Below are 55,981 nucleotides of genomic sequence, written 5' to 3' on the forward strand. Positions count from 1 at the left end.
GCCAGCATCATCGCGATCGCCGCATCGGTGGCGCTGCCGCCCTTGCGCAATATTTCCTGCCCCGCCGCGGCCGCGCGCGGATCGGCGGCGGACACGGTGGCATTCAACGCCACCGGCTCGCGCGCCAGTGCGGTCGCGGGCGCCAGGGCAAGGGGGGCAATCAGGGCGAAGGGGGCCAGCAGGCCGGTCAGGCGGGAGGTCATGGCCGGCACCCTAAAGCTCGCATTTCGTTTCGCAACCCGTCTTGTTTCGATCATGTCCGGGAAGGACGGATCAGGCGTCGATCCCCACCACCTCGCCGATATGCCGCACGCCATCGCGCGCCATCAGGGCCTTCAGGCCATCATTGATCCGCTTCGCCAGATAGGGGCCTTCATAGACCAGCGCGCTATAGACCTGCACCAGCGATGCGCCGGCACGGATGCGGGCATAGGCCTGCTCCGCATTGGCGATGCCACCCACGCCGATCAGCGGCAGCCGGTTGCCCAGCAGCCGGCGGAAGTCACGCAGCTTGCCCAGCGACAGATCGGTCAGCGGCGCGCCCGACAGGCCGCCGGTCTCGCTCGCATGGGGCGATTGCAGCGCCGGGCGGGTGATGGTGGTGTTGGACACGATCAGCGCGTCGATCCGATGGTCGATGCAGGCGGCGGCGATATCCTCGATATCCGCCGATTCCAGATCGGGCGCGACCTTCAGGAAGATCGGCGGGCCGCCTTCGGGCCGTGCCGCCATCACCGCGCCCAGCAGGTCGTCCAGCGCCGCCCGGCCCTGCAGCGCGCGCAGCCCCGGCGTATTGGGCGAGGAGATATTGACGGTCAGATAATCGGCCAGCGGCGCCATGCAGGTAACGCCGGTGGCATAATCGGCATTGGCGCGTCCGGCGGCCGTCGCTTCCTTGTTCGCGCCGATATTGATGCCGATCACCGGCCCTTTGCCTACCGGCCGGCGATAGCGGGCGATGCGGTCGGCGGCAGCGCCCTGGCCGCCATTGTTGAAGCCGAAGCGGTTGATGACCGCCCTGTCCTCGACCAGGCGGAACAGGCGCGGCTGGGGATTGCCCGGCTGTGCCAGCGGGGTCAGCGTGCCCAGCTCGGCAAAGCCGAAGCCCAGCCCATGCATCTTGTGCGCGACCCGGCCATCCTTGTCATAGCCTGCCGCCAGGCCCACCGGATTGGGAAAGGCGATGCCCGCCACCGTCTGCGCCAGCATCGGGTCGGCCTTGAGCGGGGCTGGGGTCGGCATCATCCGCAGCAGCGCGATCGACAGATTATGGGCGCGCTCGGCATCGAGCGCGAAGAAGAGCGGACGGATCAGGCGATAGGACATGGCCGCGCTATGCCAGCGGTGCCTGCGCAGGTCGAGTCGTGTTGCGTTATTGCAACAACATATTCCCTTGCGTCATTTCATGACAGAAAACGTCATGAATGCGATCCTTTTCGGTCGTCAGATGTCCGATCTGTCCAATAATCTTCCACCGATTCGGGCTTAAAGCCGTCTTGCGACCCGAAGGCTCTAGGCCATTTTGGCTGATGAGACCTTTTCCTGACCCGGCAGTGAAAGCTGCCGGGTCATTTTTTTGTTGCAACGCTGTGGCGAAAAATCGTCATGGTGACGTCATGGCTCTTGCACGGTCGTTGGCCGCGCTCATAATGCCGCCACTGGGGTGAAACTATGGGGCCGCAACATTGGGATCTGCCGCTGAGTGCGGCGCGGGGGGTGGTGCCGGATAATCGCGGGCCATTGTCCTATTCGGTGGATGCCGAACAGGGCCCGGTCCGCTTGCGCTATTTCACCCCGCCGGAAAAGGTCCGACCCTATTTCGGCTCGCTCTACATATTTTCCGTGGCGGCAGACCATTATGCCGACGTCACCCGCGCCGATGTCGCGCAGTTGCGGCTGATGCTGCGGGGCGATGGGCGCTATCATTTCCAGGATGGATCGGTGCAGCGGCCCCCCGTCGTCGGCCTGATCGGCCCCACGCAGGGCGCGACCCGCTTCGAGCTGGATGCGCCGACCCGGCTGCTGGGCGTGTCGCTGCTGCCGGCCGGCTGGCTGGCGCTGCATGGCGGCGACGCCGACAAGCTGGCTGATGGCCTGTGCGATCTGGCGGCGGAACGGGATGACGGCTTTCTCGATCTGCTCGCCCAGTTGCAGCGCATGGAGGATGGCGACGCCATGGCCGCGCTCACCTGGTCCTTCCTCGCCGAACGGATCAAGCCGCTGCCCGAAGCGACCTGGGCGATCCTGCGGGCGATCGACAGCTGGCTGATCGGCGAAGGCTCGCCCCGGATCGAGGTGCTGAGCGAGATGACCGAATTGTCGCCGCGCCAGCTCGCCCGCATCACCAACAAACTCTATGGCGCCCCGCCCAAGCTGCTCGCCCGCAAATATCGCGCCCTGCGCTGCAGCGCGCGGATCGCACTCGACCATGAAAGCTGGCAGGCCCTGTGCGACGATGGCAGCTTCTACGACCAGTCGCATTTCATCCGCGAGATCAAGCATTTCATCGGCATGACCCCGCACCAGCTTCAGACCGAGCCGACCGCCGTGGTCCAGCTCACCCTGCTCCGCCGCACGCTGGGCGGCGATGTCGCGGTGCTCAACCGGCTGAGCTGATTGCTGTTTGGAATGCGCCTTTGGTGCGGCTCTGAAAATGCGCTCTTTCGCGCATTTTCCAAACAGACTCCCAAGGTAGGAAAAATGCCTTGATTCCGGGGGCGAGTGGGACCACATGCCCAATCGGATTGATTCGATCCGATTTGAGAATGGTTCGCAACACGCATGAAATTATCGAGCTTTGCCGATTATGCCGTCGTGCTGATGTCTGCCGCCGCCCGTCACTGCGGTGCGGCTAAGATGAACGCGACCACGCTCAGCGCCGAAACCGGCATCCCGCTGCCCACCGCGCAGAAGCTGGTGAGCCGGCTGTCGGCGGCGGGTCTGCTCGAATCGAGCCGGGGCACCGGTGGCGGCGTGCGTCTGTCGCGCCCGCCCGCGACGATTACCCTGGCGGACGTGGTGGAGGCGGTCGAAGGCCCCATCGCCATGACTGCATGCAGCGAACAGGGGGCGCATGACTGCAATCTGGAACAGGATTGCCGCATCCGTCCGCACATGAATCTGGCGAACAACGCGATCCGCGAAGCGCTCGCGAACGTGACCATCGCCAGCCTGACACGAGAAATGGCATGACTGAAGAAGTGAGCACCGTCCGTAATCAGGAAGCGCTGGAGGCCGCCGAGCGCGCCTCCACCTATGAGCATGGCTGGTCGTCGGCCATCGAGCAGGATTTCGCGCCCAAGGGCCTGAACGAGGATACGGTCCGCTTCATCTCGGCCAAGAAGAATGAGCCGCAATGGTTGCTCGACTGGCGCCTGAAGGCCTTCGCCATGTGGCAGAAGATGGAAGCGCCGGACTGGGCCAAGCTCAATGTCCCGCCGATCGACTATCAGGACGCCTATTATTACGCCGAGCCCAAGAAGAAGGTGGAGCTGGATTCGCTGGATCAGGTCGATCCCGAAATCCTCGCCACCTATCAGAAGCTGGGCATCCCCATCGCCGAGCAGGAAATGCTCGCCGGCGTGAAGGGCAGCCGCAAGATCGCGGTCGACGCCGTGTTCGACTCGGTTTCGGTCGCCACGACCTTCCGCAAGGAGCTGGAGGAGGCGGGCGTCATCTTCCGCTCGATCAGCGAAGCCGTGCGCGAATTTCCCGACCTCGTAAAGAAATGGCTGGGCAAGGTCGTGCCGATGCACGACAATTATTTCGCCACGCTCAACTGCGCGGTCTTCTCCGACGGCACCTTCGTCTACATTCCCAAGGGCGTTCGCTGCCCGATGGAGCTGTCGACCTATTTCCGCATCAATGCGGAAAATACCGGCCAGTTCGAACGCACGCTGATCGTCGCGGACGATGGCGCCTATGTCTCCTATCTCGAAGGCTGCACCGCGCCGATGCGCGATGAAAATCAGCTCCACGCCGCCGTGGTGGAACTGGTCGCGCTCGACGATGCGGAGATCAAATATAGCACCGTCCAGAACTGGTATCCGGGCGACGAGAATGGCAAGGGCGGCATCTATAATTTCGTGACCAAGCGCGCGCTCTGCCAGGGCCGCAACTCCAAGGTCAGCTGGACCCAGGTGGAAACCGGCTCCGCCATCACCTGGAAATATCCGTCCTGCGTGCTGAACGGCGAGAATAGCGTCGGCGAATTCTACTCCGTCGCGCTCACCAACAATCTGCAGCAGGCCGATACCGGCACCAAGATGATCCACAATGGCAAGGGCAGCCGTTCGACCATCGTGTCGAAGGGGATCTCGGCCGGCCGGTCCAACAACACCTATCGCGGCCTCGTCCGCGTGAGCCCAAGCGCCGAAGGCGTGCGCAACTTCACCCAGTGCGACAGCCTGCTGCTGGGCGACCAGTGCGGCGCCCACACCGTGCCCTATATCGAGGTGCGCAATCCCAGCGCCCAGATCGAGCATGAGGCGACCACCAGCAAGATCAGCGACGACCAGCTCTTCTACGCGATGCAGCGCGGCCTGGATCAGGAAAGCGCGGTCAGCCTGATCGTCAACGGCTTCGCCAAGGAAGTGCTGCAGCAACTGCCGATGGAATTCGCGGTGGAAGCGCAGAAGCTGCTCGGCATCAGCCTGGAAGGCAGCGTGGGCTAATTTTGCCTGCGCCTTCCCGTCATGCCGGACTTGATCCGGCATCCCGCTTTTCTTGAGCGGGACGGAAAGGCAGCGGGACCCCGGATCAAGTCCGGGGTGACGATAGAACAGAAATTTGAAGGACGAGAATTTTGAGCGACGAAGACGATATCCAGGATGCCCTCGCCGATTTCGCGGAGGATGTCGGCAATGGCCAGGCATGGACCGCCGCGATCCGTATCCTGACCGAGGATTATGAGCTGGAAGAGGGCGAGCTGCAGACGCGCGCCGCCAAGGATTTCGGCGATCTCGACGCCTATCAGGCCGAATGCCGCGATGCGCTGGAAAAGGGCGATGTCGCGATGACCGAGAAGCTGCGCACCGACAAGGCCTTCCACAAGGCGAAGGCGCCGAACCTCGCCCGCATGGGCCCGGTCAGCGAATTCGTCGTCGCGCTGCTGGAAAAGGGCGCGCCGGAACCGGACGCCGACTGGTGGCCCTATATGCCGATCAAGCGCCATATCGACACGCTCTTCCCCGCGCCGGGCGACGTGCGCGACATGGCCTTCTGGACCGCGCGGACGCTCCAGCGCGCGCACAAGGACTAAAGACAAGATGCTGACGATCGACAATCTCACCAACGAAATCGACGGCAAGGCGATCCTCAAGGGACTCTCGCTCCAGATCAATGCGGGCGAAATCCACGCGATCATGGGGCCGAACGGCGCCGGCAAGTCGACGCTCGCCTACACGCTGGGCGGCCGCCCCAACTATGACGTGACCGGCGGCACCGCGACCTTCGAAGGCGAAGACCTGTTCGCCATGGACCCGCATGAGCGCGCCGCTGCCGGGCTCTTTCTGGGCTTCCAATATCCGGTCGAGATTCCTGGCGTCTCCAACCTGCAATTCCTGCGCGAAAGCCTCAATTCGCAGCGCCGCGCGCGCGGCGAGAAGGAACTGAACGGCGGCGAGTTCATCAAGCTGGCCAAGGAAAAGGCCGGCCTGCTCGGCCTCGACATGGAGATGCTCAAGCGTCCGGTGAATGTCGGCTTTTCCGGCGGTGAGAAGAAGCGCGCCGAAATGGTGCAGATGGGCATCCTCGATCCCAAGCTCGCCATCCTCGACGAAACCGACTCGGGCCTCGACATCGACGCGCTCAAGACCGTCGGCGCGGGCATCAATGCGATCATGCGCAAGCCTGACAAGGCGGTGCTGCTGATCACCCATTATCAGCGCCTGCTCGACTATGTGAAGCCGGACTTCGTCCATGTCCTGGCGGCCGGCCGGATCGTCAAGTCGGGCGGCCCCGAACTGGCGCTGCAGCTGGAAAGCGAAGGCTATTCCGAGGTGATCGCGGCGTGACCCTCCTCGCTCTCCCCACGCGCAAGGATGAAGCCTGGCGTTACAGCGATCTTGACGCACTTGCCGCCGTCTGGCCGGTGCCGGCCGCGACCCGGATCACGGTGGCGGAGGGCGAAAGCGCGCATGACCATCTGTTGCAGGATGCGGCCGATGGCGCGACCGCTGTGCATGACTATGTCATTGATATCGCTGACGGTGCCCGGTTCGATTTCCATCTGCTCAACATTGGCGGCAAGCTTGGACGTGTCACCTTCGCTGTCACGCTCGGCAAGGGCAGTCATTTCGAGCTGAACGGCGCGATCATCGGCGGTGGCGAGCAGACGCTGGAGATCATCACCAGCGTCACCCATGCCCAGCCCGACGCGACCAGCGGCCAGACCGTCCGCTCGATCCTGGGTAGCCATGCCACCGGCAATTATCTCGGCAGCATCAATGTCGCCCGCGATGCCCAGCGCACCGACGCTTTCCAGTCGATCAAGGCGATGCTGCTCGACCGCACCGCCACGGCCAACGCCAAGCCGGAACTGGAAATCTATGCCGACGACGTGAAATGCGCCCATGGTGCCACGGTCGGCGAGCTGGACAAGCAGGCGCTCTTCTACATGGCCTCGCGCGGCATGGACCCGGCCACCGCCAAGACATTGCTGCTCAAGGCCTTCGTCGCCGGCGTGTTCGACGATGTCGCGCAGGATGATCTGCGCGAACGATTCGAGGCGGCGGCGCTCGCCAAGCTGGGGACACTGGTATGACCGATCTCGCCCAAGGCCTGCGCCTGCGGGACGATTTCCCCGGCCTTTTGGATGGGAAGGGGGGCGACTGGCATTATCTCGACAGCGCCGCCACCGCGCAGAAGCCGACCGCCGTGATCGACGCGATCGCCCGTGCCTATGGCCCGGACTATGCCACCGTGCATCGCGGCGTCTATGAACGCTCGGCCAATATGACGCTCGCCTACGAGGCCGCCCGGCGCAAGGTCGCCGGCTTCATCGGCGCCGCGTCGGACAGCGAGATCGTCTATGTCCGCGGCGCGACCGAGGGCATCAATCTGGTCGCCCAATGCTGGGCCGGCACGCAGTTGAAGGCCGGCGACCGCATCCTGCTGTCGACCCTCGAACATCACAGCAATATCGTTCCCTGGCAGATCGTCGCCGAAAAGGTCGGCGCCCAGATCGACGTGGTGCCGCTGACGCAGGATGGCCGGATCGATCTCGACGCGATGCGCGCGATGATCACGCCGCAGCACCGCATGGTCGCGCTCGCCCATGTGTCGAACGTGCTCGGCAGCGTGCTCGATTGCCGCCGCGCGGCCGACATCGCCCATATGGTCGGCGCCAAGATTCTGATCGACGGTTGCCAGGCGGTCCCCCGCCTCGCCGTCGATGTGCAGGCGCTCGACTGCGATTTCTACGTCTTCTCCGCGCACAAGCTCTATGGCCCGACCGGCATCGGCGTGCTGTGGGGCCGCAAGGAACTGCTCGACTCCATGCCCCCCTATCAGGGCGGTGGGTCGATGATCGACAAGGTGACGTTCGAAAAGACCACCTATGCCCCCGCGCCGACCCGGTTCGAGGCGGGGACGCCGCATATCGTCGGCGTCGTCGGCCTGTCGGCGGCGATCGACTATGTGCAGGGCATCGGCCTCGACACCATCCACGCCCATGAATGCGCCATGGTGGCCAAGGCCCGCACCGCGATCAGCCAGATCAACAGCGTGCGCGTCTTTGGCCCCGAAGATTCGGCCGGTATCCTTTCTTTCGAGGTGGAGGGGGTGCATCCGCACGATGTCGGCACCATATTGGACGAAACGGGTGTCGCGATCCGCGCCGGCCATCATTGTGCCCAGCCGCTGATGCGGCATCTGGGCGTCGAGGCGACCGCACGGGCCAGTTTCGGCATCTACAGCGACGACAGCGACGTGGATGCGCTGGTCAAGGGTATCGAACGGGTAAGGAAGATCTTCGGATGACCGAGGAAAAGAAGTTCATGGTGGAAGAAGTGGACGCGGTGGAAACCCCGCCCAAGGCGCGCGTTGAAGAGGCGGAGGCCGCTCCGCGCCAGCGCGACTATCTCGACGGTTTCCTGGCGCAGAAGCCCAGCGAAGTCGCGGCCGGCGAGCCGGGCGGCGATCTCTATGATGGCATCATCGATGCGCTGAAGGAAATCTTCGACCCCGAAATCCCGGTCAACATCTATGACCTGGGCCTCATCTACGGCGTCGACGTCACCAGTGACGGCCATGCCGTCGTCACCATGACGCTGACCACGCCGCACTGCCCTGTCGCCGAATCCATGCCCGGCGAAGTCGAACTGCGCGTCGGCGCGGTGCCCGGCGTCGGCGATGTCGAGGTGAACCTGGTCTGGGATCCGCCATGGGATCCGGGCAAGATGTCGGACGAAGCCAAGCTCGAACTGGGAATGCTCTGATGACCGAGACGACCACCAAGACCCGCGCCCGCCCCGCCGCCGTCATGCTGACGCCCAGCGCCGAAGGCCGCATCGCAGAGCTGATGGCGCAGGCGCCTGAAGGCGCGATCGGGGTCAAGCTCTCGACCCCCAAGCGCGGGTGCTCGGGCCTTGCCTATTCGGTCGACTATGTCACCGAAGAGGCCAAGTTCGACGAGAAGATCGAAACCCCCGGCGGTGTCCTCTACATCGACGGTGCCTCGGTCCTCTATCTCATCGGCTCGACCATGAACTGGGTCGAGGATGATTTCACCGCCGGCTTCGTCTTCGCCAATCCCAATGCCAAGGGCAGCTGCGGCTGCGGCGAGAGCTTCACGGTCTGATACCAGTTCAGGGGAGGGCGCCGATGCTGCACATGCTGATCCTCGGCATGGGCTATAGCGCCTCCCGCCTCGCCGCCCGACTGCGGGCCGAGGGCTGGCAGGTGACGGGCGTCCGCCGCAGCGCCGATGCCCAGGCGATCGCCTTCGACGATGAACCCGCCGTCCGCGCCGCCATCGCCGGCGCCACCCATATCCTCTCCTCCGTCCCGCCCGAGGGCGAGGAGGATCCCGTCCTCACCCGCTATGGCACCGCGATCGCCGCCGCACCGGCGCTCTGGGTCGGCTATCTCTCCTCGACCGGCGTTTATGGCGATGCGGCCGGCGCCTGGGTCGACGAGGCAAGCCCTGTGGGGCAGGGGCGCCGCACCGCCCGCGCCCGCGCCGATCTCGACTGGGGCGCCTTGCGGCCCGATGTCCGCCGCTTCCGCCTGCCGGGCATCTATGGTCCCGGCCGCTCGGCGCTCGATCGTGTCCGGGCCGGCAAGGCGCATCGCATCGCCCTGCCCGGACAGGTGTTCAGCCGCGTCCATGTCGACGATATCGTCGGCGGCATCATCGCCGCCTTCGACGGCCCGCCCGGCGCCTATAATCTGGCCGACGACCGGCCCTGCGCCCAGAATGATGTGATCGCGACCGCCTGCGAACTGCTGGGCCAGCCGCTGCCGCCGCTGCTGTCGCTGGAACAGGCCGACCTCTCGCCCCAGGCGCTGGCCTTCTATGCCGAAAACCGCCGCGTCGCCACTGGCCGGGCGCGTCGGCTGCTCAGCTGGAAACCTCTTTACCCCACCCATGTCGAAGGTCTAAGGGCCTGTCTTGTGGAAGAAAATCAGCCTTGCTGATCGGTTCGTCGCATGGTTTACGCCCCGTTAACCAGCGTGCGCCGAAAGCGGGATTACCGCATCAACAAGGGTGTGTCATGACCAGCATCGACAAGACTGTTTCCACGCTCGGTGACCGCATCAACGCCATGTCCGTGCCCGATCGCGCGGCCCCCGCGCCGGAATCGCTCAGCAGCCTGATCGCCCGCCTCAACATGGCCAAGCTGCGCTACCAGCCCGGCGGCGTCAGGCTCTAGAATCATAGAATAGAGCCTGATTCACGCCATCGGTGAAAGCGCGAAGCGCTTCCACCTCAGGCGATCAGGCTCTGGTCTTGGCCCGCAGCGCGATCACCATCCCGGCGATCGCCAGCAGCGCGCCCGGCACGGCCAGCCCGCTCCAGCGATAGCCCTCCACCACCGTGGAGATCAGCATCGCGATTACCGGGATCAGTACGCTGGTATAGGCGGCCCGACCCGCGCCCATGCGCTGGATCAGCCCGAAATAGAGCGGGAAGGTGACGACCGATCCCGCCAGCGCCAGCCAGCCTATGCCCAGCAGATAGCCGATCCGCGGCTCGATCACCGGCGGCCCGGTGGTGATCCAGGCAAAGGCGGCGTCGATCCCGGCGCCGATCAGCATCGCCCAGGCCAGCACCGCGATCATCGGCAGGCGGCGGGCGATGTCCATGCCCTGCATCACGATGGCGGTCGATGCGCTCATCAGCCCGGCACAGGCAAAGGCCGCGCCCAGCACCACCTTGTCCGGGTCGATCCCGGCAAAGCGATATTCATGCGCCAGCATCATGGCGATGCCCGCCGTCGCGATCACCGACCCGCCGATGAAGGCCCGGCTGACCGGCTGGCGATGGAAGATCCAGGCCAGGATGCTGTTGGGGATCAGCAGCATCGCATAGACCACCGCCACCACGCCCGACGTCAGATAGACTTCGGCGCGATAGACGAAGTTGAAATTGAGCACGAACTGCGCCGTGCCGAGCAATGCGGCAAAGACCAGCCCGCTCCGCCCGATATTGAGCGACACGCCGCGCATTCGCGCGAACGCGGCCATCGCAAGGCCCGCCAGCAGGAAGCGATAACAGACCGACCAGCTGGCCGGCACGCTGCCCAGCTGGTCGCGGATGACGATCCAGGTCGAACTCCAGATCAGCGTGACGAGGATGAAGGGCAGGGCGATGCCGCCCCGCTCCATCCCGCCCCGCTCCATCCCGCGCCGTGCCCTGTCGTCAGGCGTCATGATGCCCCAAGGCCCGGATCGCGTGGGCCAGCGGCGCGACGCTCTGCGCATCCTGGGTCCAGTTGGTCACCAGCCGCGCTGCACCCTCGCCCCAGTCATAAAAGTCGAAGCCCTGCGCGCGCAGCGTTGCCGCTTCCGCCGGGGTCAGCCAGACGAACAGCTCATTGGCCTCCACCGGATGCATCAGCCGTCCGGCCGCGGCCTGCGCCAGCGCCTGCGCCGCGCCATTGGCGGCGCGGGCATTGTCCAGCCACAGTCCGTCCTCGATCATCGCCAATATCTGCGCGGCAAGGTAGCGCCCCTTGGAAAAGAGATGGCCCGCCCGCTTGCGCCAGCGCGCCGCTTCTGCCGCCCGCGCTTCGCGCTCGGGGCCGAAGAACAAGAGCGCCTCGCCCACCATGCCGCCATTCTTGACGCAGCCGAAGGAGAGGATGTCGATCCCCGCCCGCCAGGTGACATCAGCGGGCGCGCAGCCCAGATGCGCCACCGCATTGGCAAAGCGCGCGCCGTCCATGTGGAAGCCCAGCCCATGGGCCTTGGCGATCTCGCCCAGAGCCGCGACTTCGTCCGGCGTATAGACCATGCCATATTCGGTCGCATTGGTGATGCTGATCGCCCGCGCCGGCACCTGATGCACGTCGGGGCGGATCGCCTTCAGCCGCGCCGCCACGACATCGGGCAACAGCTTGGCGCCGACGCCCGGCAGCGCCATCAGGCTGGCGCCATGGGTGTAGAAGCCCGGCGCGCCGCATTCGTCGACGACGATATGCGCTTCCTCATGGCAGATCACCCCGCCATAGGGCGGGCACAGGCAGGCGAGCGCGATGCTGTTGGCCGCCGTGCCGGTGGCGATCCATTGTGCCTTCACCGGCGTTTCGAACAGGTCGGAAAAGGCGCCGTCCAGCCGCGCGCTCCACGCGTCGCCGTCATAGCCATGGTCGGCATGGTCCGCGCCGGCGATGGCGGCCATCACCTGAGGGCAGATCGGGGTGGCATTGTCCGAAAAGAAGTGCATGGCGCATGCGATACAGGGCGCGCGCTGGGACGGGAAGAGGCCAGCGACAGCGCCTTGGCTCTTTATTCCAAAATTGGTCAGTATATATGACCAATTGTTTCGCGGGGCCGGATGTGACATAGGCGCCCCCGTCCAACGCATAAGGAGACTCACCATGGACGTCGAACAGAAGTCGCGCTTTACCGTTACCCCCAGCAGCAAGGCTGTGGCGGCGGACGCGCGCGCGGTACTTCTGGAGGATCCGGGCTTCGGCCGGCTCTTCACCGACCATATGGTCACCATCCGCTATACCGAGGGGCAGGGCTGGCACAGCCACAGCGTCGGTCCGCGCGAGCCGTTCCAGCTCGATCCGGCCTGCGCCGTGCTCCATTATGCCCAGGAAATCTTCGAAGGGATGAAGGCCTATCGCCTGGCCGACGGCAGCGTCGCCATGTTCCGGCCGGAGGAAAATGCACGCCGCTTCGCCGAGTCCGCCGAACGCATGGCGATGCCGGCGATCCCGGAAGACATGTTCCTCGAAGCGGTCGAGCAGCTGGTGAAGATTGATGCGGACTGGATCCCGTCGGGTGAGGGCAGCCTCTATCTGCGCCCCTTCCTGTTCGCCAGCGAAGCCTTCCTGGGTGTGCGCCCGTCGAACGAATATATTTTCTGCGTCATCGCCTCGCCCGCCGGCGCCTATTTCAAGGGCGGCAAGAAGGCCGTGACCCTGTGGGTGTCGGAACATTATACCCGCGCCGCGCGCGGCGGCACCGGCGCGGCCAAGTGCGGCGGCAACTACGCCGCGTCGCTGGTCGCGCAGAAGGAAGCGATCAAGCATGGTTGCGACCAGGTCGTCTTCCTCGACGCCGCCGAAAATAAGTGGGTCGAGGAACTGGGCGGCATGAACGTCTTCTTCGTCATGGATGACGGTTCGATCGTCACCCCGCCGCTGACCGGCACCATCCTGCCCGGCATCACCCGCAACTCGATCATCAGCCTCGCCCGCGCCAAGGGGCATGAGGTGCGCGAGGAGCCATACAGCTTCGCCCAGTGGCGTGCCGACGCCGCCAGCGGCAAGCTGCGCGAGGCATTCGCCTGCGGCACCGCTGCCGTCGTCACGGCGATTGGCACGGTCAAGAGCACCGACGGCGATTTCACCGTCGGCAATGGCGATGGCGGCCTGGTCACCGAAAGCCTGCGCGCCGAACTGACCGGCATCCAGCGCGGCAGCGTGGCCGATCCGGCCGGCTGGGTCCGCACGCTCTGATTTAGAGCCGGTGCCGATGCGCCGTAGGCGCAAAAAGACTCTGAGACAATTTGTCGCCCCCGCTTTCACCCCGAAAGCGGGGGCGATGCTTTTCAAAGCGCTCGCAAGCGCCTAGACAGATGCCCATGCAACGCTTCGACGTCGTCATTCTTGGCGGGGGCCTGGTTGGCCTCACCCTGGGCATCGCTCTTTCGCGCCATGGCGTGCAATGCGCCGTGATCGATCCGGCCGATCCCGTGCAGGCCACGGCCGCCGGTTTCGACGGCCGCGTCTCGGCGATCAGCTCGACCAGCCATGCCATGCTCCAGGCGATCGGCGTCGGCGCGCATCTGGAAGGCAAGGGCTGCCCGATCGACCGTATCTGGGTCAGCGACGGGCTGGAGCCGGGCGCGCTCGACTTCGTGCCCGACGCCGATGATGGCGTAATGGGGACGATGTTCCCCAATCGCGACCTGCGCGTCGCACTGGCACAGACCGCGGCCGAGGTCGAAAACCTCACCATCTTCCAGCCCGATCGTGCCGTCCATGTCGATCGCAATGCCGATGGCGTCACCCTGACGCTGCAGAACGGCGCGACGATCCACGGCGCATTGCTGGTCGCGGCGGAAGGGCGCAACAGCCCCACGCGCGAGGCGGCGGGCATCAACACCACCCGATGGCAATATAAGCACACCGCCATGGTCACCGCGATCGACCATGAGGTGCCGCACGCCAACACTGCCTATGAAATCTTCTATGTCGGCGGCCCGCTCGCGCTGCTGCCGATGCTGCCGGGCACCCGATCCGCCGTGGTGTGGACCCTGCCCACCGATCAGGCGCCGGCGATGCTCAAGCTGTCGGAACGCGCCTGGCTCGCCGAAATGCAGAAGCGCATCGGCGGCTTCCTGGGCGAGATCAGCCTGGCCGGCCCGCGCTCCTCCTATCCGCTCGGCTTCCATCATGCCGCGCGCATCACCGACACCCGCCTCGCGCTGGTCGGCGACAGCGCCCATGCCATCCACCCGATCGCCGGACAGGGCCTCAATCTCGGCTTCCGCGATGTGGCGGCGCTGGTCGAAGTCTTGGTCGAAGGCATGCGCCTCGGCCTCGATCCGGGCGATGCGCAGCTGCTTGCCCGCTATCAGCGCTGGCGCGGCCTCGACACGATGATGACCAGCGTCGCGATGGATGGCTTGGTCCGCCTGTTCGACATTCCCGGCAAGCTGCCCTCGCTGGTCCGCCGCGCCGGTCTTGCCGCCGTGCAGCGCACCAGCCTGCTCAAGAACCGCTTCATGGCCGAAGCCCGCGGCCAGTCCGGCGCCCTCCCGCGCCTGCTCGCCGGCGAGATGGTGTAATATTCCTCCCCGTGCCGGGGAGGAATGGGTCAATCACAGCATCCGCCGCAATACCCCGTCCTTCAGCATGAAATGGTGGCGCAGCGCCGCCAATATGTGGACGATGATGAGCGCGCTCCACAGCCAGGGGATCAGCTCGTGCGCCTCGTGCGATATGCCGACGATCGCATCGCCCTTGGCCACGCCGAATTTCGGCACGTCGAACAGGAAGAACCAGTTCAAGGGCCGCTCGCCCGCCGACGACATGATCCAGCCGGACAGCGGCACGATCAGCATGAAGGCGTAGAAGGCGAAATGGGTGAGGTTGGCGGCCAGCTTCTCCCAGCCCGGCATCGCGGACGGCAGCGCCGGCGGCTTGTGCCCCAGCCGCCAGACGATGCGCAGGATCGTCAATGCCAATACGGTCAGACCGATCGACTTGTGGACCGGCATCACCTTCCATTCCTTGGGCAGGCTGTCATGGGCAAAGCCCAGCCACAGATTGACCAGGATCAGGATCGCGATGATCCAGTGCAACAGGCGGGCGACGGACGTGTAACGGGCCATGGGCTGCTCCTTTTACGGAAGTCTCGCCTGGGCCCTGCGCGCGCTACCCCGCCCGCACGGCCCAGCTATGTCGAAAGGATACGCACGGGCACGATAAGTTCCTTATCCGGCGTGTCTTTTATCCCTGACGATTGGCGACCAGATTATCCACAACCGACGGATCGGCAAGTGTACTAACGTCCCCCAGCGCCTGCGCCGACACTTCGCCCTCGGCGATCTTGCGCAATATGCGGCGCATGATCTTGCCCGAACGGGTCTTGGGCAGGCCGGGCGCGAACTGGATCGCATCGGGGGTGGCGATCGGGCCGATTTCGGTCCGCACCCATTTCACCAGATCCTTGCGCAGGTCCTCGCTCGGTTCCTCGTTCGCGTTCAGCGTGACATAGGCATAGATGCCCTGGCCCTTGATGTCGTGCGGGAAGCCGACCACCGCAGCTTCTGCGACGCTTTCATGCAGCACCAGCGCGCTCTCGACCTCGGCCGTGCCCATGCGGTGGCCGGACACGTTGATGACGTCGTCGACCCGGCCGGTAATCCAGTAATAGCCGTCGGCGTCGCGCCGTGCGCCGTCGCCGGTGGTATATTTGCCGGGGAAGGTGGTGAAATAGGTCTGGAAGAAGCGGTCATGGTCGCCCCACACCGTGCGCATCTGGCCCGGCCAGCTGCCCGCGATCACCAGATTGCCTTCGGTCGCGCCCTCCTGCACCGCGCCGTCGCCATCCAATATCTGGGGAATGACACCGGGCATCGGCAGGGTCGCGCTGCCGGGCTTCAGGTCGGTGGCGCCAGGCATCGGCGCGATCATCGCGCCGCCGGTCTCGGTCTGCCACCAGGTGTCGATGATCGGGCAGCGGCCTTCGCCGATCACGCCATGATACCAGCGCCAGGCTTCCGGGTTGATCGGTTCGCCGACCGTGCCCAGCACGCGCAGCGAGGCGCGGCTGGTCGAATGCACATAATCGTCGCCCTCCTTCATCAGCGCGCGCAGCGCCGTGGGCGCGGTGAAGATGGTGTGGACCTGATGCTTGTCGACCACTTCCCAGATGCGCGCCGGGGTCGGCCAGTTGGGCACGCCCTCATACATCAGGGTCGTCGCGCCGTTCGCCAGCGGGCCGTAGACGATATAGCTGTGGCCCGTGACCCAGCCGATGTCGGCGGCGCACCACCAGATGTCGCCGGGCCGATAGTCGAAGCACAGTTCATGCGTCAGGCTGGCCCACAGCAGATAGCCGCCGCTCGTATGCAGCACGCCCTTGGGCTTGCCGGTCGAGCCGGAGGTGTAGAGGATGAACAGCGGGTCTTCCGCATTCATCGGTTCGGGCGGGCAGTCGGCCGATACCTGCGCCGCTGCCTCATGCAGCCAGATGTCGCGCCCCTCCTGCATCTGCACCGCGCCGCCGGTCGCCTGCACGACGACCACCTTGTTGACGCAGGGCGCCTCGGCCAGCGCGGCGTCGACATTGGCCTTGAGCGGCACGGTCTTGCCCGCGCGGCGCCCTTCGTCGGCGGTGATGACGATGGTCGAATCGCAATCGACCAGACGTCCGGCCAGCGCCTCGGGCGAAAAGCCGCCGAACACCACGCTGTGGATCGCGCCGATCCGCGCGCAGGCGAGCAGGGCGAAGGCCGCCTCGGGGATCATCGGCATATAGACGGTGATCCGGTCGCCCTTTCGCGCGCCCGCGTCCTTTAGCACATTGGCAAGGCGGCAGACTTCCTCATGCACCTGCTTGTAGGTGTAGCGGCGCACATCGGCGTCCGGGCTGTCGGGTTCCCAGATGATCGCGACCTGGTCGCCGCGCTCGGCCAGATGCCGGTCGATGCAGTTGGCGCTGACGTTCAGTTCACCGTCGGCGAACCATTTCACGCCGAAATCCGCCTCGTGGAAGCTGCTTTCATCGGCCTTGGTCGGCGGCGTGATCCAGTCCAGCCGCTGCGCCCGCTCCAGCCAATAGGCGTCGGCGTCCTCGATCGAGCGTGCATAATCGGCCGCGCGGCCTTCCCGGTCCAACAGGGCCTGGGCGGCCCATTGGGAGGGAACCGGGAAGAAATCGTCAGACATCCAGCTATCCTTTCCTGTGCGCTAAATTCCATGCGCTTGCAGCAGGTTGTAGGAGGCGCGCAGCACGACTTAAAGGGGCGATGCGCGTTTCGCCGCGTTTCTGTGTTTTTGCGCCTTTCCCGGCGCGCGGCCCCGGCCTAACAGAAGATCATATGTGGCAACTTTTCCAATTCCCGCTCTGTCCCTTCTCCCGCAAGGTTCGTCTGCTGCTTGGCGAGAAAGGCATCGGCTATGATCTGGTGCGCGAATCTCCCTGGGAAATGCGTGACGAGTTTCTGGATCTCAATCCGGCCGGCACCACCCCGGTGGTCGTCGATCAGGAAAAGGGCGTCACGCTGATCGACAGCCAGGCGATCTGCGAATATTTCGAGGAAACGGTCGAAAAATTCCCGCTCATTTCCGGCACGGCCGCAGGCCGGGCGGAAGTGCGGCGCCTGACCGCCTTCTTCGACCAGAATTTCTATGGCGATGTCGTCGGCCCGCTGCTGCATGAGCGGATGAAGAAGCGGCTGATCGAGCGCGTCTCGCCCGATGCCCGCGTCCTGCGCGAAGCGATGCGCCGGGCCAACGTCCATATGGACTATATGGATTATCTGCTCGACCATCGCAGCTGGATGGCCGGCGGCACGCTCAGCCTTGCCGATATCGCGGCGGCGGCACATCTGTCGGTGGCGGATTATCTGGGCGGCATCGACTGGGCCGGGCATGAGCCGGTCAAGCGCTGGTATGCCGGCTTCAAGTCACGCCCCTCCTTCCGTCCGCTCCTGTCCGAACGGATGGAAGTCATCACCCCGCCGACCCATTATGAAAAGCCGGATTTCTAAAGGGCACGGGCACGAAGCGGCCTAGTCTGCCTCGGCTGCGAGATAGACCCGGTTGCGGCCATGTTCCTTGGCCAGGTAGAGCGCCCGGTCGGCGGCCTTCAGCGCCGCGCGCGGGTCGTCATAGGCCAGGACATTGGCGACGCCGGCGGAAAAGCTCACCCGCTCCATCCGCTCGCCATTGGTGCGGTTGACCAGGCTGCGATTGGCCAGATCCTCGCGCACCGCGTCGACCGCCTCACAGGTCTCGGCCGCCGTCTTGCCGCGAAACAGCATGACGAACTCCTCGCCGCCATGGCGAGCGACATGGCAGCGGTCATCGGACGCCTTGGCCAGCAGCCCCGCGACGAATTTCAGCACCCGGTCGCCGGTCTCATGGCCATGGGTATCGTTGACCAGCTTGAAATGGTCGATGTCGCAGAAGGCGACCGACAATTGCTCGTCGCCTTCCTTCGCCAGCTTCAACTCCTCGCGCAGCACGCCCTCGAAGGCACGGCGATTGGGCAGGCCGGTCAGATGGTCATGCTCGGCGGCGCGACGGGCTGTCTCCAGGCTCGATTTCAGCGCCTGGGTCTGCTTCTGGTTCTCGCGCAGCTGGGTTTCGACCTGGCGGGTCTTTTCCACCATCGACCGGGTCAGGCTGACCAGCCGTGCCAGGATCGGCTCATTGTCGGCGCCGGCGGCCAGGCCCTTGGCCTGTTCCTGCAATGCCGCGCCATAATCCTTGGCCGAATTGCGGGATTCGGTCATCAGTCCGGTGAATTCGTCCAGATTTTCCTCGACCTTGTCGAGCATGGAGGCGAGCGCGTCGGGCGTCACCTCGTCCGCGCGCTGGCTGGCGGCCAGCGATTCCATCCAGGCGTTGCTGATCTTGCCGCGCTCCATCAGCACTGCCTGAACCGCCTTTTCCACGCCGATGCTGGCGCCGGTCAGATAGTCGAGCGCAACGCCGAAATTGAGCGGCGTCAGGTCCAGATCATGGGCGAACAGAAATTCGCCGATCTCCTCATAGAGGCGACGACGGCGATTAATCTCGCGGCTGGCCGCACTGCCGGCGCGCGCGCGCGGTTCGCTCTCCACCTGCGGCTCGTCCGGCTTGCCGGACAGGCCACGGGCCCAGCGGGAAAGGCGGTCGGTCAGCCCATGGTGCGAGCCGGCGGTGGATGTGGATGCCCCAGTCATGCCGCTTATAACGGAGGCGCCCGATCAAGGTTAAGGGGGCGCTCGGCAAAAGTGGCAGGGATTTCAATCCATGCCGCTTTTTCTACGCAGATTCAGATATTTGCCGCCACCAGCCAGTCGCGGAAGATGCGCACGGACCGGGTCTGCAACGCGCGCGGGCGACAGACGAAATAATAGCGATAGGGGCTGTCGCAGCGTATATTGGGGAACAGCCGGATCAGCCGGGGGTCGCCCGACTGTTCGAAATGGCTGGCATGCATGACCGCCACGCCCAGTCCCTGCGCGGCGGCTTCCAGCATCAGCTGGCCGGAATCATAATTGTCGATCGCCAGCGGCTGCAGGTCGGGAATGCCAGCCACGTCCTTCCACGCGTCGAAGGAAAGGGCCATGTCGCGATGCAGCAGGATCGTCTGTTGCGCCAGTTCGCTGGGCGACGCCAGCGCATTGGGGCCTTCCACCATTTCGCGCCGGCCGATCAGATAGACCTGCTCATGGTCCAGCTCATAGGCATAGAGCGCCGGGTCGATATCCTTGCTGGCCAGCACGATCGCCGCATCCAGCCCTTCGCCAAGCCGCGCGACCGCATGGGGCGTCGTCTCGATGTCGATATGCAGCTGCGGGTGCTGCTGGCGCAGCCGGCCCAGATGCGGGAACAGCCGCTGCGTCGCGAACAGCGGCATCACCGCCAGGCGCAGGCGCAACTGGTTGCCGCCGCTCTGGATATTCTCCAGCGCCTGGCTGAGCGAATCCAGCGCCGGGGCGATGTCGTCCAGCAGCCGCTGGCCTTCGGAATTGATCTCCAGCGCCTGATGCTTGCGGTCGAACAGCGGGCGTCCGATGAACCGCTCCAGCGCCTGGACGCGGCGGCTGAGTGCCGGCGTCGACAGGGCGAGTTCCTCGGCAGCCGCCTTGACCGAGCCAAGGCGGGCAACCTGAACAAAGGCCTCCAGGGCCGTAAGAGGCGGCAATCTGCGCATAATCGTCAAATTCTATAAGCCGGTCCGCTGCGTCGCATCATCTGTCATTATCGAACGGCGCGCTTCCCCGGTTCAAGCATCCTGACCTGCAATGAGCAGGAAAACGCGGCAAATGGCAAGATGCAAAAATTGCAACCACCCGATTCTTTTCGCACTTGCAAAATTACCTGCTGCAGCGCACATAGGAAAGGCCTTTCAGGCATCCTCTCCTATAAACTTTCCGGGCTGGCGCTTGCGCTAGCCCTTTTTTTGTTCCGGGCATAACGAAGCACGGCCCCTTTCCCTCACCCCCGGCGTTACCTATCTTCGTTTCGCAACCAAAAGGACGGGGATGACCATGGCCGATCAGGACAGCAGCGGACGCAGGATTCAGGTCGCCAATGCGCGGCCGGAGGATGCCGGGCGCGGTTTGGCGCGGCTTCCGCTGACGGTAATGGCCGAATTGCAACTGGCCGAAGGCGATGTTGTCGAGATTGTCGGCAAGCGATCGACTCCGGCGCGGGTGGTGCGCCCCTATAAGGAAGATGAAGGTCTGGACGTGCTGCGCCTGGATGGTTTGCAGCGCGCCAATGCCGGCGTCGGCTCGGGCGACTTCGTCCAGCTACGCAAGATCGATCCGCGTCCGGCCCAGCGCGTCGTGTTCGCGCCTGCACAAAATAATCTCCGTCTCCAGGGTAATCCCGATGCGTTGAAGCGGGTTTTCTTTCAACGCCCCCTCGTCGCGGGCGATGTCGTCGCCACCGCCGGCCAGCAACAGGTGCCGCCCGGCGACATGCCACCCCATCTGCGCCAGATGCTGGCGGCGCCGGCTTATGCGCTCCAGGAAATCCGCCTGATCGTGGTGTCGACCGTGCCCAAGGGCATCGTCCATATCGATGCCGAGACCGAGGTGGAGCTGCGCGCCGAATATGAGGAGCCGCGCGAATCCCGCCGTGCCGATGTCACCTATGACGATGTCGGCGGCATGGCCGAAACGATCGACCAACTGCGCGAGATGGTCGAATTGCCACTGCGCTACCCCGAATTGTTCGAGCGACTGGGCGTCGATCCGCCCAAGGGGGTGATGCTCCATGGCCCGCCGGGCACCGGCAAGACCCGGCTGGCCCGCGCCGTCGCCAATGAATCGGAAGCCGAATTCTTCCTCATCAACGGGCCCGAGATCATGGGTTCGGCCTATGGCGAGTCGGAAAAGAAGCTGCGCGACATTTTCGAGGAAGCGGCCAAGGCGGCACCCTCCATCCTCTTCATCGACGAGATCGACTCGATCGCGCCCAAGCGCGGCCAGGTCACCGGCGAGACGGAAAAGCGCCTCGTCGCCCAGCTTCTCACCCTGATGGACGGGCTGGAGCCGCGCACCAATCTGGTCGTCATCGCCGCCACCAACCGGCCCGAGGCGATCGACGAGGCGCTGCGCCGTCCCGGCCGGTTCGACCGCGAAATCGTCGTCGGCGTCCCCGACGAACGCGGCCGGCGCGAGATATTGGGCATCCACACCCGCGGCATGCCGCTGGGCGACCGGGTCGACCTCGCCGAACTGGCGCGCATGACCTATGGCTTTGTCGGTGCCGATCTCGCCGCGCTGACCCGCGAGGCCGCGATCGAGACGGTGCGCCGGCTGATGCCGCGCCTCAATCTGGAGGAAGGCACGATCCCGCCCGACGTGCTGGAGGATCTGTCCGTCACGCGGGAGGATTTCCTCTCGGCGATCAAGCGGGTCCAGCCCTCGGCCATGCGTGAGGTGATGGTGCAGGCGCCCAATATCGGCTGGGCCGACATTGGCGGGCTGGACGATGCGCAGATGCGGCTCAAGGAAGGGGTGGAACTGCCGCTCAAGGATCCCGACGCTTTCCGGCGCCTGGGCATCCGCCCGGCCAAGGGCTTCCTCCTCTATGGCCCGCCGGGCACCGGCAAGACATTGCTGGCCAAGGCGGTCGCGCGCGAGGCGCAGGCCAATTTCATCGCCACCAAATCGAGCGACCTCCTGTCCAAATGGTATGGCGAGAGCGAGCAGCAGATCGCCCGCCTGTTCGCCCGCGCGCGTCAGGTGGCGCCGACCGTCATCTTCATCGACGAACTGGACAGCCTGGTTCCCGCCCGTGGCGGTGGCCTTGGCGAACCGGCGGTGACGGAACGGGTGGTCAACACCATCCTTGCCGAAATGGACGGGCTGGAGGAATTGCAGTCGGTGGTCGTCATCGGCGCCACCAACCGGCCGACTTTGGTCGATCCGGCGCTGCTGCGCCCCGGCCGCTTCGACGAACTCATCTATGTGCCGGTGCCCGACCAGGCCGGGCGCAAGCGCATCCTGGCGATCCACACCAAGAAGATGCCGCTGGCGTCCGACGTCGATCTGGATCAGCTGGCGGCCCGGACGGAGCGGTTCACCGGCGCGGACCTGGAGGATCTGTCCCGCCGGGCGGGCCTCATCGCGCTGCGCCAGTCGCTGCAGGTCGAAGCCGTCACCATGGCCCATTTCGAGGCGGCGCTGGAAGAAACCCGCGCCTCTGTGACGCCGGAAATGGAGCGGGAATATGAGCAGATCCAGGCGACGCTGAAACAGAGCGCGATGCAGGTCGATCCGATCGGCTTCATCGCGCCCGGCATGCTGCGCGCCCGCGAACGCTGATGGACTTGGGATAAGCGCGCGGCCGACGGTGGGTGAACCCATCGCCTGGCCGCGCGTTCTATCTCGTGGCGCGCAAAGCCGCTTGCCAGCGGACATCAATTTTGCGAGGCCGATTCTGTTAGTCAGTCAGGCGGATTTTGATGGCCTCCCTACCGTTCAAAGACAAGAAGACCAGGATTTCGACGCGCGGTGGCAGCCGCTCCTTCCGCAGCCAGTGGGCCATGTTCTTCCGCCAGTTCATGAAGCATCCCGGCATGATCGGTTCGGTCATCCCCTCCTCGTCGCAACTGGTCGCGCGCTCGCTGGACGGCGTCGACTGGGCACGGACCCGCCTGTTCGTCGAATATGGGCCGGGTGTCGGCACCTTCACCCAGGCCATTCTCGATCGCATGCACCCCGACGCGATCCTGCTGGCGATCGACCTCAATCTCGATTTCGTCGCCTATCTGGAGGATGCGATCGACGATCCGCGCCTGCGCGTCGTCCATGGCTCGGCCGCCGACGTGCGCCGCTTCGTCAAGGAAGCGGGCTATCAGAAGGCGGATTACGTCCTTTCGGGCCTGCCCTTTTCCACCCTGCCGGCGGGCGTGGGCGAAACCATCTGCGAAGAGACGCGCGCCGTGCTGCGGCCGGGTGGCAGCTTCATCATCTACCAATATTCGCGCTATGTCCGCCGCCTGATCGACCCGCTGTTCGGCCAGGTCAGCGACGAACTGGAATGGCGCAACATCCCGCCCTGTCGCCTGTTTCGCGCGGCCAAGGACGAGGCGCTGGCCCAGGCGGCCTGATCTTTCCTGATCTGCATCAATATCTGGCAGAAATTACGTAATCCGAACCTTCGTCCATTTGACTCCCTCTTCGACTTGGGCAACCAATTGCTTGGGGAAAATGGGGGTTATATGGCGTCATACGCCGATGGCAGCGATCCGTGGGCCGACCTCTTCTTGTCGGCTGCGCTGGAGCCGCACCTGTGGGATGCGGCGCTGCGCGCCATGGCCCAGGCAACCGGGTCGTGCCATGGCCAATTGATCGGTTTCGGTCCGGGGGCAGCGGCCTTCAACTGGATCAGCGACGTGGCGCCGGATATTATCGAAAAGTCATCGATGATAGACGGCGCTGCCCCGGACCTCAATTTCCGGGTCGCGGCCGACCGACTGCCGGCGCGCCCGGCGATCGTGCATGAAGCCCATTATGATGTCGCGCGCCAGGCACTGCGCGCGGATGACTATCTCGACCTGTGCAGCGACTATGACATTTTCCACGGATGCCAGACGCGTCTGGTCGCCGACGACAATGTGATGATCGGCTTCGCCCTGCTGCGCAGCGAGGCTGATGGCCGCACCAGTGTGGAACAGCGCGACCTGTTCGCCAAGCTGGCCGGTCATGCCCGCCATGCCGTCCGGCTGCAGCGGGCGATCGAGCAACAGGGCTTCGGCCTGCTGGCCGGCACGTTCGAGACCATGGACCGCGCCTGCTGGCTGCTCGACGCGACCGGGCGGGTAGGGGGCATGACGCCGCGTGCCGATGCCTTGCTGTCGACCAGCCGGCTGCGGGTCGGGGACGGCTGGCTGCAGAGCGACCGGGGCGACGAGACGCGCGCAATTTTGCGATCCATACGCGCGGTGGTGGATGTGCCGGCGCGCGAAGCCGATCCGGTGGCGCTTGCCGATGCCGATGGCGGCGTTGGCATCATGCTCGAATTTTTCCCCTTACCCTCCCGCCCCTGGGCACTGCCCTTTGCGCCGCATGCGATGATCGTTGCGCGCGTCGGCGCGCCGACCGAACGCCATGTCCGCCTGCTCATGCGCACTTTCCGCCTGACCCCGGCCGAAGCGGACATCGCCATCCATCTGGCCGCGGGGATGAGTCGTGCGGATATTGCCCAGCGCCGCGGCGTTTCGGCCGAGACGCTCAAGGCCCAGTTGCGCTCCATCTATGACAAGACGGGTTGCAACCGGGAATCGCAGCTGGTGCGCATCGTCGGGATGATGAGCAGCTGAGCTTATCCTTTTATTGCATAAATTTCGCAATTTACCCCTATCGGGGTATGCATCCGCGCCGTTGAAGAGCTAGGTGATTCGACGGGGCAGGAGCATCTTGCCTGCCGACGGCCGATCCATATGCGACCCATGGGTCGGCCGCCGGCATCTCTTCCTGTCTCCCCACACTTCGTCAGGGTTCCGTCCCGCGACATTTTCGTGCTAAGCCACTGCCGGATTTGAAGCATCGTGCGAAAAAGTGGGCGAGCTGGAGTCGAGTGCCTCCGGCTCGGGTTTTTCGCTTCAAACGATGCGCCAACCAAAAGATGGATCGCGCGACCTGCGTTGGATTTGACGCAGCGCGCGTTAGCGCGAGATTACCGATGAACGACCTGACGCAGACCCCCGAAATGCTGATCGCGCAGATGGGCGCGCGTGCGCGCCGCGCCGCCGCCCTGCTCGCGCCAGCCGGGGACGCGCAGAAGGTCGATGCGCTGCGCCGCGCCGCCCAGGCGCTGCGCGACCAGGCGCCCGCCATCCTCGCCGCCAATGCGCGCGACATGGACAATGGCATCGACAATGGCCTGTCCGCCGCGATGCTCGACCGGCTGCGGCTGGACGAGGATCGGATTGCCGCCATGGCCGCCGGCGTCGATCAGGTGGCGACCCTCGACAATCCGCTCGGCAGCGTGATCGACAGCAGCGTGCGCCCCAATGGGCTGGAACTCAGCCGCGTGCGCGTGCCGCTGGGCGTCATCGGCATCATCTATGAAAGCCGCCCCAACGTCACCGCGGACGCCGCCGCCCTCTGCCTGCGCGCCGGCAATGCCGTGATCCTGCGCGGTGGCAGCGAGGCGAAGGAAAGCAACCGCGCGATCCACGCCGCCATGGCAGAGGGAATCGCCGCCGCCGGCCTGCCCGCCGATGCTGTGCAACTCGTCCCCACCACCGATCGCGCCGTGGTCGGCGCGCTGCTGCGCGCATCGGATTTCGTCGACCTCATCGTGCCGCGTGGCGGCAAGAGCCTGGTCGCGCGCGTGCAGGAAGAGGCGCGGGTGCCCGTGCTCGCCCATCTCGACGGCATCAACCACAGCTATGTCGATGGTGCGGCCGATCCGGCCATGGCGGAAAGCCTGGTCATGAATGCCAAGCTGCGCCGCACCGGCGTCTGCGGCTCGACCGAAACGGTGCTGATCGACCGCGCCTATAGTCATGCCCCCGCGCTGGTGAAGGCGCTGCTCGACGCCAAGTGCGAAGTGCGCGGCGATGATGCGGTGCAGGCGATGGACGATCGCGTGGTCGCCGCATCGGACGAGGATTGGGATACCGAATATCTCGACGCCATCGTCTCGATCCGGCTGGTCGATGGCGTGGAAGAGGCGATCGCCCATATCGCCGCCCATGCCAGCCATCATACCGACGCGATCATCACCGAGGATGCGGCGGTGGCCGAACGCTTTCTCAATGCCGTCGACAGCGCGATCGTGATGTGGAACGCCTCGACCCAGTTCGCCGATGGCGGCGAGTTCGGCCTGGGCGCGGAAATCGGCATCTCGACCGGCCGCCTCCACGCCCGCGGCCCGGTCGCGCTCGAAGGGCTCACCACCTATAAATGGATCGTGCGCGGTCGCGGCCAGGCCCGACCCTAAGGCGCTTCTCGGGGTGAAGGGGGAGACTTACCCCTTCACCACCGTATCGATCGCCTTCAACTGCTTCAGCATTGGCCCGACCCAGTCGAGCTTCAGCATCACCGGCCCGTCCGACGGGGCATTGTCGGGGTCTTCATGCGCCTCGGCGAAGATCGCCGCCACGCCCGCGGCCACTGCGCTGCGCGCCAGCAGCGGCGCATAGTCGCGCTGGCCACCGGAGGCCGATCCCAGTCCACCGGGCTGCTGCACCGAATGGGTGGCATCGAAGACCACCGGATAGCCGGTTTCCGCCATCACCGGCAGCGCGCGCATGTCGCTCACCAGCGTATTATAGCCGAAGCTCGCGCCGCGCTCGGTCAGCAATATGCGCTCATTGCCGGTCGACGCGACCTTCTGTGCCACCGCCGCCATGTCCCACGGGGCCAGGAACTGCCCCTTCTTCACATTGATCACCGCGCCGGTCTTGCCGGCCGCGATCAGCAGGTCGGTCTGGCGACAGAGAAAGGCCGGGATCTGCAGGATGTCCACCGCCTGCGCCGCCGCCTCCACCTGTTCGGGGCCATGAATGTCGGTCAGCACCGGGCAACCCAGCACCGCCTTCACCTCGGCCAGGATCGCCAGCCCGGCGTCGATGCCGACGCCGCGCTTGCCTGATACCGACGTGCGGTTCGCCTTGTCGAAGCTGCTCTTGAAGATGAAGGGCACGCCCGCATCCGCCGCCGCCTTCGCCAGCGCATCGGCCATGAACAGCGCATGGTCGCGGCTTTCGATCTGGCAGGGGCCGGAAATCAGGACGAAGGGCAGGTCGTTGCCGAAGGTGACCGGGCCGACCTTCACATGCTTGGGATCGCTCATGCCGCTCACTTGGGCGCCTTTGCGAAGCGGCGCAACAATTGTCCGCGCCACAGCCCCTTGCCGGGATGATAATTCCAGCAGAACCAGCCAAAGGTCAGGCAGGCGAGCAGCGAGGGCAGCGCCATCGGATCGCCATTGGCCTTCATATGGCGATAGAATGTCATGTCGGCGCGCCAGCGGTCGCGCTCACTGCCGCCGCCATTGATGCCGTACATATTGTCATGCTTCCTACAGCCGACATTCCGGTTGTATTTGCGATGGTCTATGAAATAGCAGTAGTCGCGTTCGGGCGTGGTCATGTCCCGATTAGGACCGGGGCAGTGCAGAAATTCAAGCGTAAAGTCTTCTACCTGGGTGGTTTTGATCCGCGCGGCGTCCGTTTCTATCACCAGCTCTATCGCGATCAGGCGGCCCGCTACTCGGCACTGACCGGCGAAGCGGTGGAGGTCAGCGCGCGCCGCGCCGGCCCCGCCAACAGCGCGATCTGGACCGTCACCAACGCCAGCGCCGGGGTCGAGACCGACTATGAATATCTCCGCTGGGAAGACTTGATCGGCAAGGTCTGGATCCGCCATCCCTTTACCCTCGCCTGGCGCGCTGCCCGTGCCTATGCCGGCCATGCCCGGCTGATGCAGTTCGGGCGGATGCGCAAATTGCGCCGCGGCCCGGTCATCACCATCCTCTATCCGCCGATCCTGGCCGTGCTGATCCCGCTGCTGCTGGCGCTGGTCCCGGCGCTGCTGCTGTCGCTGCTGCTGCCCTTCTGGGCGGCCGCGCTGGTCGGCATCGGCATCAGCGCCTTCTTCTCCGGCCGCATCCTTAACAAGCTGGTCGTGCCCTGGCTGCTGCGCTTCATGACCTATCATGGCGCGCTCGCCGCCGACGGGCCGGGGGACGAACTCAATGCCCGGCTCGACCAGTTTGCCGCCCGCATCGCGGCGGAGCTGGACGGCGACTGGGACGAGATCCAGCTCGTCACCCACAGCGCCGGCACGATCCTGGGCATGAGCCTGCTGCGCCGTATCCTCGCGCTGCGCGGTGGCGCGCTGCCTGAGCATTTCGTCATGGTCGGCATGGGACAGGTAGTGCCGGTGATCGGGCTGCGCCGCGACGCCGGCTGGTATCATGCCGACCTCAAGGCGCTCGCCGACCAGCCTTTCCGCTATGTCGACATCAGCTCGCCGCCCGACGGCGCGGCCTATTACAACGTCAATCCGCTGCGCCTTGTCGCCGATCAATTTGCCGCGCGGGTGGACATGCTATCGCCGCGTTTCCATCTCTTCTACTTGGCCGAAAATTATCACGGGGGCTGGTCCAACAAATATGAGGCGCATTTCGATTATCTCAGGGTCGGCGACCGCCTGTCGCCGCTGGATTTCGTGAGCCTGACCGCCGGCCGCCGCACCGTGGACGAAGCGGTCGCCGCCTTCCGGACCATCCCGTGAGCGCGCCCTTCACGCCCCCTTATCCTGAGCCGCCCAAGTCGAAACGCGGCCTCATCAAACGCTTCCTGCGCGGCTGGCACAGCTGGATCCATGTGCTGTTCGACAAGAGCTATACGATGAAGATGGGCGAGATCCGCATGCCGGGTCAGACCATGTATATTGCCAACGAACTGCCGCTGGTGGACAAGATCCTCAAGGGCGGCACCGCCTTCCCCAAGCATAGCGAACTGGTCCGCAATCTCGATCCGCTGATCGGCAATTCGGTCTTCTCCGCCAATGGTGAGGATTGGGAAAGCCAGCGGGCGATGGTCAATCCCGCCTTCGCCCATACCGCGCTCAATCGCTCCATGCCGCTGATGGTCGCAGCCGCCGACGATCTGCTTGCCCGGCTCGACGCCGCCGATCGGTCAAAACCGGTGGATATCGACCCGATGATGACCCATGTCGCGGCTGACATCATCTTCCGCACCCTCTTCTCGCAGACGCTGGACGAGGAACGCTCCAACATCATCCACACCGCCTTCGGCCGGTTCCAGCGGCTCGCCCATTCGGCCTCGATGCTGCGCCTCTACGGCATTCCCGCCGGCTGGTTCGAAAAGCGCGCGAAAGGGCCGGCCCGCGCCATCCATGACGTGTTCCGCCCGATCGTCGAGGCCCGCTACGAAGGCTATCATGACCGGGGCGAGGCGCCCCATCGCGACATTCTCCAGTCGCTGATCGAGGTGCAGGACGCGCAGACCGGCGCCCATTTCACCTGCGAACAGGTGATGGAACAGGTCTCGACCATCTTCCTTGCCGGACATGAAACCTCGGCCAGCACCATGACCTGGGCGCTCTACATGCTCGCCGAATGCGCCCATATCCAGGATCGGGTCCGCGCCGAAGTGGCCGGCATCGCTGGGGACGCAGTGCTGACCGCGCCGATGCTCAAGGATATGGGCCATGTCCGCAACATCTTCCGCGAAACGCTGCGCCTCTATCCGCCGGTCGCCTTCTTCCCGCGCGAAGTCACCTGCCCGATGGAGATGCGCGACAAGCAGTTGGAAGAAGGATCGATGCTGGTCGTCGCGCCCTGGCTGACCCAGCGCAACAAGGATAATTGGGCCTGTCCGCACGCCTTCGACCCCGACCGGTTCGATGATCCCGCCAATGCCGACATGGTGAAACAGGCCTGGTTCCCCTTCGGCCGCGGCCCCCGCGTCTGCGTCGGCGCCGGCTTCGCCCAGCAGGAAGTGATGACCGTGATCGCCTCGGTCATCCGCCGCTACCGCCTCACCATGCCCGCCGGCTTCAAACCCGAACCCATCAGCCGCCTCACCATCCGTCCAAGGACCGGCATGAAGCTGCTGTTCGAGCGGGTGGGGTAACCCGACACTCGCAGATCCTCCCCTGCAAGGGGAGGGGGACCATTTGCAGCGCAAATGGTGGAGGGGTGTCACGCTCTCGATAGGAGGATACCCCTCCGTCAGCGCTGCGCGCTGCCACCTCCCCTTGCAGGGGAGGATGGATTTGAGCTGTGTCCTACCGGCCCTGCGCCGCGGGCAGTTCCACCTGCACCTGCGTCGGGATCGGCGCGGCCATGATCGCGATCCCCGCGACGATCCCCAGCACGCCCCAGACCCAGCGGTTCGCGCGCAGGTCCATGACGCCGCGCGCCAGGCAGTAAAGGCCGGCCAGGACCAGGATGATGGCGGCGATCATGCGACTTCCTCTTTTGCGGTCTCGTCCTCGGGCACGACATCAACGGCGACGCTGATGCTCTGGCCCGATCCGCCGACGAACAGCCCGTCCATCGGCGCGACATCGGCATAGTCGCGGCCCATGGCGATGAACAGATGATCCTCGCCAGTGATGACGCCATTGGTAGGGTCGAAGCCGATCCACCCACGCGTTGGCCCGCACCACAGCATCACCCAGGCATGCATGGCGTCGGCGCCGACCAGCCGGGGCATGCCCGGCGGTGGATAGGTGCGGAGGTATCCGCTGACATAGGCGGCGGGCAGGCCAGCGAGGCGCAGCGCCACCACCATCACATGGGCGAAATCCTGACACACGCCATGGCGCGCGGCAAAGGCGTCGGCCACCGGCGTGCCGGCATCGGTGGCGCTGGGGTCATAGGCGAAGTCCGCCTTGATCCGCTGCGCAAGCTCCAGTGCAGCCGCGACGATCGGCCGGTCGGGCGCCAGCATCGCGCCCGCCCAGTTGCCGATCGCGTCCAGCATCGGCGCGCGGGGCGAGGCATAGAGGAATTGCGCGGGGGCAGAAGCGCTGATGTCGCGATCGGCCAGCGCCGCGCGCGCCACCATGGCGATGCTGGGGTCGTCCGCCTGCGGCAGGATCGGCGCGCCGCCCGCTACCCCAGCGCGGAACCGGCTCTCGATCGTCAATTGCCGCAATGGCTGGTCGATCACCAGCCGCTCGACATGCACCGGCCAGGCGCCCGGCCGCGCCTCGATCGACAGCGGCGCGGGATCGACGCTCAGCGCATAGTCGGCAGTCCATTGCCCGGCCCAGGCCATCGGCCGCAACCGCACATTGAAGCGGGCGACCCGCACCGGCGCGCCATAGCGCAATATGCTTCTGTGCCGGACATGGTAGATCATGACAGCAGCTCTGCGCCCTCGACCTTTTCGGTCTTGCGGACCTGCAGGAAATAGCGCTGGCCGATCGCGTCGGACAAGGCGAGCAGCCGGCTCTCGATATCGGTCAGCGTCGCCATGGTCAGCATGTCGCCGGTCAGCGGCGCCAGCGTCGCCGCCAGCGCGCCGGCCAGCCGCTGCGGCTCCTCCGGCATGCCGTCGCCGCGCAGCGTGGGCAAAGCGGCGACATGTTCGGCAATGCACAGTGCCTGATAGGCGATCGATCGGGGATTCTGCGGCTCCAGCGCCACCAGATCGCGCACCGGCGGCAGCGACGGGCCGGTCAGATAGCGGTTGCGATAGCTGATCTGGCTGTCATGCAGGTCGAGCAGGACGGTCAGGTCGTCGGCCGACGCCCAGTCGCTGCCCAGCAGCAAGGTCAGCCGGCATCCGGTGATCGCCCGCTCGATCCGCCGCCCCATGTCGTGGAAGCGCCACCCCTCGGTGCGCGCCATATTCTCCGCCGCCAGCCCCGACAGCGCCGAGATCCGCTCGATCATGCGCGATGCCGCATCCAGCAGCGTCTCGGTCACCGCCCCGTCGAACGCCGGCAAAGGCAGGCGCACCAGCCGCCAGAAATCGGTCGCCAGCCGATCGCGCAGCCCCTCGCCGATATTGGCGACCACGCCCATCAGCGCGCGCACGCTGCCCGGCTGGCGCGCATCGCCCAGTGCCTGCGCGCACAGCGCGCCGACCGGCTGCGCCGCGTTGCTGGTGGCCCCCCATAAAGCAAGCTGCCCCGCCAGCCGCGCCATGGTCGGCGAATCCGACGACGGCCCCATATCGACCTCGATCGATTCGCCCACCACCGCGCGGATCACCCGCAACGTCATTTCGGTCCGCTCGATATAGCGGCCCAGCCAATAGAGATTGTCCGCAGCCTTGGTCGGCAACAGCCCGCCGATCCGCCGGATCGCCGGCGCGCCGCCATCGCCGAGCAGCGTATCGGGCGGCACCGGCTGGCTGTCGATCACGCACATGTCGGCCGACATGTCGCCTTCGCCCATCAGCGCGGCACGGATATCGCCATGCGCGGCCAGCCGGGCAAAGGCGCCCGGCATGATCCGCCACTGCCCCAGCCCGTCGCGCGCCACGAACACGCGCAGGGTGAAGGGCAGGGGGGCCAGCCGCCCGCCGACGATCGCCGGGGTGGTGGACAGCTTCACCACCTCCTGCCCGACATAGTCCATCGGCCGCCGCGCTATCGCCTCCAGCAAGGTCGCGCGCTGGTCCGCGTCCAGCGTCGACCCCTGCACCGATCGCGCCGGGCCAAGCCCCGCCGCATCCCGATCGAACGCCGACGCGACCAGCAATTCGTCCAGATGGCCGGTCACATGGCAGCGCTCGCGCTCCTGCCCGCACCACCAGGTGGCGATATTGGGCAGCAGCAGGTCGGTGCCCAGCAGGGCCTTGGCCAGTTGCGGCAGGAAGGCGGCAAAGGCGCGCGCCTCGATCACGCCCGCGCCCGGCCAGTTGCTGACCATCAGCCCGCCGCGCGCGCAGGCATCATACAGGTCGGGCACGCCGATCCGCGATTCCCCGTCGAACGCCAGCGGGTCGAGGAAGCGGCTGTCCATCCAGCGCCACAGCCCGTCGATCCGCTTCAGCCCCTCGATCGTGCGCACGAACAGGCGCCCGTCGCTGACGATCAGGTCATCGCCCTCGACCAGCATCAGGCCCAGATAACGGGCCAGATGTGCCTGCTCGGCATAGCTCTGGTTGAACCGGCCCGGCGTCAGCAGCCCGATGCGCGGATCGGCGCGCTGGCAATCGACCGCCAGGCCCCGGCGCAGGTCGGCGAAGAAGGGCGCCAGTCGCCGCGTGTTCATCGCGCCCAGCAGATCGCCGGTCGCCCGCGACAGTGCCAGCCTGTTCTCCAGCGCATAGCCGACACCCACGGGCGTACGTACCCGGTCGGCCAGCACCCGCCATTCGCCATCCGGTCCGCGCCCCAGATCGGCGGCATAGAAATGGAGATAATGGCCGCGCGGTGGCGCCGCCCCGGTCATCACCCGCCAATAATGCGGGCTGCCGGTCACCACCGCGGCGGGCAGCTTGCCCTCGCGCACCAGGCTCTGGGTGCTATAGATGTCGCTGATCACCCGCTCCAGCAACTCGGCCCGCTGCATCAGCCCCTGTTCGATCCGGGTCCATTCGCCCGCGCCGATCAGCATCGGGATCGAGCTCAGCGGCCAAGGCCGCTCCTGCTCGTCGCCGGTCAGACGGAACGCCAGGCCCAGATCCTGCGCCTGTCGCTCGACATTGCCGGCCAGCGTCGCGGGATCGCCCTGACCCTGTTCGGACAATCGATCCAGCATCGCGCGCCAGCGTGGCGCCATCTCTGCCGGCGCCCCGGCGAACAAGTCACCGGCGGACGCGCGCGCCAGATAGTCGCCGGCCCAGCCGGACGCTTCGAGACCCGGCAGGACAGGCGAGTCGGTCATCGTCTAATATTCGGGATGCCTGAACCGAAGGTCCAGCGTCATCGGAAATTCGCTCGGGGGTTCGGCCGGCGGCATGTCGACCGGGCCGGGCGTATGGCCATGATCCTGGAACCGCGCCTTGCGCCGCGCCTCCGCCTCATAGCTGTTGATCGGCACATCGTCATAATTGCGCCCGCCCGGATGGGCGACATGATAGACGCAGCCGCCCAGCGACCGCCCGCTCCAGCTGTCGAAGATATCGAAGGTCAGCGGCGCATTGGCGGGCAGATTGGGGTGCAGGCAATTGGCCGGCGCCCATGCCTTGTAGCGCACGCCGCCCACCGCCTCGCCCGGCACGCCGGTCGGCGTCATGGGCACCCGCCGGCCGTTGCAGCTGACGATATGGCGCCCGGCGACCAGGCCGGACACGCGTACCTGCAACCTCTCGGTCGAACTGTCGACATAGCGCACCGTACCGCCGATCGCGCCGGTCTCGCCCAGCACATTCCACGGCTCCAGCGCATGGCTGATCTCCAGCCCGACCCCGCCGGCCTCCACGCTGCCATGCACCGGGAAGCGGAACTGGCGCTGCGCCTCGAACCAGTTGGGATCGAAATCATAGCCCGCCTGGCGCAGGTCGTTCAGCACCTCCAGGAAATCGGCCCAGACGAAATGGCCCAGGAAGAAACGGTCGTGCAGCACCGTGCCCCAGCGCACCAGATTGCCCTGCTGCGGCTCGCGCCAGAACCAGGCGGTCAGCGCGCGCAGCAGCAATTGCTGGGCCAGGCTCATCTGCGGGTCTGGCGGCATCTCGAACCCGCGAAATTCGACGAGGCCCAGCCGCCCGGTCGGGCCATCGGGCGAGAACAGCTTGTCGATGCAGATTTCGGTGCGATGGGTGTTGCCGGTCACATCGACCAGCAGGTTGCGGAACAGCCGGTCCACCAGCCAGGGCGGCGGCAGCTTGTCCTCCCCGTCGCGCACCGGATTGGGCACCTGCGCCAGCGCAATCTCCAGCTCATAGAGGCTGTCGTGCCGCGCCTCGTCGATGCGCGGCGCCTGGCTGGTCGGGCCGATGAACAGGCCGGAAAACAGATAGGAAAGCGACGGGTGCCGCTGCCAGTAGAGGACGAAGCTCTTGAGCAAGTCCGGCCGGCGGATGAACGGGCTGTCGTTGACGCTCGCCCCGCCCAGGACCAGATGATTGCCGCCACCGGTGCCGACCGACCGGCCATCGACCATGAACTTGTCGGCGGTCATCTTCACCTCGCGGGCATCCTCATAGACGCCCTGGGTGATCGCCACCGTCTCCGCCCAGCTTGTCGCTGGCTGGATATTCACCTCGACCACGCCGGGGTCGGGCGTCACCTTCAGCACGTTGACGCGCGGGTCGGACGGCGGCGCATAGCCCTCGATCCGCACCGGGATGCGGGTCGCCTCGGCCACCTTCTCGACCTGGGCAATTAACTCCAGATAATCGTCCAGCGTCTTCACCGGCGGGATGAAGACCGACAGGAAATTGCCGCGCGGCTCCACCGTGACGGCGGTGCGCACCGCCCCTTCGATGAACACCTGTTCCTGCCGGTCCTGATGCGCGGCGGCGGCGACTTCGGACCGCTCGAACCGTTCCGCCGGCGCGCTGGTTTCGGCTGCCGCCTCGGCGCGATAATCGGCCAGCGGTTCACGCGGTTCGCTCGTGTCCTGCGGGTGGATATAGGGAAAATCGGACGGTGGCACATAGGGCAGGGTGCCCAGCGGCAGGCGATAGCCCAGCGCCGAATCCCCCGGCACCGCGAACAGCGCCTTGCGCCGTACCTTCCACACCTCGCTCTGCCAGCGCGGCGCACTCGCCTGCGTCTGCCAGCGCTGGATCGGCAGCACATAGCCGACCGTCTTGGAAAGGCCGCCCTCGAACGCGCGCACCATCCGGCTGCGCTCCTCGGGATTGTCGAACTTGGGGTCGCCCGGCTCGGTATTGGCGGGCAGTTCCGCCTCCTTCACCGACCAGGCCAGCGCATCCTCATACACCGGCTGGACGAAATCCGTCTCGACCCCCAGCCCGTCCGCCATGGCCGTCAGGAAGCGGCCGGCATCCTCGGCGGTAATGGTCGTATCGCCCGCCTCCGGTTCGCCCGCGATCAGCCCGGCATCGCGCCAGATCGGCACGCCATCCGCCCGCCAGTAGATCGAATAGCCCCAGCGCGGCAGGCTTTCGCCCGGATACCATTTGCCCTGGCCATGATGCAGCAGCGCGCCCGGCGCAAAACGGTCGCGCAGCCGCCGGATCAGCCGGTCGGCATAGCCCGCCTTGGTCGGCCCCACCGCGTCGCCATTCCACTCGCCCGCCTGCGGGTCGTCGACCGCGACGAAGGTCGGCTCGCCGCCGGTGGTCAGCCGCACATCCTGCGCGATCAGGTCCGCGTCCACCTGCTCGCCCAGCGCCATCAGCGACGCCCAGCGCGCTTCGGTAAAGGGCTTGGTGATCCGCACCGCCTCGGCAATGCGGCTGACATTCATCGCGAAATTGAAATCGACCTCAGCCGGTTCGGCCATGCCGCTGATCGGCGCGGCAGACCGATAATGGGGCGTGGCGCAGAGCGGGATATGCCCCTCGCCCGCGAACATGCCGCTGGTCGCGTCGAGCGCGATCCAGCCGGCGCCGGGCACATAGGCCTCCGCCCAGGCATGCAGGTCGACCACATCCTGGGTAACGCCCTTGGGCCCTTCGATTGGCTCGACGTCGGCGACCAACTGAATCGAATAGCCCGACACGAAACGCGCGGCAAAGCCGAGGCGTCGCAGCAGCTGCACCAGCAGCCAGGCGGAATCGCGGCACGACCCGGTGCCGATGTCCAGCGTCTCCTCGGGTGACTGCACCCCGGATTCCATGCGGATGACATAGCCGATGCGCTGCTGCAACTTGCTGTTTACATCGACCAGGAAGTCGATCGTCCGCCCCTCGAACGATGCATGCTGCGCGACCAGCGCCTCGAACAGCTGCCCTTGCGCCTCGACGTCATAATAGGCCGCCAGATCGGTCTCCAGCTGCTCGTCATAGCTGAAGGGGTAATTTTCCGCATAGGGTTCGACGAAGAAGTCGAACGGATTGATGATATCCAGATCGGCCAGCAGGTCGACCTCGATACTGAAATGATCGACCGGATCGGGAAAGACGATCCGCGCCAGCCAGTTGCCGTGCGGGTCCTGCTGCCAGTTGAGGAAATGGTTCGCCGGCTCGATCTTCAGCGCATAATTGGGGATCTTGGTGCGACTGTGCGGCGCGGGCCGCAATCTTATCACTTGCGGACCCAGACGGATCGGGCGGCTATAGCGATAGGCGGTCAGGTGGTGCAGCGCGGCCTTGAGCATGATGCGATCAGAAACCACGCTTTGCTGCAATGCAATGCGAAACTGTCGCTTGGCCAAAGATTCTCGCAATTTCCGTTCGCGTAAGTCCCGGCCATCCCCTCATTTAACCGACGTTATCCCGGACCCTTCGACAGGCTCAGGGCATGCTTGATCCTGACTTCCGTCAGGATGACGCAGGTCGTGATTGGCAGGAAGCGACCAAGAGCGGCGGTAAATTCCTCCCCTGTAAGGGGAGGGGGACCACGAAGTGGTGGAGGGGTGTCACGCTATCGAGAGGGGGATACCCCTTCGTCTGGCCTTCGGCCAGCCACCTCCCCTTGCAGGGGAGGATAGTCTGAAAACGACCATTTGCAGACGCTCGTTGCCGAGGTATCAGCAAGCATGGATTTGGCATTTTTGATTATTGGGTTAGCTGCGTTAGGGTTGCTCGCAGTCGGCCTTTTGACAGGAGAAATGCCCAATTCTGTCGGCAATCCGACCCGGCAGGCCCGTCCCCGCATGTTCTGGAGCCTCGCTCTAGTCTACGGACTGATTGCCGGAATGAGCCTAATCAAAGCTGTGGCATCGGTGAGCTGACAGTCCGTTATCCACCCATCCCGGCCATTCGGCGCGCGCTGAATTTGTCCACGCGGCCGAACCCCTATTTCCCCTCCAGCCTTTGGCTGAAATAGACCATCTGCATCGCCTGCAGCCGCGCGCCCTGTTCGATATCGGCGTCGCCCGAATGACCGCCGGCGGTATCCTCGTAGAAGAGATAGGGCAGGCCATAATCCTTCAGCCGCGCGGCGAACTTGCGCGCATGCTGCGGCCCGACCCGGTCGTCCTTGGTCGTGGTCCAGATATAGGGCGTGGGATAGGCCACCCCCTTGCGGATATTGGCATAGGGCGAGATCTTCTCGAGAAACGCCTTCTCCTCCGGCACCGACACGCTGCCATATTCATCGACCCAGGATGCGCCGGCGGCGATCTGCTCGTATCGGATCATGTCGAGCAAAGGCACCTGGATCACCACCCCGTTCCACAGCTCGGGATGCTGGTTGAACTCGACCCCCATCAACAGCCCGCCATTGGACCCGCCATAAATGCCGAACTTCCTGGGGCTGGACAGTTTGCGCGCAAAGATATCCTGCGCCACCGCCGCGAAATCATCATAGATGATCTGGCGCTTGGTCTTGAGGCCCGCCTCATGCCAGGCCGGGCCGAACTCGCCGCCGCCGCGGATATTGGCCAGCACGAAACTATTGCCCCGCTCCAGCCACAGCTTGCCGGTGATCGCGGCATAGCTGGGCGTCATCGGCACCTCGAAGCCGCCATAGGCGGTCATGATCGCCGGCGTGCTGCCGTCGGGCGTCATCCCCTTCTTGTGAACGATGAAATAGGGGATTTTCGTCCCGTCGCTCGATGTGGCCTCAAACTGCTCGACCACCAGCCCCGCCGCGTCGAACCGCGCCGGCATCGCCTTGACCTGCACCGGCTTGGGGTCGGCCGCGTCCATCGCCCATAATGTCGTCGGCGCCAGGAATCCTGCCACCGCTAGATAGGTCTTGTCGCTCTTGTCGGACGCGGCGACCGTGCTGATCGTCGCATTGTCGGGCAGGTCGACCGGCTGCGCGCTCCAGCCGCTGGCCGCGCGCGCATAGACCCGCACCCGCCCGCGCACATTGTCATTGAGGCTCAGCACGACCCGATTCTGCGTCGCCACCACCCCGTCGATCGACTGGCGCGGCGTCGGCGCGAACAGGATTTCGGGCGTCAGCACGCCGCCATCCTGCAACGCTTTCAGCGCCACGCTCGCCAGCGCGCCCGCCGGCACGGTCACGCCGCCGCTGGCCCATTCCTCGCTGGTCTGGATCAGCACCTGCCCGTCGACCATGCCCTGCAGCTGGCTTTTGGCCGGCAGCGCCAGCCGCTTCGTCCCCTGCGCCGTCAGCAGCCAGGTCTCGTTGCCGAAGAAGGTGACGCCGCGAAACAGGAAGGCGGCCCTGTTGCCCTGCCCATCGCTCAGCAGGATCGGCATCGACATGAGCTGGTCGCTCGCCGCGCCACGAAACACTTCCTGCGCGTCTTCCAGCCTCTGCCCGCGCTTCAGCGTCTTGATGATGAAGGGATAGCCCGACTTGGTCAGGCTTTCCGCACCCCAGTCGCGCGACAGCAGCAGGCTGTCCTTGTCCAGCCAGGCCGCATCCTGCTTGGCATTGGCAATGTCGAACCCGCCCGGCACGAACCGGCCGTCGACCAGGTCGAACTCGCGCAGCCGCACCGCATCCTCGCCGCCGTCCGACAGCGCCAGCAGCGCGATCCGCTCCTCGGGGGCGAGGATGGTCGCGCCCTTCCACACCCATTTCTTGCCCTCGGCCCCGGACAGCGCATCCAGGTCCAGCACGGTCGTCCAGCTCGGCGACGCCGACGCATAATCGGTCTCGGACGTATAGCGCCACACGCCCTGCGGATGGTCGGCATCGCGCCAGAAATTATAGATGCGGCCATGGATCAGCATCGGCATCGCGATCCGGTCCTTGGCCGATGCGATCGCCAGCGCGTCCCTGTAATAGCCGGCATAGCGCGGATCGCCCTGCAGCGTGGCGACGGTCGCCTTATTCTCCGCCTCCACCCACTGCATTGCGCGCGGCCCGGTCCAGTCCTCCAGCCAGACGAATGGATCGTCGGCAGGCGCGTCGGGGGCGGGCGCAGCAGCGCCGGTCAGCAAGGCAGCAGAAACCATCGTCAAAAACCTCTTCATTGCGCCCCCCTCATTGTCCTCAACCCTGCGCCAACCGCCCCCGCAGATAGCGCCGTCGCAGCACCGCCCCCGCCACCAGCAAGGGTAGCGCCGCGGCGCAGGCGATCAGCCCCAGCAGCATCGGCGACCAGCCCATCAGGCTATGGACGCCAAAGGCCGATGGCAGGATCAGCAGCAGTGCGCCCAGCGTCAGCAGCCACAGCCCCCAGCGCCGTGGCCGCACCGCCACCATCCGCATCTCGTGCCGCAACGCCTTGCGCCGGGCCTTCTTGTCGGCGGCGACGCTCATGCCGCCTCCGCCTGGCGCGCGGCGAAATCGGTCCGTGCCTGCACCACCGCCGGATAGCTGCCCTCGATCCACTGGAACAGCGGCCCCAGCGCATCGCCCAGCGACACGCCCAGCGGCGTCAGTTCATATTCGACATGCGGCGGCACGGTCGCGAAGTCGTGGCGCGCCACCAGCCCATTGGCCTCCAGCGCGCGCAGCGTCTGGGTCAGCATCTTCTGGCTGATCCCGCCGATCCGCCGCTTCAGCTCGCCATTGCGCCGCACCCCCTGGCCGACCACCAGCAGGATCAGCAGGCTCCACCGATCCCCGATCAGGTCCAGCAGGTCGCGCGACGGGCAATGCGCCTCGCACGGATCGATCCGCTGCGTCCATTCCGGCAGCTTCATGGGTAGGTACTCCAAGGTGCGTACTTCACTTGCAGTACCTAGGCATCCATCTTGGCGTCCGCAAGCCGGCTGCACCCTCATGACGTGAAACAAGGACATAGGAAAATGAGCAAGATCGCCATCGTCTACCATAGCGGCTTCGGCCATACCGATGTGCTGGCGCGCGACGTCGCCCAGGGCGTCACCGACAGCGGCGGCGTCGCCGACCTGCTGCGCATCGACGGCCTCCAGGCCGATTTCGGCGAATTTTTCGATCGCATCGCCGACGCTGATGCCATCATCTTTGGCTCCCCCACCTATATGGGCACCGTCTCCGCGCCGATGAAGGCGTTCATGGATGCGAGCGCCAAAGTCTATTTCACGAAAGCGTGGAAGGACAAGCTTGGCGCCGCCTTCACCGTCTCCGGCTCGCCCTCGGGCGACAAGCTCAACACCCTGACCAGCCTCGCCATCTTCGCTGCTCAGCATGGCATGCTGTGGATCGGCACCGGCCAGAATCCGGGCAATAATGACGATGAAAGTGCTGCGATCGAGGTCGAAAACCGTCTCGGCAGCTTCATCGGCGCCATGGCCCAGGCGGCCAATGACAGCCCGGACGTCACGCCCAAGGCCGGCGACCGCGCCACCGCCCGTTCGCTCGGTCGCCGCGTGGCGCAGGCAGCGACCCGCTGGCGCGCTGGCATCGATCATCGGGCCGATGCCTTGCTGGCCTGATCGACGGCACGGCGGGCAGGGGCTTCCCCTGCCGCCGCGCTTGCGCTATCCAATGCCCATATCCCCGGGGGACCGTCCGCAGACGGTTGAGAGGCGGCTTTGTGGCCGCGACCCGCTGAACCTGATCCAGTTGACACTGGCGTAGGGAGGGAAGCGCGTCGTGCCACTCGTCCCGTGACACCGCCCGCACTCTCTTTCCGCCTGAAGGAGAGAGAAGTTATGGCAGACGTCCCCGCCCGCACCGAAATGCGCGTCACCACAGGCCCGATTCGCGGCTCGAAGAAGATCCATGTCGGCCCGCGCAAGGTCGCCATGCGCGAAATTCATCTGGAGCCGGGCAGCGGCGAGCCGCCGGTCCGCGTCTATGACACGTCCGGCCCCTATACCGATCCCGATGCCCGCATCGACATCATGGCCGGCCTCCAGCAACTCCGCCGCGACTGGATCCGCGATCGCGGCGATGTCGAGGAATATGATGCGCGCGAGATCAAGCCGGAGGATAATGGCCTCAAAGGGCCGGACCGCAGCGGTGGCGTCCAGCCCTTCCCGAACGTGGTGAAGCGTCCCCTGCGCGCCAAGCCCGGCGCCAACGTCTCCCAGATGCATTATGCCCGTCGCGGCATCATCACTCCCGAAATGGAATATGTCGCCGAGCGCGAAAATCTCGGCCGCGCCCGCCTCGCCGAATATGTCCGCGACGGCGAAAGCTGGGGCGCGTCGATCCCCGACTATGTGACGCCCGAATTCGTCCGCGATGAAGTGGCCCGTGGCCGCGCGATCATCCCGTCGAACATCAACCACCCCGAATCCGAGCCGATGGCGATCGGCCGCAATTTCCTGGTGAAGATCAACGCCAATATCGGCAATTCGGCGGTCGCCTCCGACGTCGCCTCCGAAGTCGACAAGCTGGTCTGGTCGATCCGCTGGGGCGCGGACACGGTGATGGACCTCTCCACCGGCCGCAACATCCACGACACCCGCGAATGGATCATCCGCAACTCGCCCGTGCCGATCGGCACCGTCCCCATCTATCAGGCGCTCGAAAAGGTCGGCGGCATCGCCGAGGAGCTGACCTGGGACATTTTCCGCGACACGCTGATCGAACAGGCCGAACAGGGCGTCGACTATTTCACCATCCATGCCGGCGTTCGCCTCGCCTATATCCCGATGGCGGCGAAGCGCGTCACCGGCATCGTCTCGCGCGGCGGATCGATCATGGCGAAATGGTGCCTGGCGCACCACAAGGAGAGCTTCCTCTACGATCATTTCGACGAGATCACGGAGATCATGAAGGCCTATGACATCGCCTATTCCCTGGGCGACGGCCTGCGCCCCGGCTCGATCGCCGACGCCAATGACGAAGCGCAATTCTCCGAACTCTATACCCTGGGCGAACTGACCCACCGCGCCTGGAAACAGGATGTGCAGGTGATGATCGAAGGGCCGGGCCATGTGCCCATGCACAAGATCAAGGAGAATATGGAAAAGCAGCTCCAGGTCTGCGGCGAAGCGCCCTTCTATACGCTCGGGCCGCTCACCACCGACATAGCGCCGGGCTATGATCATATCACTTCAGGCATCGGCGCAGCGCAGATCGGCTGGTATGGCACGGCGATGCTCTGCTACGTCACGCCCAAGGAGCATCTGGGCCTGCCCGACCGTGACGATGTGAAGGTCGGCGTCGTCACCTACAAGCTCGCCGCCCACGCCGCCGATCTTGCCAAGGGCCACCCGGCCGCCAAGGTCCGCGACGACGCGCTCAGCCGCGCCCGCTTCGAATTCCGCTGGCGCGACCAGTTCAACCTGTCGCTCGATCCCGACACGGCCGAACAATATCACGACCAGACCCTGCCAGCCGAAGGCGCCAAGAGCGCCCATTTCTGCTCCATGTGTGGCCCTAAATTCTGCTCGATGAAGATCACGCAGGAAGTGCGCGACTTCGCCGCAAAGAAGAACCAACCCGCCGACGGTTTCCTAGAAGCCGGTCTCACCGGCGCGGAAGTGGCCGAAGCCAGCAAGGCCGCAGCCCTGAAAGGCATGGAAGAGATGAGCAAACTCTTCAAGGAAACCGGCAGCGAACTCTATATGGGCGCCGGTGGCAGGGAGCATGATTGAGTAAAATGAAAATATCTGAAGATTCGTTGGTAAAATGCGAACCAATTTTTCAATGTTTCGTTCATGAAATGGGTATCGTAAACGATTTTGGGAAAGATATATTTTTTACAATCGGCGTGAAGCCGAGTTTGTATTCTGAAACAATGCGTGTTTTGAATCATTATGCTTCAGATAGAGCAAGGTCAGCTTATTGCATGCTGGTTAACGGAATGGTCTGGGATGCTGAGATAATCGTTCGATCATTTTATGAGGCAGTAGCCAAGTCTCTTTTCTTGGCGACGGCGATTCAGGAGCGCCGTGAAGCGCTTCTTGAGGAGTATTGGGAAGTTCTGCCTGCGATTTTTGATCATGAAGGAGCAGATCGCGCGGAAATCGCTGAAAAATTGGCGCGGCGTCACGGAAATAAAGATGATGAACGGGTGTTAGCTCATCTTAGGAATTCGACCATTTTTAATTTGGATCGTGTCGGAAACAGGAAATTTAGAAGCGAAGTTAAGCAGAGGTGGTCATTTTCAGGGATAGTTTCATTGCTTAGTGGATCCAACAAAAGCCATAATCGCATCGCATTTATCGACACACTTTTTCATGGCTATGGAATGTCTAGCCATCTTTTGCATGCTAGCCCAAAAGCAATGGATCTTATGGAGGATCGAGTTACGCGCGGATCGGATTTGAAGTTGCTTGAGGTGTCTCACGTGACCAGAATTCTGTCAGATATTCTGCATCTATCCGCATTTAGTTTCCATCAAGTGCAGATCGCGACCATTGCAAAATTGCCTCTACCTTCTGTCATAAAGGAATCTTTGGAACGTTTTTCGGAGATCGTGCGTCCTTTTCGGGAAGAGTTTGCGCGTTCTCAAGATGGTTTTTATGGAAAATATGAGAGTTAAAGCCGTTCCCTTCAATAATGATACCGGCAACTCAGCACTTCCAGCGCCTGCGTCTCCCCTGATCCGCCGACCCGATAGACCAGTCGATGCTCGCCGGTGATGCGCCTTGACCACCAGCCGGCCAGGTTCTGCCGCAATGGCTCCGGCTTGCCGGTGCCGCGAAACGGATCGCGGCGGCATTCCTCGATCAGCGCGTTGATCCGCGCCAGCACCTTGGGATCATCCGCTGCCCAGGCGACATAGTCGCGCCAGGCCTGGCCCCCGAAGACGATCTTCACGGCGCGATCAGCTCATGCTCCTCGCCGAGCCCGGCATCCAGTTGCCCGATGCCCTCCAGCAGATGCTGGGCATTGGCGGGCGACGCCAGCAGGTGCAGCGTCTCCTGCATGCCCTCCCATTCGCTTTGCGAAATCATCACCACGCCTTCGCCCTTGGGCCGCACGATCTGGATCGGCGCCTTGTCGGCGACGACACGGTCGAGCACGGCCTTGAGATTGGCGCGGGTTTCGGAAACGCTGACGGTCTGCATGAAAGATATGTACTAAATTATGTACAAAATCGCAAGATATCCACCATCTCGCCCCCTGACACCCCGGCGCCAATATCCCCTGTCCTACACGGCGATCCTCTGATCTACCCTGGGGAATGACACAGGACATCCCCGCTCGCCCGCCCGCGCAGCCCGCGCCGGCGCTCTTCACCCCCGCCCGCTGGACTCCGGCCCGGCAGCGAACCTTCCTGACCGCCCTCTATCAGAGCGGCAGCGTGGCGCAGGCCGCGCGCATGGTCGACATGTCGCCATCCAGCGCGCATCGCCTGCGCCGTCGCCTCGCCGGCACTGCCTTCGACCGGGACTGGAGCAACGCGCTGGCGCTGCATGCCCAGGCGATGGCCGACCCGATCGCCACCCAGCTTCGCCCGCAGGCCGCGACGCGGCGCTGAGGCATATCGGTGCAGAACAGGTGCAAAGCTGTCGCGTCACCGGGGCATCATGGACGCATCATGCGTCGCCCCGGTGGCGCGTTCTGATGCAGAGCAGGCGCGTGGGTGACGCGCGGCCGGTGCAAAACGGGCGCAAATGCCCCGGAAAGGTCGATAACGGTGTGAACTTCGGGTGTGACCCTGCGCCCTTCGTCCGTGCGGGCTTGCAGGATCGCCGAAAATATGAGAACAAATAACGAACATGATTCGTCCTCAGAGGAGGAAGTCCATGGTTCATCGTCTCGCTTCGTTATTGCCGCTGCTGCTCGCCGCGATCATCGTCGGCGCGCCCGATCCGGCAGCGGCCAAGCCCGATTTTTCTCATGTCACCTCGCGCGAACAGGCGGAGGCGCTGGTGGCGACCGGGGCGCTGGTGCGCATCTATCTCTTCCCGATCCGTCTGGGCGGGCCGAGGCGCAAGGCGAATATCAGCTATGTCCCACCCGAAGCGGGCGCCGCGCTCGACCAGATTAGCGGCACGCTACAGCGCTTCACCCGTGAGGGGCTGGTCGATCAGTTGAGGATCATACCCGAATATCGCGGCACCAGTTTCGTGCCGACGCGCATCAACATGCATGCCACCCATAGCGGGCAGGAGGGCGGCTTCCACCCGAGCATCGCGATATGGTGACGGTCGGCGCGCAGCAGGCGCCGCCGGTTCAGGCCTCCAGCATGCGCAGGGTGCGGCGCTTCTTCCAGTCGAGTACCACCTGGATGCGCATGCTCCAGCTGCCGTCCCAATCGACCGCCAGATCATGCGCGTCGAGCTGGGCGGCGATCCGCCGGCCGATGTCGAGCGCCGCCGCCTCGCCGGCTGCGCAGGCACCGTAATTGAGGTAGAGCGCCTCGCCCTCCACCGCCGCCTCGGTGTCCTGCATGTGGAAAAAGGCATAGCCCTCGGCCGGGCGGCCTTCGCCGATCGCTTCCTCGATCTCGTCCCAGATCTCGATGGCGCCGCAACTGCCGCAGCAGGTGAAATTCTGCCGCGCGATCACGCCCTCGGCCTCCAGCGCGGCAAAGGCCGCGTCCAGCCGGTCGCAATCGGTCATGTCGGGCCAGGCCTTTTCGGCGGCATTATGCTCGGCCAGCGCCTGGCGCAGCGCGGCCGATGCCTCGCGGCGCAGGGTCGGGCCGGGCAGTTCCTCGACGAATGTGTCGTGGGCGGCGGTCAGGATCGCGTCATCGTCATGAAATCCCCCGGCGACGTCGCGCCACACCTGGTCGCGCAGCGCCGCGAGCGGATCATAGGGGGGAAGGGCTGGTTCTTGCTCGGGAGCGTTGGTCTTGCCGAAGATTCGTTTCCACAATGCGCCGAACATGCGTTTGCCTGCCTCCCGCGATGCACTTTACTCCGCCCAACATGGCGTGGCTTCGGGCAAAGGAAAAGGGGGCATTTGACCCATGAATCGCGACAGCTTCACGGTCCGCCGCAGCGATGCCCCCAAATGGCCTGCCGACCCTTATGGCGCGGGTTCCAGCACCACGTCCCAATGATCCTCCGTCACCGCCATGCGCTTCGCCTCCTCGGCATCGAACGCCGCCTTGTCGGGGAACATCCGTGCCTTGGCCGCCGCCATCGCCGCCTTATATGCTTCGCCCGCGCCCACGCCGTCGGCGCCATGCTTGTAGACGATGGTGGTGCGCACGTCCCACCGCGTGCTGCCGCCCATATGAGTGAAGGGCATTTCGACGGTGACCTCGCTGATATAGCCCTGCCGCATCATCTCGCGCAGCAAGGCCTCATGCTGTTTGTGATAGGTGGTCAGGAACTGACCCATCCCGCCCCATTTGACGCGGTAGTAATTTTCCACCTTCAACGGGCCGTCGGCGGGTGCCGCGGTCTGGGCGGTGGCGGGCGCGGTGGCCAGGCTGGCGAGCAGGATTAGGGCAGGGGGGAAACGCATCGGGCAAGGGGCCTTTCGCAATCGAAGATCATCTGACCCTACAGACGGATCAGCCGCCAATTTCCGCGCCCGTGGCGCAATCGCGCTTGCTCGCTGCCGCGTCCCGCCCCACGATGGGGGCATTCTCCTCGCGCAAAGGACCGCCGATGACCCGCCACCGCCTCTGGACCGTCCTGACCCTGCCCGTCCTCCTGTCCGCCGCGCTGGCCGCCTGCAGCGGCGAAAAGAGCAGCCCGGCGGAAAATGCCGCCGACAACGCGGTCAACGCGGTCGAAAATGCCATGGCCAACGCCGCCAACGCGACCAATGCCGCCGCGCCCAGAGCCGACGCTTTCAGCCGCTATGTCGGCAGATATCCCTTCGACAAGGTCGGCGCCCATAGCTGGAACGACGATCCCGCCGTGGTCGCGGCGGTGAAGGCGGCGGTCGCGGACAAGGCGGTGCGCAAATGGGTGCTGGAAGAGGGCGGCCCGTCCTCGCCGATCACGACCGTCGACGGCAAGATCGCGGCCTGGTCGTGCGAGACCCATAATTGCGGCCCGCACCAATGGCTGACCCTGGTCGATCCGGCCAGCGGCACGGCCGAGGTCTGCTATTATGACGAGGCTGTCGATGCCCAATCGACCCGCTGGTTCAAGGGCGGCCAGGAAGAAAAACGTCCCGGCCAATGCCCTGACGTGTCGAACTGACGGGACAGGGGCGCCACATGATGCGGCGCCGCCTCTGCCGCTATTGGACGACGACCCGCACCCGACCCAGATTCTGAATGCGGGCATAGGGTGTGGCGGCGTTGCCCTTGCGCTCCGACGCGATGCGCAGCGCGGGGAAATAGGTGCCGGGCGCGGTGAAGCTGTGGCGCGTGGTCAGGGTCAGGCTGCTGCCCGAACCGCCGGGCAGCTTCGCCTTTTCGGCAAAGGCGCCGCTGCCGTCGAAATCCCATTCCGCCGACACGATCCGGCCGGCGCCCGGCGGCACGCTGATGGTCGCGCGGAAGGTCACGGGCGTGCCCGGCTTCACCACCGCCTTGGCCGCGCCATTGGCGGTGACGCTGGCGACCGGCTGGATGCCGCCGCGCGCCGCCGCATCGGCCGGCACGATCACCTGGCCATGATCGATGCGATAGGCAGTATTGGCGGGCGGAGCGACGCCCTTTTCCACCCAGGCGGACAGGTCGCGCAGCGCCTGCTCCAGCACGCCCAGATAGCTGACCGTGCGGGTCGGGTCTTCCTGCTGGCTGCTGTCGCCATGCAGCGCATGGTCGGTGAACCAGATGCGGAAATTCTGGTCGGCGCCCGCGCCCTGCGCAGCGATCACCCGCTGACGATACCAGTCGCCCTGCCACGGCATGGCTTCGCGATCCCAGAGATTTTCGACCAGGATCATCTTGCCCTGGAACTGCCCGGTCATCGGCGGCTGGCCCATCGGCTTGCCAGTGGTCGCCGCAGTGAAAAGCGGGCCGAGCAGGAAGGGGCGCTGCGGATAGAGCGGCTTGCCATCGGGCCCGCGAAACTGGTCCCAGACCGGATAGCCGGCATCGGCCGGTGGTACCTGATGCCAGTGATAGGTTTCGGCGGCGAGGAAATTGCTGTTGTCGACGCGCACCTTGTCGCCAGCCTTCAACAGGTCGACCACGGCATCGTCCACCACGCCCAGGATCACGACATCGCCGGCGATCCGGTTGATCGTCAGCCGCTTGCCCTGCGCCGCGCCCGACCCGACGATCAGGTCGCCGCCGACGAAATAGGTGGCGGGTGGCGGACTCGACAGGCGGAAGGCGACGATGCGCTGCGCCGCCCGGCCCTGCAGCGCGGCAAAGGCATTGTCGACATTGGCCGCGCCATCGGTGATGCGGGTGTCGAGCTTCAGGTCCGCCGCCTGCGCCGCGCTGATCGGCGCGGCGATGGTCGCGTCATGCTGCAACCGATAGCCGTCGAAACTCTTGGGATCATCATGGCCAAGATAGCCCGGCTTGGTCCAGAAATCGGTAAAATAGCCGGCATCGGCCATCACCATCCCGCCATAAAGGGCGGCAAAGCCATGGATGCCCATCGTCTTCCAGCCAAACCAGCTGGGCGTCGGGAAACCCATCGCCGTCACTTCGCGCAGCACCGACGCCTGCTGCGGCGTCAGCCCGGCATAGGGATCGCCCGATCCGCCCGGCTCGACCGCGTCCAATATCTGCGGGAACTTGTCATTGAGCACCCGCATCGCGCGCATCCGCACGGAGAACATGTTGGGCGGCGCCATCGGCGATCCCAGCACATAGGGGACGACGCCGTCCCACACGCCGGTCGTGTTCTCGATCGACCCGACCGTGCGGAACCCGCCGCCGCTGCCGCCAAAGGCATAGCCATAGGGGCGCTTGCCGCCGTACATCTGCTGCGCGACGACGCGCGAATAGCGGGCCGATGCCGCATTGGCGCGATAGGCGGCGATGGTGAAGTCATTGGGCTTGCCCGGCATCCCCACCTGATCGCGGCCGCCGCCATTGGTTTCGACATAATAGCCGCCCGACGCAATCGAGAAGCCGATATAATTTTCCTCGCCGTCGGTCAGCTTCTGCGCCAGATTCTCGTCGTCTGGCACCGGGGTGATGTGCTGGAAGAAGCGGCCCTGATAGTGCGCCTTGTCGGGGAAATAGAAGGAGAAACGGGTCTCCGTCCCCTTGAACCCGCCATGGACATAGCGGTGCCGCACCGGCGCATCGCGCCATTCGTCGATATCGATATAGGGCTGGGTGAAGAGCGGGTCTTCGGCTGCGGCGACCGGGGTGCTGCCCGGCTGGGCGTCGGCGCCGGTCCCTGCCGTCGCGACCAGAGCCAGTGACAGGGCTGTCATGCAGAAGGCAATAGATCGGCGCATCATCTTCTCTCCCGTGATGGTGTCAGGCCGCCGCTGCTCCCAGCGCCGCCCTGCCCGTTTGCTCGTCCCAATGATCCGCGTCGCCGCCGAGCGCGCCATTGAGCATCGCGCGCTTCAGGAACAGGTGACAGGGATGCTCCATGGTGAGGCCGATGCCGCCATGGAGCTGGATCGCCTCTTCCGCGACCAGCCGATAGACGGCGCAGGCCAGCGCCTTGAGCGCGCCCAGCGCGATGATATCGGCGTCGGCCTGCTGCGCCCGGCTCCAGAACAGGGCGTCGGCGGCGGTCAGTTGGGTCCGCATGTCGGCGACGCGATGCTTGAGCGCCTGGAACAGCGCCAGCGGCCGGTCGAACTGCTGCCGCGTTTCGAGATAGGCGACGGTCATCGCCAGCGCCGCCTCTGCGCCGCCCAGGCTGTCGCCCGCCAGGCAGAAGAGGCGCAGCGCCTCGACCCGATCGGCCAGCGCGCGAGCAGCATCGCCCTCTGCCAAGGTCAGGCCCGTGCCTTCAAGGACGACATCGAACAGGCGCCGGCTCTTGTCCCATCCGGCACGATAGGTGACGGAAACCTGCTCGGCCGGCACCAGTGCCACCCGATCGTCGGTGACGTGCAAAACATGGCTGGCGGTATCGGCATCGGGCACGCAGGTCAGCCGGTCGGCAGCGTCCAGCCCGCCCGCCAGTGACGCGGTCATCACCTCGCCCGCCATGGCGTCGGCAATCAGCGCGTCGCGCTCCGGCAGGTCATCGGCCGTCGCCAGCGCCTCGATCGTCAGCATCTGCGCCAGCACGGGGCCGGGCACCAGCGCCTTGCCCACGCCCTGATGGATGACGCCCGCCGCCTCGCGGCCGAGGCCAAGGCCGCCCAGTTCCTCCGGCACGCCCATCATCAGCCAGCCCATCTCGGCGATCAGCGCCCAGCTCTGCGCCGCATCCGGGGCCAGATCGCTCTGGCCGAAGGCCTTGTCGGCCGCATCCTGCACTTCCGCGCGGGTCATGGTCATGCCGCGCCCTCCTTCAAGGTCCAGCTTTTCGGTTCGCGCGGCATGCCGACCAGTCTTTCCGCGATGATGTTGCGTTGCACCTCGTCGCTGCCGCCGGCGATGGTCCAGGCATAGCTGTTCATGAAATCGGCCATCCAGTTGCCGGTCTCCATGCCGCCGCCAAAGGTGATCGGGCTGTGATATTGCGCGTCGATGCCGCCCAGCCGAATCCCGAGCGATGTGAAGTCCCGCAGCGTGCGGGAGTAGGACAGCTTGACGATCGATGCGTCGCCGACCCGCTCGATCCCGGCGATGCGGTTGGCGAGGAACTGGTCGGCGACGGCGCAGCTGGCATCCACCTTGGCGCTCAACCGGCCGAAGTCCCGCACTATGCCCTGATCGTCCTGCCGGCCCTGCGCGCGGATCAGGTCGGCCAGCCGCCACAGGGCGCCACGCAGCCGGGCGCTCAGTTCCAGCAGGGTCAGGCCGCGTTCGGACGAGAGGGTGGATTGCGCCACGGCCCAGCCCTGACCTTCCGCGCCCAGCCGGTCGGCGACCGGAATCTCGACATTGTCGAGGAACAGCTCGGCAAATTCCTCGTCACCGTGAATCTGATGGATCGGCCGCGCGGTGACGCCCGGCGCCTTGAGATCGAGCAGCAGATAGGTGAGGCCGGCCTGTTTCGGCCCGTCATTGCTGGTGCGCACCAGCAACAGGCATTTGTCGGCGAACTGGCCCATGGTCGACCACAGCTTCTGCCCGTTGACGACATAATGGTCGCCGACCCGCTCGGCGCGGGTGCGAACATTGGCCAGGTCCGATCCGGCATTGGGTTCGGAAAAGCCCTGGCACCAGATTTCGCCGGCCAGGATGCGCGGGATCAGCAGCGCCTGCTGCGCCTCGCTCGCCCATTCGAACAGGGTGCAGGCGGCATGATAGGTCGACATGAAAGACAGCAGCAGCCGCGGCGTGTCGGCGCGGGCCAGTTCCTCATAGAGGATCTTCTGTTCGGCAAGCGACCGGCCGCCACCGGGCCATTGGGCTGGCCAGTGCGGTACGGCATAGCCGCCCTCGACCAGCTTGGCGAACCAGTCGCGCTGGATTTGCAGGAAGGCGGCCTCGCTGCTGCTGCGGTCGCGCCAGCTCTGCGGCGCATTGTCGGCCAGCCACTGGCGCACTTCCTGCCGCAGCCTGTCGAGCGCGTCGGTCAAAGCCTGCCCCTCCATCCCGTTCCGGTTCCTCTCATGCCCGACGCTAGGCCCAATTGCGCCGCCCCCCGCAAGATGCCGACCGGCGATATCCCCAAGGCGATGGCTAGTAAGCCCTTCCTTCGATCGGACACGCAACGACGCAACCACCCCCTCCGTCATCCCGGACTTGATCCGGGATCCATTCAGCGCTCGCGCTCCACCGTAGTGCCAAATTGATCCTGACCTCCGTCAGGATGACGAAAAGGGAACAGGGCTAGATCGCCACCTCGATCATGTCGTCGACGATGCGGACCGGATAGGTGGCGATCGGTTCGCTCGCCGGGCCGGTCAGCGGCGCGCCGGTCTCCAGGTCGAACCGGGCACCATGCGCCGGGCAGGCGATCCAGCCCAGGCGAATACGACCGCAGGCGAGCGGTTCGTCGGCATGGGAACAGAGCGCGGCGATGGCGTGGATTTGCCCGTCGCTGTTGCACAACAGCATGGCCCGTCCGTCGATGGTCACGCTTTTGGTCTTGCCCAGCGGCACCTCATCCAGGGAGGCTGCCATTTTGAAATCGCGCTCGCTCATGCCCGAAAGCTGCCCAAGCCGGTGGAGCGCGGCAAGGCCCGGCCCAAGCCCATCACCGGGGCGTTCTCTTGCCCGCCGCCCTGTCGCGGCGCGCTGCTCTTAAGTATCGCATCCCTGTTCGGCAGGGGATGCGTGGACCAATGAATTTTGAATGGACGCAGAAAGAAGAGGCTTTTCGCCAGCGGTTGCGCGACTTTCTCGCCGCGACGCTGCCGCAGGATTGGGAACGTTTTTCGCAGCATGGCCCGGCTTCCCCGGCGCTGACCGACTATGCCCGCACCTTTTGCGGGCGCCTGGCCGATGAAGGCCTGCTGACCCCGCACTGGAGCAAGGAGATTGGCGGCCAGGGCCTCGATCCCTGGCACCAGACCATATTGGCCGAGGAAATGTGGATCGCGGGCGAACCGCGCGGCGGCCAATATATGAACGTCAACTGGGTCGGGCCGACATTGATCCGCTACGGCTCGGAGGCGCAGAAAGCCCAGTATTTGCCCGCCATCACCGGCGGCCGGGCGCTGTGGTGCCAGGGCTTTTCCGAACCCGGCTCCGGTTCCGACCTCGCCTCGCTGCGCACCCGCGCGACCCGCGACGGCGACGTCTATCGCGTGTCGGGGCAGAAAATCTGGACCAGCTATGCGGGCCTGGCCGACACCTGTTTCCTGGTCTGCCGCACCAGCGACGATCGCAAACAGGGCATTTCCATCCTGCTGGTGCCGATGGAAATGCCCGGTATCACCGTGCGGCAAATCCCCTCGCTGATCGGCGAAGGCGATATTCACGAAGTCTTCTTCGACGATGTCGTCGTGCCGGTTGAGGCGCGGCTGGGTGCGGAGGGCCAGGCCTGGGAAATCATCGGCTATTCGCTCACCAATGAGCGGCTCGGCATTCCCCGCTATGCCCTCGCCCGCGCCGCGCTCGACCGGGCGGTGATGCTGCTCCAGACGCAGGGCGAATTTGCCGGCGAGGCGGTGCGGATCGAGGCGGCCCATGCCGCCGCCCTGTGCGAAGCGGCACGGATGGCCAGCTATGCGATCGTCGACCGGCGCTGCCGGGGCGAGGCGATCGGCGCCGAATCCAGCTCCGCCCGTTTCGCCACGGTGATGGCCGAGCGGCGGGTATGCGAATTCATCGTCGAATATCTGCCGCAGGCACTGGCCGACGCCCACCCCTATCTCAAAATGCATCATCAGCGCGGGATCGTCGCGGGCATCGCCGCCGGCGCGGCGGAAATCCAGCTCAACATCATCGCGACCGATGTGCTCAAACTGCCGCGGGAGCCGCGCTGATGGACCTGTCCCTGACCGACGACCAGATCGCGATTCTCGACGCGATCGACACGCTGACCCGGCCCTATGCCGGCGCGACGCTGCATGAGGCCGGCTTTGCCCTGGCCAGCGAGGCGCTGGACCGTGACCTCGCCGAAGGCGGCTTCCTCGATATCGGTTTCGATCCCGACCTCGGCGCGATCAGCGCCGCCCTGGTGGTCGAGCGGCTGGCGCGCCTGCCCCAGACGGTGGAGGCGGCGGCCAGCGCCCTTATCCGCCCGCTGCTGGGTGATGCGACGCCGCGCCCGCTCTGCCTGGTGGAGGAAGGCAAGACCCATCGCCCGGTCCGCTTCCTTGCGTCGGGCGCGACGGTGCTGCTGGTCGGGCCGGACCGGGTGCGTAGCTTCGTCGCCGGCCCCGAGCATGTCCGGGCCGAGCCCGAAGCCCTCTATGCCTATCCGATGGGCAGCCTGATCGCCCAACCGAACGACCTGACCGATTATGATGTGTCGGCCAACGACATCCGCACCCGCTGGCGCGTGGCGCTGGCGGCCGAGGCGGCGGGCCTTCTCGCCGCCGCGCTCGACAGCACGACCACCTATGTCACCGATCGCCAGCAGTTCGGCCGCCCGCTCGCCACCTTCCAGGCGCTGCGCCATCGGCTGGCCGAGGCGCAGGTGCGCGCCAACGGCCTCTACTGGCTGGCGATGAAGGCGGCGGGCACGCTCGATGCCGGGGACGCAGCGCTGGCGGCGCTGCATGCGCAGGAATCGGCGCGCAGCTGCGTCTATGACTTTCACCAGTTCCTGGGCGCCATGGGCATGACGCTGGAGCATCCGCTGCACCTGTGGACCTATCGGCTCAAGGCGCTGATCGGCGATCTGGGGGGACGCGGCGGTCAGGCGCTCGCCGCCGCCGATGCGCTCTGGGGTTAGACTCCTTGAGAGAGCCTGATTCACGCCATCGGTAAAAGTGCGGCGCGCTTCCACCTCAGACGATCAGGCTCTAGCCCAGCTGGGGCTTGATCTCCTCGATCACCCAGCGGGCATAATCCTCATATTCGCTGATGCTGCGCACCGCCGGAATCGGCACCGAACTCATGGTGACGCCCAGCGTCCCGAACCAGCCGAGCCGGTCGATGATCTCGGGTGCGGTCATGCCCGGCCGGGCGCGCGGATCGTCGATCACCGCATGGCCCTCGCCGACCCGGCTGGTGGCAAAGCCGTACATCACGTCGAACGGGCGGCCGTCATAGCCGGCCTGCGACTTGATGAAGTCGATCTTGGCCGGGATATCCTCGGGTTTCGTCAGATAAGGCCACCAGCCGCTGGCATGGCGGGCGGCACGCCTGAGCACGGCGTCGGCCTCGCCACCCATCCAGATCGGCATATGCGGTTGCTGCACCGGGCGCGGGGCAAAGGCGACATCGCGGAAGGAGACGAACTCGCCCTCGAATTGCGGATCGTCGCTGGTCCACAGCTCGACGATCGCGGCGAGATATTCGTCGCACATCCGCCCGCGCTGGTGGAAGGGGACGCCGAGCAAGTCGAACTCCTGCTCCAGCCAGCCCGCGCCAAAGGTCACCATCGCCCGGCCGCCCGACAGCCAGTCGATCGTCGACAGCGCCTTGGCGGTGATCGCGGGATGCTGCAGCGGCAGGATCGCGATCGAGCTGTTGATGCGGATGCGGCTGGTGGCGCCGGCATAATAGCCCATCGCTGCATAGGCATGGAAATGATGCGGCCCCGACAGGTCGACATGGGCGCGCGGAATCAGGAAATGTTCCGGCACGCTGATCATGTCGTAACCCAGATCATCGGCCAGCTTCGCCAGCCGCGTCTGGTCCGCCCCAGTGACCGACAATTCCCAGGGCTGCATCGTCGCCTTCAGCTCGATCAGCCGGGGCATGCCGAAGGCGAATTTCATGACCCCGCCTCCCGCCGGCTCAGAAGCCCAGGTCGAGCACCGGCCCGTCGAAATTGCCGGCCAACTTCTGTGTCGCCGCGCTCAGCTTGTCCATGGGTTCAT

General features: G+C 65.3%; 55 protein-coding genes and 1 riboswitch (2 of these 56 cut by a window edge). Of the genes, 28 read left to right on the forward strand and 27 right to left on the reverse strand.

The genetic code is table 11. The features are described from left to right. Together ggt and E5554_RS04110 are read right to left on the reverse strand one after the other, a co-directional pair. Positions 1–203 carry the 5' end (the start) of a gamma-glutamyltransferase gene (gene ggt, locus E5554_RS04105; RefSeq protein ID WP_136186025.1) on the reverse strand. Its footprint begins 1,507 nt before the window's first position, so the window shows 203 of its 1,710 coding nt (coding positions 1–203); its start codon is at positions 201–203; its stop codon lies off the left edge, out of view. A 70-nt stretch (positions 204–273) separates the two neighbouring features. Continuing rightward, positions 274–1,326, reverse strand: a complete 1,053-nt coding sequence (locus tag E5554_RS04110) for a quinone-dependent dihydroorotate dehydrogenase (RefSeq protein WP_136186026.1) — start codon at positions 1,324–1,326, stop codon at positions 274–276. 345 nt (positions 1,327–1,671) lie between these two features. Between E5554_RS04110 and E5554_RS04115 the strand changes: the two genes are divergently transcribed. The 11 genes from E5554_RS04115 to E5554_RS22940 all read left to right on the forward strand — a co-directional run bounded on the left by E5554_RS04115 (position 1,672) and on the right by E5554_RS22940 (position 9,875). After that, complete coding sequence (locus E5554_RS04115) at positions 1,672–2,616, forward strand: helix-turn-helix domain-containing protein (RefSeq protein ID WP_122928491.1); 945 nt, start codon at positions 1,672–1,674, stop codon at positions 2,614–2,616. 165 nt (positions 2,617–2,781) lie between these two features. Further along, positions 2,782–3,192, forward strand: a complete 411-nt coding sequence (locus tag E5554_RS04120) for an Rrf2 family transcriptional regulator (RefSeq protein WP_004209390.1) — start codon at positions 2,782–2,784, stop codon at positions 3,190–3,192. Continuing rightward, positions 3,189–4,673: a Fe-S cluster assembly protein SufB gene (gene sufB / locus E5554_RS04125; protein WP_010339231.1), complete on the forward strand. Its 1,485-nt coding sequence runs from the start codon at positions 3,189–3,191 to the stop codon at positions 4,671–4,673. Before E5554_RS04120 ends, sufB begins: the two co-directional genes overlap by 4 nt. A 131-nt stretch (positions 4,674–4,804) precedes the next feature. After that, positions 4,805–5,260 (forward strand): hypothetical protein, encoded by a 456-nt coding sequence (locus tag E5554_RS04130; RefSeq protein ID WP_136186027.1) that lies wholly within the window; start codon positions 4,805–4,807, stop codon positions 5,258–5,260. Positions 5,261–5,267: 7 nt separating this feature from the next. After that, the gene (gene sufC, locus E5554_RS04135) at positions 5,268–6,014 is read left to right on the forward strand and encodes a Fe-S cluster assembly ATPase SufC (RefSeq protein WP_136186028.1); all 747 of its coding nucleotides are present in this window, start codon (positions 5,268–5,270) and stop codon (positions 6,012–6,014) included. Beyond that, on the forward strand, positions 6,011–6,763 hold the full coding sequence (locus E5554_RS04140; RefSeq protein WP_017500996.1) for a SufD family Fe-S cluster assembly protein: 753 nt from the start codon (positions 6,011–6,013) through the stop codon (positions 6,761–6,763). Before sufC ends, E5554_RS04140 begins: the two co-directional genes overlap by 4 nt. Further along, positions 6,760–7,980, forward strand: a complete 1,221-nt coding sequence (locus E5554_RS04145; RefSeq protein WP_136186029.1) for a cysteine desulfurase — start codon at positions 6,760–6,762, stop codon at positions 7,978–7,980. The genes E5554_RS04140 and E5554_RS04145 overlap by 4 nt, the downstream gene beginning before the upstream one ends. After that, entirely contained in the window at positions 7,977–8,438 is a 462-nt protein-coding gene (locus tag E5554_RS04150) for an SUF system Fe-S cluster assembly protein (protein ID WP_010335502.1), read from the forward strand. Before E5554_RS04145 ends, E5554_RS04150 begins: the two co-directional genes overlap by 4 nt. Further along, on the forward strand, positions 8,438–8,800 hold the full coding sequence (locus E5554_RS04155) for an iron-sulfur cluster assembly accessory protein (protein WP_017503694.1): 363 nt from the start codon (positions 8,438–8,440) through the stop codon (positions 8,798–8,800). The genes E5554_RS04150 and E5554_RS04155 overlap by 1 nt, the downstream gene beginning before the upstream one ends. Positions 8,801–8,823: 23 nt before the next feature. Beyond that, entirely contained in the window at positions 8,824–9,639 is an 816-nt protein-coding gene (locus tag E5554_RS04160) for an SDR family NAD(P)-dependent oxidoreductase (protein WP_136186030.1), read from the forward strand. Positions 9,640–9,716: 77 nt separating this feature from the next. Further along, positions 9,717–9,875, forward strand: coding sequence for a hypothetical protein (locus E5554_RS22940; protein WP_004209402.1), 159 nt, complete (start codon positions 9,717–9,719; stop codon positions 9,873–9,875). Between the two features lie 64 nt (positions 9,876–9,939). On the opposite strand, the gene E5554_RS04165 is transcribed toward E5554_RS22940, so the two are convergent. Together E5554_RS04165 and E5554_RS04170 are read right to left on the reverse strand one after the other, a co-directional pair. Beyond that, positions 9,940–10,875 carry an EamA family transporter gene (locus E5554_RS04165; RefSeq protein WP_247594372.1) on the reverse strand — a complete coding sequence of 312 codons (936 nt, stop codon included), beginning with the start codon at positions 10,873–10,875 and terminating at the stop codon, positions 9,940–9,942. After that, positions 10,865–11,890, reverse strand: coding sequence for a beta-eliminating lyase-related protein (locus tag E5554_RS04170; RefSeq protein ID WP_136186031.1), 1,026 nt, complete (start codon positions 11,888–11,890; stop codon positions 10,865–10,867). The genes E5554_RS04165 and E5554_RS04170 overlap by 11 nt, the downstream gene beginning before the upstream one ends. 154 nt (positions 11,891–12,044) lie before the next feature. Between E5554_RS04170 and E5554_RS04175 the strand changes: the two genes are divergently transcribed. Both E5554_RS04175 and E5554_RS04180 read left to right on the forward strand, forming a co-directional pair. After that, a complete protein-coding gene (locus tag E5554_RS04175) occupies positions 12,045–13,136 on the forward strand; it encodes a branched-chain amino acid aminotransferase (RefSeq protein WP_004209406.1) in 1,092 nt (363 codons plus the stop codon). Between the two features lie 125 nt (positions 13,137–13,261). Beyond that, on the forward strand, positions 13,262–14,470 hold the full coding sequence (locus tag E5554_RS04180; protein ID WP_136188247.1) for a UbiH/UbiF/VisC/COQ6 family ubiquinone biosynthesis hydroxylase: 1,209 nt from the start codon (positions 13,262–13,264) through the stop codon (positions 14,468–14,470). 33 nt (positions 14,471–14,503) lie between these two features. Here the strand turns inward: E5554_RS04180 and E5554_RS04185 are convergent, their stop codons facing one another. Next, entirely contained in the window at positions 14,504–15,016 is a 513-nt protein-coding gene (locus E5554_RS04185) for a cytochrome b (protein WP_136186032.1), read from the reverse strand. Positions 15,017–15,134: 118 nt separating this feature from the next. Beyond that, positions 15,135–17,078, reverse strand: coding sequence for an acetate--CoA ligase (gene acs, locus E5554_RS04190; RefSeq protein WP_136186033.1), 1,944 nt, complete (start codon positions 17,076–17,078; stop codon positions 15,135–15,137). A gap of 152 nt (positions 17,079–17,230) precedes the next feature. On the opposite strand from acs, the gene E5554_RS04195 reads away from it, so the two are divergent. Beyond that, entirely contained in the window at positions 17,231–17,902 is a 672-nt protein-coding gene (locus tag E5554_RS04195) for a glutathione S-transferase family protein (RefSeq protein WP_004209410.1), read from the forward strand. Positions 17,903–17,923: 21 nt separating this feature from the next. Here E5554_RS04195 and E5554_RS04200 read toward each other — a convergent pair whose 3' ends face one another. Together E5554_RS04200 and E5554_RS04205 are read right to left on the reverse strand one after the other, a co-directional pair. Next, positions 17,924–19,081, reverse strand: a complete 1,158-nt coding sequence (locus E5554_RS04200; RefSeq protein ID WP_004209411.1) for a GGDEF domain-containing protein — start codon at positions 19,079–19,081, stop codon at positions 17,924–17,926. A gap of 92 nt (positions 19,082–19,173) precedes the next feature. Beyond that, positions 19,174–20,058, reverse strand: a complete 885-nt coding sequence (locus E5554_RS04205; RefSeq protein WP_004209412.1) for a LysR substrate-binding domain-containing protein — start codon at positions 20,056–20,058, stop codon at positions 19,174–19,176. A gap of 337 nt (positions 20,059–20,395) precedes the next feature. Here E5554_RS04205 and E5554_RS04210 point away from each other — a divergent pair, with 337 nt between their 5' ends. From E5554_RS04210 to E5554_RS04225, 4 genes are all read left to right on the forward strand, one after another. Next, positions 20,396–22,684, forward strand: a complete 2,289-nt coding sequence (locus tag E5554_RS04210) for a CDC48 family AAA ATPase (RefSeq protein WP_202600461.1) — start codon at positions 20,396–20,398, stop codon at positions 22,682–22,684. 140 nt (positions 22,685–22,824) lie between these two features. Next, positions 22,825–23,472 carry a methyltransferase domain-containing protein gene (locus E5554_RS04215; RefSeq protein ID WP_010335491.1) on the forward strand — a complete coding sequence of 216 codons (648 nt, stop codon included), beginning with the start codon at positions 22,825–22,827 and terminating at the stop codon, positions 23,470–23,472. Between the two features lie 111 nt (positions 23,473–23,583). Then, positions 23,584–24,684: a helix-turn-helix transcriptional regulator gene (locus tag E5554_RS04220; protein WP_017502729.1), complete on the forward strand. Its 1,101-nt coding sequence runs from the start codon at positions 23,584–23,586 to the stop codon at positions 24,682–24,684. Between the two features lie 362 nt (positions 24,685–25,046). Then, positions 25,047–26,312: a glutamate-5-semialdehyde dehydrogenase gene (locus tag E5554_RS04225; RefSeq protein WP_136186035.1), complete on the forward strand. Its 1,266-nt coding sequence runs from the start codon at positions 25,047–25,049 to the stop codon at positions 26,310–26,312. A 27-nt stretch (positions 26,313–26,339) separates the two neighbouring features. On the opposite strand, the gene kdsA is transcribed toward E5554_RS04225, so the two are convergent. Together kdsA and E5554_RS04235 are read right to left on the reverse strand one after the other, a co-directional pair. Beyond that, positions 26,340–27,167 carry a 3-deoxy-8-phosphooctulonate synthase gene (gene kdsA, locus E5554_RS04230; protein ID WP_136186036.1) on the reverse strand — a complete coding sequence of 276 codons (828 nt, stop codon included), beginning with the start codon at positions 27,165–27,167 and terminating at the stop codon, positions 26,340–26,342. A 5-nt stretch (positions 27,168–27,172) separates the two neighbouring features. Next, complete coding sequence (locus E5554_RS04235; RefSeq protein ID WP_004209421.1) at positions 27,173–27,466, reverse strand: hypothetical protein; 294 nt, start codon at positions 27,464–27,466, stop codon at positions 27,173–27,175. Between the two features lie 21 nt (positions 27,467–27,487). Between E5554_RS04235 and E5554_RS04240 the strand changes: the two genes are divergently transcribed. Both E5554_RS04240 and E5554_RS04245 read left to right on the forward strand, forming a co-directional pair. Then, positions 27,488–28,612, forward strand: coding sequence for a hypothetical protein (locus E5554_RS04240; protein ID WP_136186037.1), 1,125 nt, complete (start codon positions 27,488–27,490; stop codon positions 28,610–28,612). Further along, positions 28,609–29,979 carry a cytochrome P450 gene (locus E5554_RS04245; RefSeq protein ID WP_136186038.1) on the forward strand — a complete coding sequence of 457 codons (1,371 nt, stop codon included), beginning with the start codon at positions 28,609–28,611 and terminating at the stop codon, positions 29,977–29,979. Before E5554_RS04240 ends, E5554_RS04245 begins: the two co-directional genes overlap by 4 nt. Before the next feature lie 154 nt (positions 29,980–30,133). On the opposite strand, the gene E5554_RS04250 is transcribed toward E5554_RS04245, so the two are convergent. The 7 genes from E5554_RS04250 to E5554_RS04285 all read right to left on the reverse strand — a co-directional run bounded on the left by E5554_RS04250 (position 30,134) and on the right by E5554_RS04285 (position 40,458). After that, positions 30,134–30,313, reverse strand: coding sequence for a hypothetical protein (locus E5554_RS04250; protein ID WP_136186039.1), 180 nt, complete (start codon positions 30,311–30,313; stop codon positions 30,134–30,136). After that, on the reverse strand, positions 30,310–31,215 hold the full coding sequence (locus E5554_RS04255) for a transglutaminase family protein (RefSeq protein WP_136186040.1): 906 nt from the start codon (positions 31,213–31,215) through the stop codon (positions 30,310–30,312). Before E5554_RS04255 ends, E5554_RS04250 begins: the two co-directional genes overlap by 4 nt. After that, complete coding sequence (locus E5554_RS04260) at positions 31,212–33,695, reverse strand: circularly permuted type 2 ATP-grasp protein (protein WP_136186041.1); 2,484 nt, start codon at positions 33,693–33,695, stop codon at positions 31,212–31,214. The genes E5554_RS04255 and E5554_RS04260 overlap by 4 nt, the downstream gene beginning before the upstream one ends. 3 nt (positions 33,696–33,698) lie before the next feature. Next, a complete protein-coding gene (locus tag E5554_RS04265) occupies positions 33,699–37,043 on the reverse strand; it encodes a transglutaminase family protein (RefSeq protein ID WP_136188248.1) in 3,345 nt (1,114 codons plus the stop codon). Positions 37,044–37,683: 640 nt separating this feature from the next. Next, positions 37,684–39,783 carry a prolyl oligopeptidase family serine peptidase gene (locus tag E5554_RS04275; RefSeq protein ID WP_136186043.1) on the reverse strand — a complete coding sequence of 700 codons (2,100 nt, stop codon included), beginning with the start codon at positions 39,781–39,783 and terminating at the stop codon, positions 37,684–37,686. Positions 39,784–39,802: 19 nt separating this feature from the next. Next, positions 39,803–40,072, reverse strand: coding sequence for a hypothetical protein (locus E5554_RS04280; protein WP_136186044.1), 270 nt, complete (start codon positions 40,070–40,072; stop codon positions 39,803–39,805). Next, entirely contained in the window at positions 40,069–40,458 is a 390-nt protein-coding gene (locus tag E5554_RS04285) for a helix-turn-helix domain-containing protein (RefSeq protein WP_136186045.1), read from the reverse strand. Before E5554_RS04285 ends, E5554_RS04280 begins: the two co-directional genes overlap by 4 nt. Positions 40,459–40,563: 105 nt before the next feature. Between E5554_RS04285 and E5554_RS04290 the strand changes: the two genes are divergently transcribed. The 3 genes from E5554_RS04290 to E5554_RS04300 all read left to right on the forward strand — a co-directional run bounded on the left by E5554_RS04290 (position 40,564) and on the right by E5554_RS04300 (position 44,177). Then, a complete protein-coding gene (locus E5554_RS04290; RefSeq protein ID WP_136186046.1) occupies positions 40,564–41,172 on the forward strand; it encodes a flavodoxin family protein in 609 nt (202 codons plus the stop codon). A gap of 56 nt (positions 41,173–41,228) precedes the next feature. Beyond that, positions 41,229–41,336, forward strand: a riboswitch (TPP riboswitch). A gap of 55 nt (positions 41,337–41,391) precedes the next feature. Next, a complete protein-coding gene (thiC, locus tag E5554_RS04295) occupies positions 41,392–43,287 on the forward strand; it encodes a phosphomethylpyrimidine synthase ThiC (protein WP_136186047.1) in 1,896 nt (631 codons plus the stop codon). 5 nt (positions 43,288–43,292) lie between these two features. Then, a complete protein-coding gene (locus E5554_RS04300; protein ID WP_136186048.1) occupies positions 43,293–44,177 on the forward strand; it encodes a DUF5677 domain-containing protein in 885 nt (294 codons plus the stop codon). Between the two features lie 11 nt (positions 44,178–44,188). Here the strand turns inward: E5554_RS04300 and E5554_RS04305 are convergent, their stop codons facing one another. Together E5554_RS04305 and E5554_RS04310 are read right to left on the reverse strand one after the other, a co-directional pair. Beyond that, entirely contained in the window at positions 44,189–44,455 is a 267-nt protein-coding gene (locus tag E5554_RS04305) for a Txe/YoeB family addiction module toxin (protein ID WP_136186049.1), read from the reverse strand. Further along, the gene (locus E5554_RS04310) at positions 44,452–44,706 is read right to left on the reverse strand and encodes a type II toxin-antitoxin system prevent-host-death family antitoxin (protein WP_017500001.1); all 255 of its coding nucleotides are present in this window, start codon (positions 44,704–44,706) and stop codon (positions 44,452–44,454) included. The genes E5554_RS04305 and E5554_RS04310 overlap by 4 nt, the downstream gene beginning before the upstream one ends. Positions 44,707–44,822: 116 nt before the next feature. On the opposite strand from E5554_RS04310, the gene E5554_RS04315 reads away from it, so the two are divergent. Both E5554_RS04315 and E5554_RS04320 read left to right on the forward strand, forming a co-directional pair. Next, entirely contained in the window at positions 44,823–45,119 is a 297-nt protein-coding gene (locus tag E5554_RS04315; protein ID WP_136186050.1) for a LysR family transcriptional regulator, read from the forward strand. Between the two features lie 268 nt (positions 45,120–45,387). Next, positions 45,388–45,789 carry a hypothetical protein gene (locus E5554_RS04320; protein ID WP_010335475.1) on the forward strand — a complete coding sequence of 134 codons (402 nt, stop codon included), beginning with the start codon at positions 45,388–45,390 and terminating at the stop codon, positions 45,787–45,789. 28 nt (positions 45,790–45,817) lie between these two features. Here the strand turns inward: E5554_RS04320 and E5554_RS04325 are convergent, their stop codons facing one another. Then, positions 45,818–46,477, reverse strand: coding sequence for a hypothetical protein (locus E5554_RS04325; RefSeq protein WP_069335496.1), 660 nt, complete (start codon positions 46,475–46,477; stop codon positions 45,818–45,820). 141 nt (positions 46,478–46,618) lie between these two features. Then, positions 46,619–47,062, reverse strand: coding sequence for a hypothetical protein (locus E5554_RS04330; RefSeq protein WP_037508146.1), 444 nt, complete (start codon positions 47,060–47,062; stop codon positions 46,619–46,621). A gap of 146 nt (positions 47,063–47,208) precedes the next feature. Between E5554_RS04330 and E5554_RS04335 the strand changes: the two genes are divergently transcribed. Next, positions 47,209–47,751, forward strand: coding sequence for an Ivy family c-type lysozyme inhibitor (locus E5554_RS04335; protein WP_136186051.1), 543 nt, complete (start codon positions 47,209–47,211; stop codon positions 47,749–47,751). Positions 47,752–47,791: 40 nt separating this feature from the next. Here the strand turns inward: E5554_RS04335 and E5554_RS04340 are convergent, their stop codons facing one another. The 4 genes from E5554_RS04340 to E5554_RS04360 form a co-directional block, all read right to left on the reverse strand. Beyond that, positions 47,792–49,927 carry a PKD domain-containing protein gene (locus E5554_RS04340; RefSeq protein WP_136186052.1) on the reverse strand — a complete coding sequence of 712 codons (2,136 nt, stop codon included), beginning with the start codon at positions 49,925–49,927 and terminating at the stop codon, positions 47,792–47,794. Positions 49,928–49,946: 19 nt separating this feature from the next. Continuing rightward, positions 49,947–50,930 carry an acyl-CoA dehydrogenase family protein gene (locus E5554_RS04345; RefSeq protein ID WP_136186053.1) on the reverse strand — a complete coding sequence of 328 codons (984 nt, stop codon included), beginning with the start codon at positions 50,928–50,930 and terminating at the stop codon, positions 49,947–49,949. Further along, on the reverse strand, positions 50,927–52,135 hold the full coding sequence (locus tag E5554_RS04350) for an acyl-CoA dehydrogenase family protein (RefSeq protein ID WP_136186054.1): 1,209 nt from the start codon (positions 52,133–52,135) through the stop codon (positions 50,927–50,929). Before E5554_RS04350 ends, E5554_RS04345 begins: the two co-directional genes overlap by 4 nt. A 238-nt stretch (positions 52,136–52,373) precedes the next feature. Next, positions 52,374–52,688, reverse strand: a complete 315-nt coding sequence (locus E5554_RS04360; protein ID WP_136186055.1) for a non-heme iron oxygenase ferredoxin subunit — start codon at positions 52,686–52,688, stop codon at positions 52,374–52,376. Positions 52,689–52,828: 140 nt separating this feature from the next. On the opposite strand from E5554_RS04360, the gene E5554_RS04365 reads away from it, so the two are divergent. Both E5554_RS04365 and E5554_RS04370 read left to right on the forward strand, forming a co-directional pair. Continuing rightward, positions 52,829–53,974, forward strand: coding sequence for an acyl-CoA dehydrogenase family protein (locus tag E5554_RS04365; protein ID WP_136186056.1), 1,146 nt, complete (start codon positions 52,829–52,831; stop codon positions 53,972–53,974). Beyond that, positions 53,974–54,888, forward strand: a complete 915-nt coding sequence (locus tag E5554_RS04370; protein WP_136186057.1) for an acyl-CoA dehydrogenase family protein — start codon at positions 53,974–53,976, stop codon at positions 54,886–54,888. The genes E5554_RS04365 and E5554_RS04370 overlap by 1 nt, the downstream gene beginning before the upstream one ends. Before the next feature lie 70 nt (positions 54,889–54,958). Here E5554_RS04370 and E5554_RS04375 read toward each other — a convergent pair whose 3' ends face one another. Together E5554_RS04375 and E5554_RS04380 are read right to left on the reverse strand one after the other, a co-directional pair. Beyond that, positions 54,959–55,879 carry a TIGR03619 family F420-dependent LLM class oxidoreductase gene (locus E5554_RS04375; protein ID WP_136186058.1) on the reverse strand — a complete coding sequence of 307 codons (921 nt, stop codon included), beginning with the start codon at positions 55,877–55,879 and terminating at the stop codon, positions 54,959–54,961. A 19-nt stretch (positions 55,880–55,898) separates the two neighbouring features. Next, on the reverse strand, positions 55,899–55,981 hold the 3' end of the coding sequence (locus E5554_RS04380) for an aromatic ring-hydroxylating dioxygenase subunit alpha (RefSeq protein WP_136188249.1). 1,300 nt of this gene lie beyond the right edge of the window; the window shows 83 of its 1,383 coding nt (coding positions 1,301–1,383); its start codon lies beyond the right edge, outside the window; its stop codon occupies positions 55,899–55,901.

It is taken from the genome of Sphingobium sp. PAMC28499 (assembly GCF_004795815.1).
Classification (GTDB): Bacteria; Pseudomonadota; Alphaproteobacteria; order Sphingomonadales; family Sphingomonadaceae; genus Sphingobium; species Sphingobium yanoikuyae.

Bases quoted from the DNA above. Each gene is read 5' to 3' on its own strand.
- E5554_RS04315 (WP_136186050.1), top strand. From the start codon at position 44,823: ATGACACAGGACATCCCCGCTCGCCCGCCCGCGCAGCCCGCGCCGGCG.
- E5554_RS04360 (WP_136186055.1), bottom strand. From the start codon at position 52,688: ATGAGCGAGCGCGATTTCAAAATGGCAGCCTCCCTGGATGAGGTGCCG.
- E5554_RS04145 (WP_136186029.1), top strand. From the start codon at position 6,760: ATGACCGATCTCGCCCAAGGCCTGCGCCTGCGGGACGATTTCCCCGGC.
- E5554_RS04300 (WP_136186048.1), top strand. From the start codon at position 43,293: ATGAAAATATCTGAAGATTCGTTGGTAAAATGCGAACCAATTTTTCAA.
- sufC (WP_136186028.1), top strand. From the start codon at position 5,268: ATGCTGACGATCGACAATCTCACCAACGAAATCGACGGCAAGGCGATC.
- E5554_RS04215 (WP_010335491.1), top strand. From the start codon at position 22,825: ATGGCCTCCCTACCGTTCAAAGACAAGAAGACCAGGATTTCGACGCGC.
- E5554_RS04235 (WP_004209421.1), bottom strand. From the start codon at position 27,466: ATGACCACGCCCGAACGCGACTACTGCTATTTCATAGACCATCGCAAA.
- E5554_RS04265 (WP_136188248.1), bottom strand. From the start codon at position 37,043: ATGCTCAAGGCCGCGCTGCACCACCTGACCGCCTATCGCTATAGCCGC.
- E5554_RS04185 (WP_136186032.1), bottom strand. From the start codon at position 15,016: ATGGCCCGTTACACGTCCGTCGCCCGCCTGTTGCACTGGATCATCGCG.
- E5554_RS04335 (WP_136186051.1), top strand. From the start codon at position 47,209: ATGACCCGCCACCGCCTCTGGACCGTCCTGACCCTGCCCGTCCTCCTG.
- E5554_RS04290 (WP_136186046.1), top strand. From the start codon at position 40,564: ATGAGCAAGATCGCCATCGTCTACCATAGCGGCTTCGGCCATACCGAT.
- E5554_RS04220 (WP_017502729.1), top strand. From the start codon at position 23,584: ATGGCGTCATACGCCGATGGCAGCGATCCGTGGGCCGACCTCTTCTTG.
- E5554_RS22940 (WP_004209402.1), top strand. From the start codon at position 9,717: ATGACCAGCATCGACAAGACTGTTTCCACGCTCGGTGACCGCATCAAC.
- E5554_RS04165 (WP_247594372.1), bottom strand. From the start codon at position 10,875: ATGACGCCTGACGACAGGGCACGGCGCGGGATGGAGCGGGGCGGGATG.
- E5554_RS04285 (WP_136186045.1), bottom strand. From the start codon at position 40,458: ATGAAGCTGCCGGAATGGACGCAGCGGATCGATCCGTGCGAGGCGCAT.
- E5554_RS04155 (WP_017503694.1), top strand. From the start codon at position 8,438: ATGACCGAGACGACCACCAAGACCCGCGCCCGCCCCGCCGCCGTCATG.
- E5554_RS04225 (WP_136186035.1), top strand. From the start codon at position 25,047: ATGAACGACCTGACGCAGACCCCCGAAATGCTGATCGCGCAGATGGGC.
- E5554_RS04320 (WP_010335475.1), top strand. From the start codon at position 45,388: ATGGTTCATCGTCTCGCTTCGTTATTGCCGCTGCTGCTCGCCGCGATC.
- sufB (WP_010339231.1), top strand. From the start codon at position 3,189: ATGACTGAAGAAGTGAGCACCGTCCGTAATCAGGAAGCGCTGGAGGCC.
- E5554_RS04210 (WP_202600461.1), top strand. From the start codon at position 20,396: ATGGCCGATCAGGACAGCAGCGGACGCAGGATTCAGGTCGCCAATGCG.
- E5554_RS04255 (WP_136186040.1), bottom strand. From the start codon at position 31,215: ATGATCTACCATGTCCGGCACAGAAGCATATTGCGCTATGGCGCGCCG.
- E5554_RS04200 (WP_004209411.1), bottom strand. From the start codon at position 19,081: ATGACTGGGGCATCCACATCCACCGCCGGCTCGCACCATGGGCTGACC.
- E5554_RS04350 (WP_136186054.1), bottom strand. From the start codon at position 52,135: ATGGAGGGGCAGGCTTTGACCGACGCGCTCGACAGGCTGCGGCAGGAA.
- E5554_RS04110 (WP_136186026.1), bottom strand. From the start codon at position 1,326: ATGTCCTATCGCCTGATCCGTCCGCTCTTCTTCGCGCTCGATGCCGAG.
- kdsA (WP_136186036.1), bottom strand. From the start codon at position 27,167: ATGAGCGATCCCAAGCATGTGAAGGTCGGCCCGGTCACCTTCGGCAAC.
- E5554_RS04260 (WP_136186041.1), bottom strand. From the start codon at position 33,695: ATGACCGACTCGCCTGTCCTGCCGGGTCTCGAAGCGTCCGGCTGGGCC.
- E5554_RS04345 (WP_136186053.1), bottom strand. From the start codon at position 50,930: ATGACCATGACCCGCGCGGAAGTGCAGGATGCGGCCGACAAGGCCTTC.
- E5554_RS04330 (WP_037508146.1), bottom strand. From the start codon at position 47,062: ATGCGTTTCCCCCCTGCCCTAATCCTGCTCGCCAGCCTGGCCACCGCG.
- E5554_RS04365 (WP_136186056.1), top strand. From the start codon at position 52,829: ATGAATTTTGAATGGACGCAGAAAGAAGAGGCTTTTCGCCAGCGGTTG.
- E5554_RS04250 (WP_136186039.1), bottom strand. From the start codon at position 30,313: ATGATCGCCGCCATCATCCTGGTCCTGGCCGGCCTTTACTGCCTGGCG.
- E5554_RS04175 (WP_004209406.1), top strand. From the start codon at position 12,045: ATGGACGTCGAACAGAAGTCGCGCTTTACCGTTACCCCCAGCAGCAAG.
- E5554_RS04375 (WP_136186058.1), bottom strand. From the start codon at position 55,879: ATGAAATTCGCCTTCGGCATGCCCCGGCTGATCGAGCTGAAGGCGACG.
- E5554_RS04120 (WP_004209390.1), top strand. From the start codon at position 2,782: ATGAAATTATCGAGCTTTGCCGATTATGCCGTCGTGCTGATGTCTGCC.
- E5554_RS04180 (WP_136188247.1), top strand. From the start codon at position 13,262: ATGCAACGCTTCGACGTCGTCATTCTTGGCGGGGGCCTGGTTGGCCTC.
- E5554_RS04195 (WP_004209410.1), top strand. From the start codon at position 17,231: ATGTGGCAACTTTTCCAATTCCCGCTCTGTCCCTTCTCCCGCAAGGTT.
- E5554_RS04150 (WP_010335502.1), top strand. From the start codon at position 7,977: ATGACCGAGGAAAAGAAGTTCATGGTGGAAGAAGTGGACGCGGTGGAA.
- E5554_RS04340 (WP_136186052.1), bottom strand. From the start codon at position 49,927: ATGATGCGCCGATCTATTGCCTTCTGCATGACAGCCCTGTCACTGGCT.
- E5554_RS04170 (WP_136186031.1), bottom strand. From the start codon at position 11,890: ATGCACTTCTTTTCGGACAATGCCACCCCGATCTGCCCTCAGGTGATG.
- acs (WP_136186033.1), bottom strand. From the start codon at position 17,078: ATGTCTGACGATTTCTTCCCGGTTCCCTCCCAATGGGCCGCCCAGGCC.
- E5554_RS04275 (WP_136186043.1), bottom strand. From the start codon at position 39,783: ATGAAGAGGTTTTTGACGATGGTTTCTGCTGCCTTGCTGACCGGCGCT.
- E5554_RS04310 (WP_017500001.1), bottom strand. From the start codon at position 44,706: ATGCAGACCGTCAGCGTTTCCGAAACCCGCGCCAATCTCAAGGCCGTG.
- E5554_RS04280 (WP_136186044.1), bottom strand. From the start codon at position 40,072: ATGAGCGTCGCCGCCGACAAGAAGGCCCGGCGCAAGGCGTTGCGGCAC.
- E5554_RS04160 (WP_136186030.1), top strand. From the start codon at position 8,824: ATGCTGCACATGCTGATCCTCGGCATGGGCTATAGCGCCTCCCGCCTC.
- E5554_RS04115 (WP_122928491.1), top strand. From the start codon at position 1,672: ATGGGGCCGCAACATTGGGATCTGCCGCTGAGTGCGGCGCGGGGGGTG.
- thiC (WP_136186047.1), top strand. From the start codon at position 41,392: ATGGCAGACGTCCCCGCCCGCACCGAAATGCGCGTCACCACAGGCCCG.
- E5554_RS04325 (WP_069335496.1), bottom strand. From the start codon at position 46,477: ATGTTCGGCGCATTGTGGAAACGAATCTTCGGCAAGACCAACGCTCCC.
- E5554_RS04370 (WP_136186057.1), top strand. From the start codon at position 53,974: ATGGACCTGTCCCTGACCGACGACCAGATCGCGATTCTCGACGCGATC.
- E5554_RS04205 (WP_004209412.1), bottom strand. From the start codon at position 20,058: ATGCGCAGATTGCCGCCTCTTACGGCCCTGGAGGCCTTTGTTCAGGTT.